52 protein-coding genes, 4 tRNA genes and 3 pseudogenes (2 of these 59 only partly in view) are annotated in these 56084 nt (G+C 63.0%); 17 read left to right on the top strand and 42 right to left on the bottom strand.

The window, feature by feature from the left end; genetic code table 11:
* The 5 genes from CCOY_RS01905 to rplJ form a co-directional block, all read right to left on the bottom strand.
* Positions 1–3241, bottom strand: the 5' portion of a protein-coding gene (locus CCOY_RS01905; RefSeq protein ID WP_092101443.1) for a DNA-directed RNA polymerase subunit beta'. 758 nt of this gene lie to the left of the window's left edge; the window shows 3241 of its 3999 coding nt (coding positions 1–3241); it begins with the start codon at positions 3239–3241; the stop codon falls past the left edge of the window.
* Positions 3242–3327: 86 nt separating this feature from the next.
* Positions 3328–6825: a DNA-directed RNA polymerase subunit beta gene (rpoB, locus tag CCOY_RS01900; protein ID WP_070614260.1), complete on the bottom strand. Its 3498-nt coding sequence runs from the start codon at positions 6823–6825 to the stop codon at positions 3328–3330.
* A 334-nt stretch (positions 6826–7159) separates the two neighbouring features.
* The gene (pgfA, locus tag CCOY_RS01895) at positions 7160–8074 is read right to left on the bottom strand and encodes a cell envelope lipid trafficking protein PgfA (protein ID WP_092101441.1); all 915 of its coding nucleotides are present in this window, start codon (positions 8072–8074) and stop codon (positions 7160–7162) included.
* Between the two features lie 90 nt (positions 8075–8164).
* On the bottom strand, positions 8165–8551 hold the full coding sequence (gene rplL, locus CCOY_RS01890; RefSeq protein ID WP_070422697.1) for a 50S ribosomal protein L7/L12: 387 nt from the start codon (positions 8549–8551) through the stop codon (positions 8165–8167).
* 52 nt (positions 8552–8603) lie between these two features.
* Positions 8604–9125, bottom strand: a complete 522-nt coding sequence (gene rplJ, locus CCOY_RS01885; protein ID WP_070422696.1) for a 50S ribosomal protein L10 — start codon at positions 9123–9125, stop codon at positions 8604–8606.
* A gap of 357 nt (positions 9126–9482) precedes the next feature.
* Between rplJ and CCOY_RS01880 the strand changes: the two genes are divergently transcribed.
* Positions 9483–10538 (top strand): HNH endonuclease signature motif containing protein, encoded by a 1056-nt coding sequence (locus tag CCOY_RS01880; RefSeq protein ID WP_092101438.1) that lies wholly within the window; start codon positions 9483–9485, stop codon positions 10536–10538.
* Here the strand turns inward: CCOY_RS01880 and CCOY_RS01875 are convergent.
* The 15 genes from CCOY_RS01875 to CCOY_RS01805 all read right to left on the bottom strand — a co-directional run bounded on the left by CCOY_RS01875 (position 10535) and on the right by CCOY_RS01805 (position 22898).
* The gene (locus CCOY_RS01875; RefSeq protein WP_092101436.1) at positions 10535–12772 is read right to left on the bottom strand and encodes a choice-of-anchor M domain-containing protein; all 2238 of its coding nucleotides are present in this window, start codon (positions 12770–12772) and stop codon (positions 10535–10537) included. The two genes, CCOY_RS01880 and CCOY_RS01875, sit on opposite strands and share 4 nt — an antisense overlap.
* The gene (locus CCOY_RS01870; RefSeq protein WP_070452416.1) at positions 12769–13629 is read right to left on the bottom strand and encodes an anchored repeat-type ABC transporter permease subunit; all 861 of its coding nucleotides are present in this window, start codon (positions 13627–13629) and stop codon (positions 12769–12771) included. Before CCOY_RS01870 ends, CCOY_RS01875 begins: the two co-directional genes overlap by 4 nt.
* Positions 13622–14371: an anchored repeat-type ABC transporter ATP-binding subunit gene (locus tag CCOY_RS01865; RefSeq protein WP_070482140.1), complete on the bottom strand. Its 750-nt coding sequence runs from the start codon at positions 14369–14371 to the stop codon at positions 13622–13624. Before CCOY_RS01865 ends, CCOY_RS01870 begins: the two co-directional genes overlap by 8 nt.
* Positions 14368–15207, bottom strand: coding sequence for a choice-of-anchor M domain-containing protein (locus CCOY_RS01860; protein WP_070421769.1), 840 nt, complete (start codon positions 15205–15207; stop codon positions 14368–14370). The genes CCOY_RS01865 and CCOY_RS01860 overlap by 4 nt, the downstream gene beginning before the upstream one ends.
* On the bottom strand, positions 15204–16727 hold the full coding sequence (locus CCOY_RS01855; protein WP_092101434.1) for an anchored repeat ABC transporter, substrate-binding protein: 1524 nt from the start codon (positions 16725–16727) through the stop codon (positions 15204–15206). Before CCOY_RS01855 ends, CCOY_RS01860 begins: the two co-directional genes overlap by 4 nt.
* Entirely contained in the window at positions 16724–18331 is a 1608-nt protein-coding gene (locus CCOY_RS01850; RefSeq protein WP_092101432.1) for a TIGR03773 family transporter-associated surface protein, read from the bottom strand. Before CCOY_RS01850 ends, CCOY_RS01855 begins: the two co-directional genes overlap by 4 nt.
* Before the next feature lie 101 nt (positions 18332–18432).
* Positions 18433–19143 carry a 50S ribosomal protein L1 gene (gene rplA, locus CCOY_RS01845; RefSeq protein ID WP_070815617.1) on the bottom strand — a complete coding sequence of 237 codons (711 nt, stop codon included), beginning with the start codon at positions 19141–19143 and terminating at the stop codon, positions 18433–18435.
* 74 nt (positions 19144–19217) lie between these two features.
* Complete coding sequence (rplK, locus tag CCOY_RS01840) at positions 19218–19646, bottom strand: 50S ribosomal protein L11 (RefSeq protein WP_070421765.1); 429 nt, start codon at positions 19644–19646, stop codon at positions 19218–19220.
* 170 nt (positions 19647–19816) lie between these two features.
* Complete coding sequence (gene nusG / locus CCOY_RS01835; RefSeq protein ID WP_070421764.1) at positions 19817–20704, bottom strand: transcription termination/antitermination protein NusG; 888 nt, start codon at positions 20702–20704, stop codon at positions 19817–19819.
* 111 nt (positions 20705–20815) lie between these two features.
* Complete coding sequence (secE, locus tag CCOY_RS01830; RefSeq protein WP_070421763.1) at positions 20816–21133, bottom strand: preprotein translocase subunit SecE; 318 nt, start codon at positions 21131–21133, stop codon at positions 20816–20818.
* A 21-nt stretch (positions 21134–21154) separates the two neighbouring features.
* Positions 21155–21230: transfer RNA gene (locus CCOY_RS01825), tRNA-Trp, on the bottom strand.
* A gap of 63 nt (positions 21231–21293) precedes the next feature.
* A tRNA-Met gene (locus tag CCOY_RS01820) sits at positions 21294–21365 on the bottom strand.
* A 50-nt stretch (positions 21366–21415) separates the two neighbouring features.
* Positions 21416–21488, bottom strand: a tRNA-Thr gene (locus CCOY_RS01815).
* 246 nt (positions 21489–21734) lie between these two features.
* Positions 21735–21817, bottom strand: a tRNA-Tyr gene (locus tag CCOY_RS01810).
* Positions 21818–21881: 64 nt separating this feature from the next.
* The gene (locus CCOY_RS01805; RefSeq protein ID WP_070614254.1) at positions 21882–22898 is read right to left on the bottom strand and encodes a polyprenyl synthetase family protein; all 1017 of its coding nucleotides are present in this window, start codon (positions 22896–22898) and stop codon (positions 21882–21884) included.
* 104 nt (positions 22899–23002) lie between these two features.
* Here CCOY_RS01805 and CCOY_RS01800 point away from each other — a divergent pair, with 104 nt between their 5' ends.
* A complete protein-coding gene (locus CCOY_RS01800) occupies positions 23003–24205 on the top strand; it encodes a geranylgeranyl reductase family protein (protein ID WP_092101430.1) in 1203 nt (400 codons plus the stop codon).
* 6 nt (positions 24206–24211) lie between these two features.
* Here the strand turns inward: CCOY_RS01800 and CCOY_RS01795 are convergent, their stop codons facing one another.
* Positions 24212–24904 (bottom strand): demethylmenaquinone methyltransferase, encoded by a 693-nt coding sequence (locus tag CCOY_RS01795; protein ID WP_092102945.1) that lies wholly within the window; start codon positions 24902–24904, stop codon positions 24212–24214.
* Positions 24905–25052: 148 nt separating this feature from the next.
* On the opposite strand from CCOY_RS01795, the gene CCOY_RS01790 reads away from it, so the two are divergent.
* The 3 genes from CCOY_RS01790 to CCOY_RS01780 are packed head-to-tail and all read left to right on the top strand — an operon-like array spanning position 25053 to position 27618.
* Positions 25053–25976, top strand: coding sequence for a metal ABC transporter substrate-binding protein (locus tag CCOY_RS01790; RefSeq protein WP_092101428.1), 924 nt, complete (start codon positions 25053–25055; stop codon positions 25974–25976).
* A complete protein-coding gene (locus CCOY_RS01785) occupies positions 25973–26698 on the top strand; it encodes a metal ABC transporter ATP-binding protein (RefSeq protein ID WP_070452441.1) in 726 nt (241 codons plus the stop codon). The genes CCOY_RS01790 and CCOY_RS01785 overlap by 4 nt, the downstream gene beginning before the upstream one ends.
* The gene (locus tag CCOY_RS01780; RefSeq protein WP_092101426.1) at positions 26695–27618 is read left to right on the top strand and encodes a metal ABC transporter permease; all 924 of its coding nucleotides are present in this window, start codon (positions 26695–26697) and stop codon (positions 27616–27618) included. Before CCOY_RS01785 ends, CCOY_RS01780 begins: the two co-directional genes overlap by 4 nt.
* Here the strand turns inward: CCOY_RS01780 and CCOY_RS01775 are convergent.
* From CCOY_RS01775 to CCOY_RS12210, 8 genes are all read right to left on the bottom strand, one after another.
* Entirely contained in the window at positions 27519–28196 is a 678-nt protein-coding gene (locus CCOY_RS01775) for a metal-dependent transcriptional regulator (RefSeq protein WP_092101424.1), read from the bottom strand. The two genes, CCOY_RS01780 and CCOY_RS01775, sit on opposite strands and share 100 nt — an antisense overlap.
* Positions 28197–28201: 5 nt before the next feature.
* Positions 28202–29395, bottom strand: a complete 1194-nt coding sequence (locus CCOY_RS01770; RefSeq protein WP_092101422.1) for a glycosyltransferase family 4 protein — start codon at positions 29393–29395, stop codon at positions 28202–28204.
* 5 nt (positions 29396–29400) lie between these two features.
* Positions 29401–29850, bottom strand: coding sequence for a DUF3592 domain-containing protein (locus CCOY_RS01765; protein ID WP_092101420.1), 450 nt, complete (start codon positions 29848–29850; stop codon positions 29401–29403).
* On the bottom strand, positions 29850–31487 hold the full coding sequence (gene menD / locus CCOY_RS01760; RefSeq protein WP_092101418.1) for a 2-succinyl-5-enolpyruvyl-6-hydroxy-3-cyclohexene-1-carboxylic-acid synthase: 1638 nt from the start codon (positions 31485–31487) through the stop codon (positions 29850–29852). Before menD ends, CCOY_RS01765 begins: the two co-directional genes overlap by 1 nt.
* Positions 31488–31491: 4 nt before the next feature.
* Positions 31492–32019 (bottom strand): hypothetical protein, encoded by a 528-nt coding sequence (locus tag CCOY_RS01755; protein WP_092101416.1) that lies wholly within the window; start codon positions 32017–32019, stop codon positions 31492–31494.
* A 64-nt stretch (positions 32020–32083) separates the two neighbouring features.
* Positions 32084–33664, bottom strand: a complete 1581-nt coding sequence (locus CCOY_RS01750) for an SLC13 family permease (RefSeq protein ID WP_092101414.1) — start codon at positions 33662–33664, stop codon at positions 32084–32086.
* A 62-nt stretch (positions 33665–33726) separates the two neighbouring features.
* Entirely contained in the window at positions 33727–34689 is a 963-nt protein-coding gene (locus CCOY_RS01745; protein ID WP_092101412.1) for an o-succinylbenzoate synthase, read from the bottom strand.
* 53 nt (positions 34690–34742) lie between these two features.
* Entirely contained in the window at positions 34743–35012 is a 270-nt protein-coding gene (locus CCOY_RS12210) for a DUF8462 domain-containing protein (RefSeq protein WP_494337219.1), read from the bottom strand.
* Positions 35013–35194: 182 nt separating this feature from the next.
* On the opposite strand from CCOY_RS12210, the gene CCOY_RS01740 reads away from it, so the two are divergent.
* Together CCOY_RS01740 and CCOY_RS01735 are read left to right on the top strand one after the other, a co-directional pair.
* A complete protein-coding gene (locus tag CCOY_RS01740) occupies positions 35195–35503 on the top strand; it encodes a transposase (protein WP_070422110.1) in 309 nt (102 codons plus the stop codon).
* A pseudogene (locus tag CCOY_RS01735) lies at positions 35497–36411 on the top strand (IS3 family transposase); the annotation flags it as partial. The gene CCOY_RS01740 and the pseudogene CCOY_RS01735, both read left to right, overlap by 7 nt.
* Before the next feature lie 24 nt (positions 36412–36435).
* On the opposite strand, the gene CCOY_RS01730 reads toward CCOY_RS01735, so the two are convergent.
* On the bottom strand, positions 36436–37248 hold the full coding sequence (locus CCOY_RS01730) for an ATP-binding protein (RefSeq protein ID WP_092101408.1): 813 nt from the start codon (positions 37246–37248) through the stop codon (positions 36436–36438).
* Between the two features lie 76 nt (positions 37249–37324).
* Between CCOY_RS01730 and CCOY_RS01725 the strand changes: the two genes are divergently transcribed.
* Positions 37325–38257, top strand: coding sequence for a 1,4-dihydroxy-2-naphthoyl-CoA synthase (locus CCOY_RS01725; protein ID WP_070421749.1), 933 nt, complete (start codon positions 37325–37327; stop codon positions 38255–38257).
* Positions 38258–38569: 312 nt separating this feature from the next.
* On the opposite strand, the gene CCOY_RS01720 is transcribed toward CCOY_RS01725, so the two are convergent.
* Positions 38570–40024, bottom strand: a complete 1455-nt coding sequence (locus tag CCOY_RS01720) for a PepSY-associated TM helix domain-containing protein (RefSeq protein WP_070421748.1) — start codon at positions 40022–40024, stop codon at positions 38570–38572.
* A 234-nt stretch (positions 40025–40258) separates the two neighbouring features.
* Here CCOY_RS01720 and CCOY_RS01715 point away from each other — a divergent pair, with 234 nt between their 5' ends.
* The gene (locus CCOY_RS01715) at positions 40259–41245 is read left to right on the top strand and encodes a hypothetical protein (protein ID WP_092101406.1); all 987 of its coding nucleotides are present in this window, start codon (positions 40259–40261) and stop codon (positions 41243–41245) included.
* On the opposite strand, the gene CCOY_RS01710 is transcribed toward CCOY_RS01715, so the two are convergent.
* The 5 genes from CCOY_RS01710 to CCOY_RS01690 form a co-directional block, all read right to left on the bottom strand.
* A complete protein-coding gene (locus CCOY_RS01710) occupies positions 41242–42657 on the bottom strand; it encodes an ABC-2 family transporter permease (protein WP_092101404.1) in 1416 nt (471 codons plus the stop codon). The genes CCOY_RS01715 and CCOY_RS01710 overlap by 4 nt on opposite strands.
* The gene (locus tag CCOY_RS01705) at positions 42654–43355 is read right to left on the bottom strand and encodes an ATP-binding cassette domain-containing protein (protein ID WP_092101402.1); all 702 of its coding nucleotides are present in this window, start codon (positions 43353–43355) and stop codon (positions 42654–42656) included. Before CCOY_RS01705 ends, CCOY_RS01710 begins: the two co-directional genes overlap by 4 nt.
* Before the next feature lie 65 nt (positions 43356–43420).
* The gene (locus tag CCOY_RS01700) at positions 43421–44059 is read right to left on the bottom strand and encodes a response regulator (protein WP_092101400.1); all 639 of its coding nucleotides are present in this window, start codon (positions 44057–44059) and stop codon (positions 43421–43423) included.
* Positions 44056–45168: a sensor histidine kinase gene (locus CCOY_RS01695; RefSeq protein ID WP_070482107.1), complete on the bottom strand. Its 1113-nt coding sequence runs from the start codon at positions 45166–45168 to the stop codon at positions 44056–44058. Before CCOY_RS01695 ends, CCOY_RS01700 begins: the two co-directional genes overlap by 4 nt.
* A gap of 54 nt (positions 45169–45222) precedes the next feature.
* A complete protein-coding gene (locus CCOY_RS01690) occupies positions 45223–46248 on the bottom strand; it encodes a hypothetical protein (RefSeq protein WP_143028450.1) in 1026 nt (341 codons plus the stop codon).
* Positions 46249–46335: 87 nt separating this feature from the next.
* Between CCOY_RS01690 and menE the strand changes: the two genes are divergently transcribed.
* On the top strand, positions 46336–47487 hold the full coding sequence (gene menE, locus CCOY_RS01685; RefSeq protein WP_244268671.1) for an o-succinylbenzoate--CoA ligase: 1152 nt from the start codon (positions 46336–46338) through the stop codon (positions 47485–47487).
* Between the two features lie 3 nt (positions 47488–47490).
* Here the strand turns inward: menE and CCOY_RS01680 are convergent, their stop codons facing one another.
* From CCOY_RS01680 to CCOY_RS01670, 3 genes are read right to left on the bottom strand one after another with little or no spacing between them, the layout of a single operon-like run.
* Entirely contained in the window at positions 47491–47715 is a 225-nt protein-coding gene (locus CCOY_RS01680; protein WP_092101396.1) for a hypothetical protein, read from the bottom strand.
* The gene (locus tag CCOY_RS01675; RefSeq protein ID WP_092101394.1) at positions 47699–48139 is read right to left on the bottom strand and encodes a hypothetical protein; all 441 of its coding nucleotides are present in this window, start codon (positions 48137–48139) and stop codon (positions 47699–47701) included. The genes CCOY_RS01680 and CCOY_RS01675 overlap by 17 nt, the downstream gene beginning before the upstream one ends.
* Before the next feature lie 25 nt (positions 48140–48164).
* Entirely contained in the window at positions 48165–48356 is a 192-nt protein-coding gene (locus tag CCOY_RS01670) for a hypothetical protein (protein WP_070421740.1), read from the bottom strand.
* 197 nt (positions 48357–48553) lie between these two features.
* Between CCOY_RS01670 and CCOY_RS01665 the strand changes: the two genes are divergently transcribed.
* The 4 genes and pseudogenes from CCOY_RS01665 to CCOY_RS01650 form a co-directional block, all read left to right on the top strand.
* A complete protein-coding gene (locus CCOY_RS01665) occupies positions 48554–49573 on the top strand; it encodes a 3'-5' exonuclease (protein ID WP_092101392.1) in 1020 nt (339 codons plus the stop codon).
* A gap of 63 nt (positions 49574–49636) precedes the next feature.
* Positions 49637–49903 (top strand): antitoxin, encoded by a 267-nt coding sequence (locus CCOY_RS01660; RefSeq protein WP_070421738.1) that lies wholly within the window; start codon positions 49637–49639, stop codon positions 49901–49903.
* Complete coding sequence (locus tag CCOY_RS01655; RefSeq protein ID WP_208856579.1) at positions 49900–50301, top strand: type II toxin-antitoxin system VapC family toxin; 402 nt, start codon at positions 49900–49902, stop codon at positions 50299–50301. Before CCOY_RS01660 ends, CCOY_RS01655 begins: the two co-directional genes overlap by 4 nt.
* Positions 50302–50511: 210 nt before the next feature.
* Positions 50512–53250, top strand: a pseudogene (locus tag CCOY_RS01650) (restriction endonuclease); the annotation flags it as partial.
* Positions 53251–53567: 317 nt separating this feature from the next.
* Here CCOY_RS01650 and CCOY_RS01645 read toward each other — a convergent pair.
* Positions 53568–54179 (bottom strand): DUF4062 domain-containing protein, encoded by a 612-nt coding sequence (locus tag CCOY_RS01645; RefSeq protein ID WP_198531366.1) that lies wholly within the window; start codon positions 54177–54179, stop codon positions 53568–53570.
* Here CCOY_RS01645 and CCOY_RS01640 point away from each other — a divergent pair.
* The gene (locus CCOY_RS01640) at positions 54178–54483 is read left to right on the top strand and encodes a hypothetical protein (RefSeq protein WP_070614236.1); all 306 of its coding nucleotides are present in this window, start codon (positions 54178–54180) and stop codon (positions 54481–54483) included. The two genes, CCOY_RS01645 and CCOY_RS01640, sit on opposite strands and share 2 nt — an antisense overlap.
* Here CCOY_RS01640 and CCOY_RS01635 read toward each other — a convergent pair.
* A complete protein-coding gene (locus tag CCOY_RS01635; RefSeq protein WP_244268670.1) occupies positions 54480–54656 on the bottom strand; it encodes a hypothetical protein in 177 nt (58 codons plus the stop codon). The two genes, CCOY_RS01640 and CCOY_RS01635, sit on opposite strands and share 4 nt — an antisense overlap.
* 331 nt (positions 54657–54987) lie before the next feature.
* Complete coding sequence (locus CCOY_RS01630; protein ID WP_232751614.1) at positions 54988–55386, bottom strand: DMT family transporter; 399 nt, start codon at positions 55384–55386, stop codon at positions 54988–54990.
* Positions 55387–55442: 56 nt separating this feature from the next.
* Here CCOY_RS01630 and CCOY_RS01625 point away from each other — a divergent pair.
* Both CCOY_RS01625 and CCOY_RS01620 read left to right on the top strand, forming a co-directional pair.
* Positions 55443–55840, top strand: a pseudogene (locus CCOY_RS01625) (arsenate reductase ArsC).
* Positions 55841–55923: 83 nt separating this feature from the next.
* Positions 55924–56084 carry the 5' portion of an ABC transporter ATP-binding protein/permease gene (locus CCOY_RS01620; RefSeq protein ID WP_070510587.1) on the top strand. 2386 nt of this gene lie beyond the right edge of the window, so the window shows 161 of its 2547 coding nt (coding positions 1–161); it begins with the start codon at positions 55924–55926; the stop codon falls past the right edge of the window.

Here is a 56084-nt window from a genome sequence, read left to right as displayed (position 1 = left end):
CGTCATCCGGGTGGATGGTCAGGGTCCAGAAGTTGCCCTCGTCCTCGAGCGAAATCGTGCCGGCCACGGAAGCGATCGGGGCGCGGTTCTTCGGAACGCGGGCCTCGAAGAGCTCCTGGACACGCGGCAAACCACCGGTAATGTCGCCGCCGACACCACCCTGGTGGAAGGTACGCATGGTCAGCTGGGTACCCGGCTCACCAATGGACTGTGCAGCCACGATGCCGACAGCTTCACCGATATCGACGAGGTGACCGGACGCCATGGACTTGCCGTAGCACTTCGCGCAGACACCGGTCGGGGTCTGGCAGGTCAGCACGGAGCGGACCTTGATCTCAGCAATGCCGGCGGCCACGAGGTCGTCGATACGCTGCTCGGTGAGCTCGGTGCCAGCCTCAGCGATGACCTTGCCATCGGCATCGGTGACATCCGCAGCCAGAACACGGCCGGAGACAGAGGTCTCGACCAGGTCGTGGCGGTGGAAAACGCCAGCGTTTTCCACGGCAACAGGAACCTTGACGCCCTGACGGGTGCCACAGTCCTCCTCGCGGACGATGACGTCCTGCGCCACGTCCACCAGACGACGGGTGAGGTAGCCCGAGTCAGCGGTACGCAGAGCGGTATCGGCAAGACCCTTACGGGAACCGTGGGAGTTGTTGAAGTACTCCATCACGGACAGGCCTTCGCGGAAAGAGGTCTTGATCGGGCGCGTGATGTACTCACCACGCGAGTTCACGACCATGCCCTTCATGCCGGCCAGGGTCCAGATCTGACGCATGTTACCTGCAGCACCGGACTTCACGATCATCGGAATCGGGTTGTCGTCCGGGTACAGGTCCTCGACGGCCTGACCAACCTTGTTGGTGGCATCCTGCCACAGCTCGACCAGACGGTCGTAACGGTTCTCCTCCGTAAGCGCGCCCTTCTCCCAGAACTTGCGCTCGATGGCCTCGGCTTCCTTCTCGTACTGCTCGAGGACTTCGTTCTTGTTCGGGAGAATCAGCACGTCGGACATGGAGATGGTGACGCCGGAACGGGTGGACCAGTAGAAGCCAGCGTCCTTCATCTTGTCCAGCACCTGAGCGACGGTGATCATCGGGTACTGCTCAACCATGGACTGGATGATGTCGCCGAGCAGCACCTTGCCGCCGCCACCGCCCTTACGGACCATGGCGCCTTCCTGGTACGGGAAGTTAAACGGCATGAGCTCGTTGAACATGATGCGACCAAGGGTGGTCTCCATCATCCACGGCTGACCCTTCGTCCAACCATCCGGGAACTGCTCTGCCTCGATCTCCTCCGTCGGACGCAGGTGATCGATGCGCACCTTGATCGGTGCCTGCAGGCCAAGCACGCCCAGGTCGTAAGCCATGATGGCCTCACGGTAGGACGAGTAGACGCCGCGCTCCGGGCCGTTTTCGTCGGCAGGTGCATATGCGCCCTCGCCGCCGATCTCCTGCGGGCCCTTGAGCATGGTCAGGAAGTACAGGCCGGTCACCATGTCCAGGCGCGGCATTGCCAGCGGCTTGCCGGACGCCGGGGACAGGATGTTGTTGGAGGACAGCATCAGGATGCGGGCCTCAGCCTGCGCCTCTGCGGACAGCGGCAGGTGGACTGCCATCTGGTCGCCGTCGAAGTCGGCGTTGAACGCTTCACAGGCCAGCGGGTGCAGCTGAATTGCCTTACCCTCGACCAGCTTCGGCTCGAACGCCTGGATACCCAGACGGTGCAGCGTCGGTGCACGGTTGAGCAGCACTGGGTGTTCGGAAATCGCCTCTTCGAGCACGTCCCACACCTCAGGGCGCTGACGCTCCACCATGCGCTTGGCGGACTTGATGTTCTGCGCGTAGTCATTATCGACGAGGCGCTTCATCACGAACGGCTTAAACAGCTCAAGCGCCATACGCTTCGGCAGACCACACTCGTGCAGCTTCAGCTGCGGGCCGACGATAATCACGGAACGGCCGGAGTAGTCCACACGCTTACCCAGCAGGTTCTGGCGGAAGCGGCCCTGCTTGCCCTTGAGCAGGTCAGAGAGCGACTTCAGCGGACGGGTGCCCGGGCCGGTGACCGGACGGCCACGACGACCGTTGTCGAACAGGGCGTCAACGGACTCCTGCAGCATGCGCTTCTCGTTGTTCACGATGATCTCTGGTGCACCCAGGTCGATCATGCGCTTCAAACGGTTGTTGCGGTTGATCACGCGGCGGTACAGGTCGTTCAGGTCAGAGGTGGCAAAACGGCCACCGTCGAGCTGGACCATCGGACGCAGCTCCGGCGGGATCACCGGAATGGCGTCGAGGATCATGCCGGCCGGGTCGTTGCCCGAGCGCTGGAACGCAGCGACAACGCGCAGACGCTTCAGGGCGCGGACCTTCTTCTGGCCCTTGCCCTCGGCGATGATGCCACGCAGCTCCTCAGCCTCGGCGTCGAGGTCGAAGTTGCGGATCAGGGTCTGGATTGCCTCGGCGCCCATGCCGCCGGTGAAGTAATCCTCGTAACGGTCGACGAGTTCCTCGTAGAGGTTTTCGTCGATAATCATCTGCTTCGGAGCGAGCTTCTGGAAGGTGGTCCAGATCTCGTCGAGGCGCTCAACCTCGCGCTCGCCAGCCTCGCGCAGGTGCTGCATCTCCTTATCGGCAGCGTTCTGCACCTTCTTGCGGGCAGCAGCAGTCGCACCGGAAGCCTCGAGCTCAGCGAGGTCCTCCTCCAACTTCTGCGCACGGTCGGCGATCTCGGAGTTGGTGTCGTCCTCGACATCCTTCTTCTCCATCAACATCTCCGCCTCGAGGGTGGACATGTCGTTGTGTCGAGCCTCGTCATCAACCGAGGTGATGATGTTCGCCGCGAAGTAAATGATGCGCTCAAGATCCTTCGGCGCCAGGTCGAGCAGGTAGCCCAGACGCGACGGCACACCCTTGAAGTACCAGATGTGCGTCACCGGAGCAGCCAGCTCAATGTGGCCCATCCGCTCACGGCGCACCTTGGACTTGGTCACCTCGACGCCGCAGCGCTCACAGATGATGCCCTTGTAGCGGACACGCTTGTACTTACCGCAGGCACACTCCCAGTCGCGGGTCGGACCGAAGATGCGCTCGCAGAACAGGCCGTCCTTTTCCGGCTTGAGCGTGCGGTAGTTAATGGTTTCAGGCTTCTTCACCTCGCCGTGGGACCAACGGCGAATGTCGTCGGCGGTGGCCAGGCCGATGCGAAGCTCATCGAAGAGGTTTACGTCAAACACGTAAAAATTCCTTTTCTTTTAAGTGGTTGGCTATTGCGTTCGTTTGGTCGTCGACAAGCAATTGCTTTACGACGACCACCTGGCGCCTAAGCGGTATCCGCCGCTGCACCCTCATCGCGGGACAGGTTAATGCCGAGCGAGGAGCCAGCCTGATCAAACTCGTCGTCATCGCCGTCGAGCTCCATCGGCGTGCCATCAGTAGAGAGAACCTCCACGTTCAAGCACAGGGACTGCAACTCCTTGAGCAACACCTTGAAGGACTCCGGAATACCCGGATCCGGAATGTTGTCGCCCTTGACAATCGCCTCGTAAACCTTCACACGGCCGACCACGTCATCCGACTTAATGGTCAGCAGCTCCTGCAGCGTGTAGGCAGCGCCGTAAGCCTGCATTGCCCACACCTCCATCTCGCCGAAACGCTGGCCACCGAACTGAGCCTTACCGCCCAGCGGCTGCTGCGTAATCATCGAGTACGGACCAGTGGAACGAGCGTGAATCTTCTCGTCCACCAGGTGGTGCAGCTTCAGCATGTACATGTAACCGACCGAAATCGGGTACTTGTACGGCTCACCGGAACGGCCGTCGAACAGGACAGTCTTGCCGTCGCCGTCCACCATGACGTCACCGTCGCGGTTCGGCTTGGAGTTAGCAAGCAGGCCAGCGATCTCGTCGTTGGTCGCACCGTCGAACACCGGGGTTGCGGTCAGCGACTCCGGCGGGACGTCATACAGGTGCTCCGGCAGGGTCTCCAGCAACTTGGCGTTCGCCGGATCGTCCGGGTTCACCGTCCAGCCGGCCTTCGCTAGCCAGCCCAAGTGAACCTCGAGCACCTGGCCGATGTTCATACGACGCGGCACACCGTGGGTGTTCAGAATGATGTCCACCGGGGTGCCGTCAGCCATGAACGGCATGTCCTCCTGCGGCAGGATCTTGCCCACGACACCCTTGTTGCCGTGGCGGCCAGCCATCTTGTCGCCGTCCTGGATCTTGCGCTTCTGAGCCACGTACACGCGGATCATCTCGTTGACACCCGGGGACAGATCGTCGTCGTCCTCGCGGGAGAAGCGACGCACAGCAATGACCTTGCCCTGCTCGCCGTGCGGCACCTTCAGAGAGGTGTCGCGGACCTCGCGAGCCTTCTCACCGAAGATGGCACGCAGCAGGCGCTCCTCCGGGGTCAGCTCAGTCTCACCCTTCGGGGTGACCTTACCGACGAGGATGTCGCCGTCACGCACGTCAGCACCGATACGGATGATGCCGCGCTCGTCCAGATCCTTCAGCACATCCTCGGACACGTTCGGGATCTCACGAGTGATCTCCTCGGCACCGAGCTTGGTGTCGCGGGCATCAATCTCGTGCTCCTCGATGTGCACGGAGGTGAGGATGTCCTCCTCCACCACGCGCTGGTTGAGGATGATGGCGTCCTCGTAGTTGTGGCCTTCCCACGGCATGAACGCAACCAGCAGGTTACGGCCGAGAGCCATCTCGCCGTCCTTGGTGCCCGGGCCGTCAGCGATAACCTGACCGGCCTCAACGCGGTCGCCCGCGCTCACGATCGGGGTCTGGTTGTAGCAGGTGCCCTGGTTCGTACGCTCGAAGGTGCGCAGCATGTAGGTGTCGCGGCCACCCTCATCATCCATGACGGTGATGTAGTCGCCCGTGACGTTCTCAATCACGCCGGCCTTCTTGGAAATGACGGTATCGCCAGCGTCGTATGCAGCACGCTGCTCCATACCGGTAGCCACGTATGCGGACTCGGCGCGCAGCAGCGGCACAGCCTGCTTCTGCATGTTCGCACCCATGAGGGCACGGTTCGCATCGTCGTGCTCGAGGAACGGAATCATCGCCGTAGCCACGGACACCATCTGACGCGGGGAAATATCCAGGTAGTCAACGCCCTTCGGGCCGACGACGCCGATGTCGCCGTCCTTGAGGCGAACCTCGATACGCTCACCGGTAAGGTTGCCGTCCTTATCCATCGGGGTGGCCGCCTGCGCAATGGCGTAGCGGTCCTCCTCGTCGGCGGTGAGGTAATCAATCTGATCGGTCAGCTTGCCGTCTTCGACCTTCTGGTACGGCGTCTCAATGAAACCGAACGGGTTGACGCGCGCGTACGAGGACAGCGCACCAATCAGACCAATGTTCGGGCCTTCCGGGGTCTCAATCGGGCACATACGGCCGTAGTGCGACGGGTGCACGTCTCGCACCTCGATGCCGGCGCGCTCACGCGACAGACCACCCGGACCAAGCGCAGACAGACGACGCTTGTGGGTCAGGCCAGACAGAGAGTTGTTCTGGTCCATGAACTGCGACAGCTGCGAGGTACCGAAGAACTCGCGGATCGCAGCGGAGACCGGACGCACGTTAATCAGCGACGTCGGGGTAATCGACTCCGCATCCTGGGTGGTCATGCGTTCGCGCACGACGCGCTCCATACGGGACAGGCCAACGCGGACCTGGTTCTGGATCAGCTCACCCACGGTGCGCAGACGACGATTACCGAAGTGGTCGATGTCGTCGGTGTTGATCGGGATGATCTCACCGGACGGGGAGGTCATCTCCGACTCACCTGCGTGCAGACGCACCAAGTACTCGAGGGTGGTAGCAATGTCCTCTTCGGTCAGCGTCATCAAACCGTCGTGATCGCCGCCGAGACCAAGCTTGCGGTTGACCTTGTAACGGCCCACGCGAGCCAGGTCGTAACGCTTCGCCTTGAAGAACGAGTTCTCCAGCAGGGACTGCGCAAGGTCACGCGTCGGCTGCTCGCCCGGACGCTGCTTGCGGTAAATCTCCAGCAGAGCCTCGTCGGTGTTGTTCACACCGTCGTTTTCCAGGGTGGACATCATGATCTCGGAGAAGCCGAAGCGCTCCGTGATCTGTTCCGTGGTCCAACCCAGAGCCTTCAGCAGGACGGTAACCGGCTGGCGACGCTTACGGTCAATACGCACACCAACGGTGTCACGCTTGTCCACGTCGAACTCGAGCCAAGCACCGCGAGACGGGATAACCTTCACGGAGTGCAGCGGGCGCTCCGTGGACTTATCAATCGACTCGTCGAAGTACACGCCCGGGGAGCGCACCAGCTGGGAGACAACGACACGCTCGGTGCCGTTGACAATGAAGGTGCCCTTGTCGGTCATCAGCGGGAAATCGCCAATGAACACGGTCTGGGACTTAATCTCCTGCGTGTCGTTGTTAATGAACTCCGCGGTCACATACAGCGGCGCGGAGTAGTTGATGTCCTTGTCCTTGCACTCGTCGATCGTGTACTTCACGTCTTCGAAGCGCGGCTCGGACAACGTCAGGCTCATGTTGCCCGAGTAGTCCTCGATCGGGGAGATCTCCTCAAGAATGTCCTCAAGGCCCGAGGTGACGCGTGCATCGTCGCCACGGCTCGCCTGCTCATTCTCACGCCACTCCGACGTACCGACGAGCCACGCGAACGATTCGAGCTGCACATCGAGCAAGCCCGGGACGGTAATGGGCTCGTTAATCTTCGCGAACGAATAACGTTCCGGAGCCCCCGGGATTTCAGCCATATTCATGGTCTGGTCTGAGACTGCCAAGTTGGGTCCTTCCAGCACCTCTGGCGGATGCTCACCGGCCCGCGTCTGGCTTCGCGGTCCAGCGGCATTTCCGCAGGATAAGTTAGCATTTGGTCTGCTTCGGAAGACCCGCCCCCAGAGACAACAAAATCACCTTGTCAAATAGGAAATTCTCATCCGTATGCACAAGGCTTCAATGACGTACTGGAGACGGCTTCCAGCGCAACGAGCAAGCTTATACAAAAGCTAACAAATTGTAAAGGGCCCTATCGGGCACTCAACCCCCCGCGTTACAACCCTCACGCACCCGTGCCGTCTGGTGCCGTTGTCCAAGTTGCTGGAGGGCAGCCTACCACCCCACCCGCGCGACTCGTCAATTACGACGCGCCGAAACAACCGAACCAATCAGCCCCACCAGGGCCAACACCGCACCGACACCGGTGACAATCCACCACAACAACGGATTGGCCGCCTTCGGCTGCGCCTGACCAACCCGCTGCACAAGTTCCGTGACCTGCGCCTCATCCATCCGACCGTCATACGTCAGCACATTCTGCACGCCGTTACCCTCGGCGTCGGCATAGTAGTCGTCGACACGCTCGTTGATGCCCACAACAACGCCCGTTTGCTCGTCGACAAGCAACTCGCGCTCCGCCGCATGAGTAAAGAACGTACGTTCACCGTCGATCGTGAGCGTGTTACGCGGATCGGCGTAGCGCTGCGCCACATTCGTCGGAGCGACCGTCTGCTGGTAGCGGTTGACGGTGCGTCCGCCGATCTCTTGCGTATCGACGAACCGCGCCACCGCCGAACCACGCAACACCGGATCAAACACGTCCACGTCCGACGCAGGCGCGGGCGACGGGAATTTCAGCCACACACCATTCACCGCCACCTGAGCAGCAGGCATCGCAAAAATTACCTGCGCCTGCGCCGGCGACAACGCCTCACCCGACACCCGATCCAACTCATACGACCACGTCGTCGCAGACACCAAATTCTCAAAATCCCCCGGAGCCTCACCCGCTCGCACCGAATCCCCCACACGAATAGCCGCCCGCTCATCCCCCGAAGGCTCCATCACCTCCAAATGCAACTGACGCGTCACCGGCGCCGACTCCCCCGCACGCATGCCATCCGGATCCGTAATCGTCCACGTCGCATCCCCCAACGCCAACGGCAACCGCTCCCCTGACAACAACACCCGCGGCGCCAACATCCCAGCAACCACCAGCGCAATACCCACACCAGCAACCAACGCGGCCAAGGAACGGGAAAAACGCAGCATGGTCCGAAATCTTAGCGCAGGACAAGCGAAACCCCCGCCAGCCGGTAAACGTACCGGTGGGCGGGGGTGTCGTCGAAAAGCGAAAGGCTCTTACTTGAGGGTGACCTTTGCGCCAGCCTCCTCGAGCTTAGCCTTAGCAGCCTCAGCATCGTCCTTGGAAGCGCCTTCCAGGATGGCCTTCGGGGTGCCCTCAACCATTTCCTTAGCGTCCTTCAGGCCCAGGCCCGGAACGAGCTCGCGGACAGCCTTAATGACACCGATCTTCTTGTCGCCAGCGTCCTCGAGAACAACGTCGAACTCGTCCTTCTCCTCAGCAGCCGGAGCATCGCCAGCAGCGCCCGGAGCAGCAGCAACTGCAACCGGAGCAGCAGCGGTCACGTCGAAGACCTCCTCGAATTCCTTCAGGAACTCGGAAAGTTCGATGAGGGTCATTTCCTTGAACTGCTCAATGAGCTCGTCCTTGGTGAGCTTAGCCATGATGGCTTCCTTTCTTTAGGTGGGCGTCTGCAGCCCAGATGTAAAAGTTTGCTTACGCGGCTTCCTGCTTGTCCTGCAGCGCAGCGACAAGACGAGCCGTCTTGGAGGCCGGAGCCTGGAACAGGCCGGCAGCCTTTGCCAGAGAACCCTCGAACGCACCAGCGAGCTTCGCAAGGGTGGTCTCGCGGTTGTCCATCTCAGCCAGAGCGTCGATCTGGGAAGCGTCCAGGACGTTACCGTCCATGAAGCCGCCCTTGATCACGAACGCGTCGTGGTCCTTGTTGAACTTCTTCATCACCTTCGCAGCATCAACAGCCGCGTCGCCCTTGATGAACGCAACAGCGGTCGGGCCGGTGAGAAGATCGTCGAGACCCTCAATGCCCTGCTCATTAGCAGCGATCTTGATGAGAGTGTTCTTGGCGACGTGGTACTCGACATCAAAGCCCATATCGCCGCGCAGCTGCTGGAGCTGGCCGACGGTCAGGCCACGGTACTCAGTCAGCACGATGGAGTCCGCCTCAGCGAACTTCTCCTTCAGAGCTGCAAGTTCCGCAACATTCTTCGGGTTTGCCATGACACACGCCTCCTTCCGATACTTCATGTCCTTCAATCCGCCCGGAGCACCAATGAAAAATGCCCCGTGCAGAAGGCACGGGGCAGACGCAAGTCCAGCCTCGTTTCTCCTGCGTGGGTCGATCCCTGGAATGGGATACCTTCGACTCCCTTACGGAAGTGACCGACGGTCTTCGGTGAAACTTGAGCGCGACCCTTACGGATCGCTCAAACTTCGGTGGGTATCTTAGCGGGTTTCGCCGCGAGGTCAAATTGCCTGTGGATAAGCCATTGCTTTTCGACTGCTTTTCGACGATTCCACGCCCAGTTATCCACAGGCCAGGTGCACTTTCTCTGTTGACGGTTTAGCGTCTTAGGCATGAATTCGTTCGAGGTGTTAGTGCAGGCGATGTCGGCCGCAGCGTTAGAGACGCTGGCCGACTTCGACCTTGATGTTGCGCTCGCCTCGGGCTTCGCTCCGGATCGTGCGCGTGCCTGGTCGCGGCTGCGCGATGTGTACTTCGGGCGCACCAAGTTCACGCGCAAACAAAAGACAGCCAGTTCTTTAGCGCGAGGTTTCTCCCTCGACGAGCTGGTGTTGATCGAGCGACGCATCGCACCGGTCAAGGATGCCTCCCAGCGGTGGGCGCTGCGCCTTGCCTTACTTGAGGTCGAAGGTGGCTACCGGGCGATTGAGGCTGCAGCCCGCACGTTGGTGCCGGCGGATGAGAAACCGGCGGTGGATGCGGCGAAGTTCGGCCCGTCGCGAAACGGCAAACGCACCTTGCACTTGACCTACGACGAGCGTGAGATCTCCGATATGGAGCATGCCGGGCGGTTAGGGATTGATCAGGATCGTCCGGCTGCACCCCAGATTGCCGAGAATTTGATTGGGATCTTCTTCGGCGACGGCAAGGTTGCGACTGCTGTGCCGCGCCCGACGGTGTTGGTGCCGCTGCCGGACTACCTGCGCATCCTGGACGGCTCGGGCGACGACGTCATCCTTGCTATGACTGATGGCACCACCATGACGGGTGCGGAGTTTTTGGCCGCCCAGTTTGGTGATGCGTTGGAGGTGGCGGCGTTTCATCCGCAGGCCGGTGCGGTGAACTTGTATCGCACGCAGCGTTTGGCGAATCAGAAGCAGCGCGATCTGGCCAAGTTGGTCTCGCCGGTGTGTGCGTTTCCTGGCTGTCGTCACGGAGCAGACAACTGCGAGTTACACCATGTGGAGGCCTGGCGGCATGGTGGGGAGACCAACATCGCGAATCTGGCGCCGCTATGCAGGTATCACAACCGGGTCAATGATGATGACCCGTGGCGTAAGAAACGCGGCCGGATCGTCATGGTGCGGGGTGCGCCAGTATGGATCTCACCCCGCGGCTACCCGGTGAAAAACACCAACCGCGGGGCAATGGACCAACTCTTCGGCTAGTGCTCGTCGTGCCGCTCAGCGCGACGGAGCAATTTCAGCGCGGCAACAAACAGTACTGCGCCGCCGATGAGCGCCATGATGCCAACACCAATCGCGAGGCCAGCCCAGAAGCCGCCGGCCGTCGCGGAGTTGCTCGTGCCTTCGACGGGCTGCGCTGCATGAATCCCGCTGCCCGAAGCATCGGACGCAGACTCAGGTGAGGGCTCCGGCGAAGGGGCGGAGGTTGTGGCGGGGGCGCTAGTGCTCGTCGATAGTTGCGATGACGCTGCACGGCTTGCCTGCGCACGCCTCGTCGGAGACTGCTTCGCCGTGGATTGAGCCGCCGCCTGACTGCGAGGTGCAGCCTGTGCAGCACGCGCAGTACTCACCGATCGAGCCGACTGGGCCGACTGGGCCGACTGGGCAGCGGTTGCCGGGGCCGCAGGTGCAGCGGTGCGCGAGGGGCGAGAAGTTGCCTGGTTGCTCGGCCGTGTCGTCGGCCGTGTCGCCCGCTGTGTGGTCGCCTGCGCAGACGGCTTCGTGGACGGTTTTGCGGCTGGCGCGATGGCGTCGCCAAACTTCTTGATCTCCTTCTCCACCTGCCGCAGACCCGCCGCCAACGCCTGTGGGACGTTCAGGCTTTTGCCCGCGTTGCCCGTGCTGCCTGCGTTATCGGTGTCGTCGGGATTGGTTGGGGCGTTGGTGATGGCGTCGTCGCCAACTGCAAACGTTGCGACGAGTTCCTTCTCAAACGCCTCACCGTCACGCGTGGTGCCGGAATACACGAACGTCGCCGTGTAGATGCCCGGCTCGGTGAACCCAAAGCCCTGGTGGTCGTGGGCGTTAACCGGGTATTGGAGCGTTTTGGACGGGTCGCCCGAATCCAGTTCGATGCGCAGGCCTCGCAGATCCTCGTGCCATGTCATCAGGCGGCCCGGGCCGGTGACGTCGCGCATGCTTACCGTGATCCGGCTGCCTTCCTCAATCGCGCTCGCGGGCACTCCCGTGGTGGAAAAGCCCAGCCATGGCAGGTTCTTGTCCTGTGCTTGCGGCAGTATCCACATCTGCGCTGGGCTGCCAGGGAAGCTGTCGCGCACGCTATCGGGCAGGTCGGTGCGCGCACTGTCGGGCACGGCGAAGATGAAGCTGCCGGAGGGTCGGTGCGCCGGGTGGAGGGGGTCGGAATCATCGATGAGCACTGTGCTTAACGACGACCCCTCCCCCACCAAGGCCATATCCATATGACCCGCCTTGATCAGCGCGCGCTCCTTCGCTGCGGCGTTGGGTGTGGAGGTGCCTGGTGCCGGCTTGGGCTGCGCCGACGTGGTGGTCGCGGTGGTAGTTGGCTGCGCCGACGTGGAGGCCTTTGGTGAGGTCGGTGCCGTGGTGGCCACCGTGGTAGTCGCCGACGTGGTCGGTTGCGCGTCAGTGGGTGTGGATGCCGACTTTGGGGTGCGCAGGCCCGTGGTGGTGCCTTCGGGCAGGCCGACGGTGGCGTCGTCGCCGACAAGCCAGTATTGGGTGATGGGTTCGGAGCGTTCGGTGGTGCCGTCGGTACGCTCGGCTCGGCCTTGCCACGTCAGCGCGTAGATGCCTGGTTTGGAAAACGTCCAGGTGAAGTGGCCGTGGCCGCCGACTTCGTAGGTGATGGTGCGCATGTCTGGGTTGGAGGAGTCGAACAGTCGCTCCGGTTCGTAGACGCGGCTGGTGAACATGACGTTGATGTCGCCGGGCGCATCCATGTCGACGAGGTCGAAGTGCATGACGTCGTCTTTGAAGTTGGTGGGGATCGACGTGGGGTCGAGTTCGTGGGCGGGGTCGAATGCGCCGAGGCCCGACCAGATGGGGCGCCAGTTGTCGGTCCAGTCCACGCTTTGCGGCGCTGCCCAGACTTCGCTGCCGCGGGGGCCGAGGAAGTCGAGGGTGCCGTCGTCGGGGATGGTGAGTTTGGACAGGTCGTTGCCGTCGGCGTCCGCGTCTGGGGCGAGGCGGAAGCACACGGAGTCCTGGGAGGTGACCTGTTGGCCGTCCACCGCCATGACTGCCAGCTTGCCGCCGGAGCGGGTGCCGTAAAGGGCGTCGTTGTGGGAGTGGTAGAGCAGTTTGCGGCCGGCGCACGGGTGGTCGACGTCCGCGTCGAGGGTCACGCTGTGGCCGGGGTCGCCGGGTTTGTGCTCGCTGCTCGCCTGCGCCAGTGGTGCCACAGCAAACGCAAGCGTAGCGACGACCAGCGTCACAAGTCGGTTCAACTTCATGCCCGCACCACCTTCGCGAACACTCCGCGGCGCGGCGCGAACAGCCAGCTCAGTGCGAACAGGGCGGTGACGGAAAGGACGATCGTCGCCCCGGTTGGGGAATCGTAGGCCCACGCCAGCCACACGCCCAGGACGCTGCCAACCACGCCGAATGCGGCGGCGATGAGCATCATCGTGTCGAGCCGGTCGGTGAACAGGCGCGCGGCGGCAGCCGGGGTGATCAGCAGTGCGACGACCAGGATGTTGCCCACGGTCTGTACGGCGAGCACAACGGCGAACGTCACGCTGAGATACAGCGCGAGGTCCAACGCGGCGACGGGCAGGTTCATGGCGCGGGCGGTTTCGCGGTCCAAAGCGACGGCGGTCAGCCACGGGCGCAGGACGACCACAATGGCGACGATGATGGCGCCAGCGACCGCGTTGACCACCAGTTCGCGCACGCCAACGCCGGTGAGCGAGCCGAACAGGAACGAGCTCACGGAGGCGGTGTAGCCCTCGACCCGCGAGATGATCACCAGGCCGATGGCAAACGCGGCGGTAAACACGATGCCGATCACGGAGTCTTCTTTAATGGTGCGGCGTTGCGACATCACCGCGATCAGCACCGCCACCAACGCCCCCGCCACCGCGCCGCCGAGCAGCACCGAGGTCTGCAAGGCGAAGGCGACGGCGATGCCGGGAAACACCGCGTGCGCAACGGCGTCGCCGATGAACGCCATGCCGCGCAGCACCACGAAGCACCCGACCACCGCGCAGAGCACCGCGGCGATCACGGCAGCGCCCAGCGCACGTGGCAGAAAGGCCAGTTGTGGGTTCGCCATGTCGGCGAGGAATTGCAGGAAGGAAATCTCAGGCATGGGCGGCCTCCAGGTGTGCGCGCACGCCTCGTAGCCACGGTGAGTCGGGGCCGACGGAGAAGGTGTGCATCCAGGGGGTGTCGTCGTTAAGCAGGCGCGTCGGGCTATCCGCCACGATGCCGCCTTTGAACAGGATGAGACGGTCGCAGGATTCGACGGCCTCGACGATGTTGTGGGTGGACATCACAACGCCCAGGCCCTTATCGACGAGCTCACGAAACAGCCCGAGCAAATGTTCCGTGGTGGGGATGTCGAGGCCGGTGAAGGGTTCGTCGAGAAGCAGCATGCGCGGACGGCGCACCAAAGCACGCGCGATGAGCACGCGTTGGCGCTGGCCGCCGGACAGGTCGCTGATGGGGCGGTCGGCGAGGTCTGCAAGGTTCACCATCTCAAGCGCACGCTGCGCCCACATGCGGTCGCGTTCGCCAGCGCGGCGGTACCAGGGGCGCTTCCCAAGCGTGGCGTTGAGGGTGGCGGTGTAGACGTCGATTGGGAAATCCCACGCGACGTTGTGGCGTTGAGGCACATAGCCGACGACGTCGCGGATCGGACGCGAGTCGGTCGTCTCGACGGTGCCTGCGTCGGCGGGTACGAGCCCGAGCATCGCACGCATCAGCGTCGTTTTGCCTGCGCCGTTCGGCCCGAGCAGGCCGGTGAATTCGCCGCCGTTGAGCGTGACGTCCACGCCCTGAAACACTTCACGTCCCGGGTAGGACACGGCAAGGTCGCGGATTGTGATCACTTACGACGCCCCCACACCACCGCGAACGCCACCAACGCCAGGACGAGCACACCCAAGCCTGCGAACAGGAGCACATTGCTTGACGACGACGCCCCCTCCCCGGCGCCCGCAAACTCCGCGTCGAACGCCTCCTGCGGGTCAACGCCGACCGCAAGGCGCAGCACCTGCTCGTCGGTGTGCACCTGGCCGTCAGTGTCCTCCACCTTCGCGCGCACCTTGATCAGGTGCACGCCCGGCTCGGTGAACACCCAGTTGGCGTGGGTGTGGGTGTTGGGTTCGACCCACATGGACTGGTCGCCTTCGGTGCGGGAGTTCCACAGTTGCTGCGGTTCGTGGAAGCCGCCGGGTTGGACGAAGAGGGAGAAGTCGCCAGGGCCGTCGTGGCCGGCGAATTCGAGGCTCATGCCGGACGTGGAGCGCTCGAGCAGCGAGGGGGCTTGGGAGTTCCAGCCCAGCCATGGCACGCCTGCGACTTCGGTTTGGGGCACGACCCATACGTCGGAGCCTGGTTTGGCGCCGGTGAAGTCGAAGTCGTTGGTGTCGGGCAGGGTTTGCTTGGCGGCGTCGCCGACGGCGAAGACGACGTCGTTGAGGTGGCGCCACATGGCGGGTTCGTGGGTGTCGTCGCGGGCGAGGAATTGCAGGTTGCCGTCCACGAACATGGGGCCGAGGTCAACGTGGCCTGCGTCGATGACGGTGCGCTCCCCTTCCGGCGCGATCGTTTCGTTGGCGTCAACGACTTGTTGCAGGGCAGGGTTGTTGTCCTGTACCTGGGCGGTTGCTGCGGGTGCGGCCGCGATCATGGCGGCGGTGATGAGGGCTGGAATCTTTTTCATTGTTGTCCTTTCAAGCAGTTACTAATCGACGACCCATTGGCCAGCACAAAGTCCACATACGTTTGCGCTGGCCCCTGACCGGGCGGGTCGAGAGAGTCGCCCCAGATCGGGCACACGTTCACCCCGTGCTGGGCGGCCGTTTGGTTGAGCACAGGCGTTTCTTGTTCGCTGCCGTACTCGACGAACACGGCCGGCACGTCGAGGTTGTCCAAAGTGCGCGAGAGTGCCAGCAGGTCGCGCGGGCTTGGCTCCACGCTCGGGTTCGGGGTGACAAAGCCTGCGATGCGCAGCCCGTAGGCGCGGCCGAGGTAGGCGTAGCCGTGGTGGGTGGTGACCAGGTTGCGGTTGGTTTCGGGGATGGAGTCGTACATGGCGCGGACGGTGCGGTCGGTGTCGTCGAGAAGCGACTGGTAGCGCTTGGCGTTGTCCGCGAACTGGCTGGCGCGTGACGGGTCGATGGCGGACAGTTCGTCGCGCACCACGTCAACCACCGCTTTCATCGCGGCCGGGTCGTGCCAGATGTGCGGGTCTAGCTCGCCGTGCACGTGACGGCCGAGTACCGCCTGCGGCAGCAGGTAGGTCTCATCGTCCGGGTTGCCCAGGAAGCGGAACTCGCGCTGTGGCGGGATCGGCTGCAGGGTGGTTGTGGGTACGACAACGACGGCATCGGCGGGGTTGATGTCGGTGTGGCCGGGGTGGCTGTGGTCGTCGGTGCGAAGGGTCAGGTGGGTGGTGGTGTCGTCGACAAGCGTGGCGATGTCCACGTGACCATGCTCGATCGCCACCTTCCCAGGCGCGACCTGTGCCGGGTCCTGGCCGACAACCACCGTCACGGTTTGCTCGGCGGAGCTGCGCTCCGGCGCATCGACCGCGTCGCGCACCGACGCGCGCAGCCGCAACTCGTACACACCCGGCGCTGAAAAGGCCCAACTCACGTGCGTGTGCGCACCCGCCGGCAGCATGGTCGAGCCGCCGTCGGAGTCGAAGAGCAACTCAGGTGTGCCAAACGTGCCGAGGATGAAGGCGAAAGCTTTGCCGGGGCCGGTGGCGTCGACAAGCGAAAGCTCGGTGACCGCGGTGGCGGGCAGGTCGCCCTCGAACCGCAGGCCCAACCACACGGTGTCCAAGCTCGCGTCCTCGACCAGCGGGATCGGGGCGTAACCGTAGCGCTGCGTCTGCTCGGCGAGCGCCACTACACGCGCGTCGGGTCGCGCCGTCGACTCGATCGTGCGGCTCAATGCTTGCGGCTCCAGCAACAGCCCGTTGGTGAACACGGCGTCCGCATAGGCAATGTCGCGCGTGGCGTGCAGGGTCGGCTCATACGAGTGCGGGTCGGCGCCGCGACGCATCAACGGGTTGACGTCAGCGGCATCGCCGGCGACATTCTGCACGACATCCGCGAGAATGCTTGTCGACGCCACCACACGCAACCGGCCATCATCCACCGCACCGTCCGCCTGCGCGCAGCCCACCAGACCCGCAACCAACCCGAGGGCCGCTATAGCTTTGGCGCGCTTCACTTCGAGGCTCCTGCGAGGGCAATCAGGCGGCGTCGCAAGGCAGTGTCCAACGTGCACATCGCCGCGCCGAACACCGCGACGCCGAGGCCCAGGATGGCGAACGGCACGGTCATCACTGTGGTGCCGGTCTCTGCGAGGTCACCGGAGCGTGCGGCGTCGCTGCCTTGTGCCGTTGCCGCTCCGGCGCTGCAGCTGCCTTCTGGGTCAAACATGGAGCCAAAATCGAAGTGGCCGCTATCGGCGTTGCCGGCCTCGCCGACATTGAACGTCAGCGTGGCCTCGCCGGAGACCTTCTCCCCGCCTTTTGTGGTGGCGGTCTGACGGATGGTCACCTTGTACGTGCCGGGTGCCCCGAACACCCAATTGGGGTGCACGTGCGAGTTCGCCGGGATCGTGTGGCTGCCGGAGCCGCGACCATTCTCTGCGGTGAACCACTCCTCGCCCACCACTTGCCCCAGGCCGCCCTGGGTGAACACGGTCATTGGGCCGGGGCCGTTGAAGTTTGTTACTTCCCAGGTGACCTCGCCGGTGGTGTGTTCAATGAGCGACTCGTGCTGCGTGTTCGCACCCAGCCACGGCACATTGTCCTGCTGTGTCGCACCAATCATCCACGCCTTGCCGGCAGGCACTGGGCCGACCGCCTGGGGCAGGTCCGCCTCCGCCGCACTGCCAAGCCCGAACACAAGGTCTTCCGGACGCTTCCAGGTGGCGGGCACGTTGCGGTCGTCCTTGATCATCGGGCGCAACGCGGGTGTGCATTTCTTCGCCGCTGCTGAGGTGGTGGCGGGCGCCGGCTTGGCCGCAGGTGCTGCTGGGGCTGCGGGCGCAGATTTCTGGGCTGCCGGCTTGGAAGCAACAGACTTCGAAACCGAGCCTGCGCTGTTGGCTGCGGCGTTGCCGTTTGCGTCGTTGTGGGACGTGCCGGTGCTCGTGTCGGCCTTGGTTTCGGCGCTGGCGCGGTCTGTACCGGTCTCGGCGCTGGCGTCGCCGACGTGCCACGTGTACACCGCCTCGTTGGACTCGGCGCCGTCCGCGGTTGCCACAACCTTCATGGTGTACACGCCTGGCTGGGTGAACAGCCAGTTCGCGTGGACGTGGGACGGGTCGTCCTGAACAATGCGGGATCCTGAGGAGAGCTGCGGCTGGTCGCTATCAAGCACGGGTTGGAAGGAGCCGAAGCTTCCTGTCTGGAACAGGTAGACGGAACCTGGCCCGGAGACCTCGCGGAACTCGATGTCGACGCGACCGAAGCCACCTTCGCGCACGCCCTGGGTGTCCCACCCGGGCCACAGCAGGTCGGCGCGTTGGGTCTGTGGCAGCAGGTAGCCGGGCTCGCCGATCTCTGAGACGTTGGCGGTTTCGTCGGTGTAGGCCGCCTCGCCGACAACCAAATCGACATCCTCGGGTGCGCGGCGCACGTGGGAGCCGGTGACGTCCTCCTGCAGGTCCAAAGTCAGGCTGCCACCGTCGGCGGTGACGTTGAAGACATCGATGTGGCCCCGATCAAAACGGGCGGGATCCGCCAGTGCCACGCCACACGTCAACAGGGTGAGCAAGGCGGCGAGGCAGACAACCACAAGACTATTGGTAACCGTTTTCAACACTTAACGAATACTACTTCCATTAAGCGTTGCGACAAAGCACTACCCCCAGACACGAAAAAGCGCCCCGTGAACCACCGAGGCGCGAAATCGTTGCGGGAAGACTATGCCTTCTTGGCGTAGTCCTTCTCCACAGAGGTATCAACCGGAACGCCCGGGCCCTGGGTTGCGGACACGGTGATCTTCTTCAGGTAGACACCCTTGGCGGAAGACGGCTTGAGGCGAACGACCTCGTCGAGAAGCGCGCCGTAGTTCTCAGCGAGCTGCTCCGGGGTGAAGGAAGCCTTACCGATGATTGCGTGCAGGTTCGATGCCTTGTCCACGCGGAAGGCAATCTTGCCGCCCTTGGAGTCCTGGATCGCCTTAGCGACGTCCGGGGTGACCGTACCGGTCTTCGGGTTCGGCATCAGACCACGCGGGCCGAGCACGCGGGCGACGCGGCCGACCTTAGCCATCTGGTCCGGCGTAGCGATAGCTACGTCGAAGTCGAGCTGGCCAGCGTTGATCTGCTCGATGAGCTCGTCAGTGCCGACGATGTCAGCGCCTGCTTCCTTCGCCTTGGTGGCGTTCTCGCCCTCAGCGAAGACTGCGACGCGGACGGTCTTACCGGTGCCGTGCGGCAGGTTGACGGTGCCGCGGACCAGCTGGTCAGCCTTGCGCGGGTCGACGGACAGACGCATCGCAACGTCGATGGTTGCGTCGTACTTGCCGGAAGCGGTCTCCTTTGCCAGGGTCACCGCATCCAGCGGGTGGTAGAACGCGTCGCGGTCCACCTTGGCGAGCTGCTCAATGTAACGCTTGGACTTCTTAGCCATGTTTGATTCCTTTCAGGAGTTGTGGTTGGCGGGCCTGGCTGAAGGCCCTTCCACGTAAAGCGACGAGGTGCGCTTTACTTCTCGACGTCAATACCCATCGAACGTGCGGTACCAGCGATGATCGCGGCGCCAGCCTCGATGTCGCGGGCGTTGAGGTCGTTCTTCTTGGTCTCGGCGATTTCCTTGCACTGCTCCCAGGTGACCTTGCCAACCTTGTCAGTGTGCGGAACGCCGGAGCCCTTCTGCAGGCCTGCAGCCTTCAGCAGCAGGGATGCAGCCGGCGGGGACTTCAGGATGAAGTCGAAGGAGCGGTCTTCGTAGACCGTGATCTCCACCGGGACAATGTTGCCGCGCATGGATTCGGTCGCAGCGTTGTATGCCTTGGTGAACTCAACGATGTTGACACCGTGTGCACCAAGTGCCGGACCGACCGGCGGGGCCGGGTTTGCCATACCAGCTTCGATCTGAAGCTTGATCAGGCCAGTGACCTTCTTCTTAGCCATCGCAATTACCTCCTAGTTACAGCCTCGCCACCGCGATGAACAGCGGTAAGGCTTCCGGATGCCGGGTTTTTCCCAGCCACCGGGGATGAGAAAACGAAAACGTCGCGTGTGCGCAAAACACACGCGACGAGATAGGTTACGCCAGAGCGTCGTCGATAAGCAAAATGCGCTTACATGATGCGCTCGATCTGATCGGCGGTCAGCTCGACTGGGGTCTCGCGGCCGAAGATGGACACGAGCGCCTCGATCTTGCCGGTCTCCGGGTCGATGGCGTTGATGGTAGCGGACACGGACGCCAGTGCACCGGAGAGGATGGTGACGGCCTCGCCGACCTTGTAGTCGTGGGTGACCTTGTTCGGCGCCTCCTCCGCCGACGGCACAACGGTGTCGCCCTCGGCGTCGACCTGCGGCTTCGCGCCGGCCGCGGCGGACTTCGGCAGCAGGAACTTGGCGACGTCGCGGTGCTTCACCGGGGTGGCATTGCCCTCATTACCGACAAACGAGGTCACGCCCGGGGTTTCACGCACCACGGACCATGCGGCGTCGTTCATGTCCATGCGCACGAGGACGTAGCCCGGCAGGAGCTTGCGCTTGACCAGCTTGTTCTTGCCGTCCTTGTTCTTCTCCAGCGCCTGCTCGACAGGCACGACGACCTCGTAGATGGAGTCTTCGACCTCGAGGGTCTGGCTACGCATCTCCAGGTTGGTCTTCACCTTGTTTTCGTAGCCGGAGTAGGACTGGATGATGTACCACTCACCCGGCTGCTTCTTCAGTTCGCGGGTGTACTCGCGCAGGCGCTTGCGGTATTCAGCGTCGAAGTCGGACGTAGCCTCAGCGTCCTGGGCCTCAACGCCCTCCGCGGCCTCAGCGCCCTCTGCCTCCGGCGCTTCCGCGCCCTCGGTCGCCTCGGCGTTGTCATCCTGCTCGTTGGTGCCGGCCGGGTCGGAGTCGCCGTGGATGACCGGGTCGGTGGAGGGGTCGACGGGCGCGCCTTCGTCGATCATTTCCTGCTCGTTGTTTTCGATCGCGCCGTTGACGTCCTCGTTTACCTCAGTCATGGTTGTTCTCCTCGTATGTTCGCGGGTGTGCCCCAAGGTTACCGGGGCAAAAAGTATCCCGCCTTCCCTCGGTGTTCGAGGTGGCGGGAAACGTTACGCGTGAAATTGTACTTATCGGATGAGAATCCAGCGAATCCCCATGGAAGCGAGGGTGTCGGTGCCCCAGACGAGGATGGTGAGCACGATGAGGAACGCGAATGTGATCAGCGTGTAGTTCAGCATCTGCTTGCCGGTCGGCCAGATGACTTTGCTCATCTCGGAGACGACTTCGCCCGGGAAGGTTGCGATGCTGGTGGTCTTTTCCTCGGCCTCGTCGGCATTGACGGGGGTGCGCTTTGCTTCGTACCCGTCGGAGGACACGGGCGAGACCCCTCGCAGTTGGCGCTTGCCGGTTGGCTGTGCGGCATTCTGACCGTTGGGGTTAGTCACGAAAACTCCTCCAGGTTGTTTTGGCAGGGGCGACAGGACTCGAACCTGCAACCTACGGTTTTGGAGACCGTTGCGCTACCAATTGCGCCACGCCCCTAGGGCACCTTATTCGGTGCGCCTAACCCTACCACGGGCGCTTGTGACGTCCGTTTGAGGTGAGTAGCGATGGAGAGAATTGAACTCTCGACACAGCGATTATGAGTCGCTTGCTCTACCACTGAGCTACACCGCCATGTGTTCACTGACGCTCGCACGAAGTGCAAGGACCCCAGCAAACAACAGAGCCCCCTGACAGAATCGAACTGTCGACCTTTTCCTTACCATGGAAACGCTCTGCCGACTGAGCTAAGGGGGCACAGCCTCTTTGTTGTGGATCTTGCGACCCGCTCCGTTGAAGCCTTGAGAAGATTAACCCGATATCGTTTATAAACACAAATCGCCAGTACAGCCGATGTTTTTGCACATGCTTATCGACGACATAAACCGCTCCATAACCTACGCCATAGGCCATCACTCCCTACCGCCCTGCAGCCGCAGAACCACAGCACCGCACAGCGAAAAACCCCGCCGATCCGTGATGGGGATCGGCGGGGTGTGCCTGTGCCAGGTAGAAGATTCGAACTTCTGAAGGCGAATGCCGGCGGATTTACAGTCCGCTCCCTTTGGCCGCTCGGGCAACCTGGCGTGCACGTTTGAAGTGCGGGGATTACCTTACATCACGCCACCGTAATGTAGGCAAATCGCCTGGTTATCCTACGCGTTCGACGGTGAGACGTGTCATAGTGCGCAGCGCTTCGCGGGCGGGAATGTCGGGCAACTCGTCGAGTTCGCGCTCGACGATGTCCAAGTATCCGCGAGCGGTTTCGAGGGCGCGTTCACGGCCGCGTGTCTGACCCAGGAGGTCGAGGGCGCGGGTGACGTCGGCGTCGTCGGTAAGCGGGCCCGTGAGGAGCCCTCGAAGGGCTTCGCCGGCCTCGGAGTCCTCTTCGAGCGCGTAGAGCACTGGCAGGGTGAATACGCCTTCGCGCAGGTCGGTGCCTGGGGTCTTTCCGGATTGTTCGGGGTCGGAGAAAATGTCAATGATGTCGTCGACGATCTGGAACACCATGCCCACGGCGTCGCCGATGCGCGCGCAACGCTGGACCACCTCGTCGGACGCGCCGGAGTGCCGCGCGCCCAGGTAGGCGGCGGACGCGATGAGCACGCCGGTTTTCTCGTCGATGACCTTCAGGTAGTGCTCAACCGGGTTGGTGCCTTGTGCGCCGACGGTTTCGCGCATCTGGCCGGTGACCAGTTCCTCGAAGGTGTCGGCGAAGTGCTCGACGGTGGCCAGGTCCATTCGGCTCATCAGGCGTGAGGCGTGGGCAAACAGGATGTCGCCTGCAAGGATGGCGACGGTGTTGCTCCAGCGCGCGTTGGCGGACTCAACGCCGCGGCGGCGTTCAGCTTCGTCCATGACGTCGTCGTGATACAGCGTGGCCAGGTGCACCATTTCGGTGACGGTGGCGCCGTTGATTACGTTTTGGGCGCGCGGGTTGGGGCCAAACTCGGCGCACAGCAGCGCCATCATGGGGCGGAAGCGTTTGCCGCCGGCTGCGGCGAGGTGGGTGACTTTGTCGGTGAGGAACTTTTCGCCGCGTGAAAGTTCGGCCATGAGGAGGTCCTCCACCGCTTCTAGCCCGGTGTTGAGCCGGGTGTTGAGTGCGTCGTCGCCAAGGTCAATCTTGAATCCGTGGCGGGGTGACGGGGTGGTGCCGTACGTCATCGATAACGTCCTTGCAGGTTGGAGGGGCACATGGATAACGCACCTACCGTAGCCCACTTGCCCTTGGTTCTGTAGCAGTGGGTGGCGCTGGCACAATCAGTTGCGTGACTGAGTATTTCGACCTTGTGGTTGTGGGTGCTGGACCGGCTGGTTCGGCGGCGGCGATTGTGGCGCAGCGTGCGGGTTTGCAGACTTTGCTTCTCGACGCCCAGAGTCCCGGCCGCGACAAAACCTGCGGCGATGGGTTGACCCCGCGTGCGGTAGAAACGCTCGAGGCGCTCAATCTCAAGGTGCCCACCTACCGCAACAAGGGGTTGAAGTTGCATGGTTACGGCGGCGACGTTGAGGCACCTTGGCCGCGCGGTGAAGGCTCTGCGGCACCGCGGTCGGTGTTTGACGCAATGCTTGTCGACGAAGCCCGCACCGCCGGCGCCACCATCCGCCAACACTGCGTGGCAACCGGTGTGGAGTTTTCCGGCGGCGCGATCAGCGCGGTGGAAACGGACCAGGGCACGGTGCGCACGAAGTGGGTCGTGGTTGCCGACGGTGTGCGCTCCCCTTTTGGCAAGCAGTTGGGACGCACCTGGCACAAGGGTGAGGTGTTTGGCATTGCGGCGCGCTCGTATTGCGATTCGCCGTTTTCGGACGAGCCGTGGATGCATTCGCACGTGGAGCTGCGCGACGCGGATGGCGTGATTCAGCCTGGTTACGGCTGGATCTTCCCGCTTGGCGACGGCACCGTGAACCTCGGCTGCGGCGCCTTATCCACCAATGCGCGCCCGGCGAAGGTGAACACGAAGAAGTTGCTCGCCGACTATGCCGCACAGCAGCGCGAGGCGTGGAACCTCGGCCCGGAGCAGGCCGTTACCTCTGCGCTGCTGCCGATGGGCGGGGCGGTGTCCAACGTGGCCGGCCCGAACTGGGTTCTCATCGGCGACGCGGCAGCGTGCGTGAACCCGCTCAACGGCGAGGGCATCGATTACGGGTTGGAAACCGCTGTGCTCGCCGTGGAGTTGATCAACGCAGGCGGCGACCTCACGCTTGCGTGGCCAGCGCTACTGCGCAGCCACTACGGCGACGCATTCACGCTGGCGCGCACCCTCGCCCGTCTCCTGACCTACCCGCAGTTCCTACCGCTGGCTGGCCCGGTGGCGCTGCGCGGTTTGGGTGGGCGCTACCTCATGCCTGCAGCGGCGCGCCTGATGGGCAACCTGGTGCAGGAAGCCGACCGCGACCTGGTCGCACGACTGTGGCGCGCGGCAGGTCGCGTGGTGCCAAAGAACGCCCCGCTTTGGGACGTCGCTTAGCGTGGCTTAGTCGAGCGGCTTCACAGCGCTGTGTAGCGCCACGATGCCGGCGGTCAGATCCTGCCAGCCGGCGTTTTCCCAACCGTTGGCGTTGATCGCCGCGGCGAGTTCTTCCTGGTTAGGCCATGCGCGGATGGATTCGGCGAGATATTCGTAGGCCTCCGCGTTGGAGGAAAACACCTTTGCCAGCGCCGGCACAGCACGTGGCAGGTATTCCTTGTACAGGGTGCGGAAACCGGGGATGACGGGGGTGGAGAACTCGTTGACTGCCAGGCGCCCGCCAGGCTTGGTCACACGCGCCATTTCACGCAGGCCGGCCTCGAAATCGTGCACGTTGCGCAGGCCGTAGGAGATGGTCACCGCGTCGAAGGTGTTGTCGGCAAACGGAAGATACATCGCGTCGCCAACCACCTTGGGTACGTCGCGGTCCTTACCGGCGGCCAGCATGCCCTGGGAGAAGTCGCACGCCACGACCCACGCGCCGGATTTACCTAACTCGACGGTGGATACGGCGGTGCCGGCGGCGAGGTCGAGCACCTTCTCCCCCGGTTTGAGTTCGAGGCGTTCGCGGGTGCGTCGTCGCCAGTATTTGTCCAGCCCGAACGACAACACGGTGTTGGTCTTGTCGTAGTTCTTGCCCACGTCGTCGAACATTCCAGCAACGTCGAAGGGCTTTTTCTCCAGATCCGCCTTGGCCATGGTGGGCAAGTCTACTTCGCCACCCACAAAAGTAGGCTGTGCGGCCATGCCCCAGTTGCAAGTTCGGTAGACCGAACTTTATTATTCGCCAACATGGACACGCGGGTAGTGTGCTCCTTTTTCCGATTCCCCAACGCAAAGGAACCACATGATGAAAACTAAGGTGCTTGCGCTCGTCGCTACGGCTGCGCTAACTGCCGGCCTGGCAGGCTGTTCGCAGGACAGCGCCGACGCCGCAGGCGGCAAAGACACCCCCGTGGTACTCACCACGTTCACGGTGATCCAGGACATCGCCTCGAACGTCGCCGGCGACCACCTGCGGGTGGAGTCCATCACCAAACCCGGCGCGGAAATCCACGGCTACGAGCCCACCCCCGGCGACATTTCCCGCGCCGCCGATGCGGACCTGATTTTGGATAACGGCATGAACCTGGAGAACTGGTTCGCCCAGTTCGTCGCCGACCTGGACGTGCCCCACGCCGTGGTCAGCGAAGGTGTCGACCCGATCGACATCGCCGAGGACGCCTACGCCGGCAAGCCCAACCCGCACGCCTGGATGAGTCCGGTGAACGTGCAGAAGTACGTGGACAACATCGTCGACGCGTTCAGCGAACTCGACCCGGAGCACGCCGATGATTTCAAGGCCAACGGCGAAACATACAAGCAGGAACTGCAGGCTGTGCAAGACGAGCTGGAAACCAAGCTCGCCGCTGTCCCCGACAAGCAGCGCGCCTTGGTCACCTGCGAAGGTGCGTTCTCCTATCTGGCTCGCGACGCGAAGTTGACCGAGCGCTACATCTGGCCGGTCAACGCTGAGCAGGAAGCCACCCCGCAGCAGATCGCCGGCGCGATCGAGTTTGTGAAGGAAAACAACGTCCCGTCTGTGTTCTGTGAATCCACGGTCTCTAACGCGCCGATGATGCAGGTCGTGAAGGCCACCGGCGCGGAGTACGGCGGCACCCTCTACGTCGATTCGCTTTCTGAGGAAAACGGCCCGGTGCCGACCTACCTGGATCTGATTCGCCACGACACGAAGGTGATCATCGACGGTTTGAACGGGGGCAAGCAGTGATCCCCGCAATCGCAGTTGAGGATGTTGCGGTGCGCTACGGCGACGTCGTCGCGCTCGACGGCGCAACTTTGAGCGTCCAACCAGGCCGTATCTGTGGGCTGATCGGGATGAACGGCGCGGGCAAATCCACGCTACTCAAGGCGATCATGGGGTTGGTCAAGCCGGATCGCGGCACGGTTCGTATCAACGGCATCGACCCCATGCGCGCCCGCAAGACGCAGGTGCTGGGCTACGTCCCGCAGAGCGAGGACGTGGACTGGCAGTTCCCGGTCACAGTGCGTGATGTGGTCATGATGGGCCGCTACGGCCACATGGGCTTTACCCGCCACGCGCGTGCGGAGGACATTGCGGCTGTGGATCGCGCGCTTGAGCGCACCCACCTTGAGTCGTTCGCAGACCGCCAGATCGGCCAACTTTCGGGTGGCCAGAAGAAGCGTGCCTTCATCGCCCGCGGTATCGCTCAGGGTGCGAGCATCATGCTTCTCGACGAACCCTTCGCCGGCGTGGACAAACATTCCGAGGCCACCATCACTGAGCTGTTGCGTGACCTCGCGGCAGAAGGCACCACTATTTTTGTGGTGACGCACGACCTGGTTGCCTTGCCCCAGCTCGCGCCGGAGACGGTGCTGTTGAACCGTCGGGTGTTAATGCACGCCCCGACCGAAGTGGTGTTAGAGCCGGACAATTTGGTGCAGGGCTTCGGAATGGGGGTGTCGGCATGATTGCGCTGCTTACGGAGCCGTTTGGTTACGAGTTCATGATGCGTGCGCTTGCAACGTCGCTAGTGGCGTCGGTTGTGTGCGCGCTGTTGTCGTGCTGGCTGGTGCTGGTTGGCTGGTCGCTGATGGGCGATGCGGTAAGCCACGCTGTCCTGCCGGGCGTGGTGCTGGCCTACATTCTGGGCGTGCCGTTCGCCGTCGGCGCGGTGGTGTTTGGGTTCCTTGCGGTGGCGCTGATCGGGCTGGTGCGCGATACGTCCCGGGTGAAGGAGGATGCGGCCATTGGCATCGTGTTCACCACCATGTTTGCATTGGGGCTCGTGCTCATTTCGGTAACCCCCTCACACACGGATCTGAACCACATCATCTTCGGCAATCTGCTTGGTGTGTCTCGTGGGGACCTGGTGCAGGTGGCCATCCTGGGTGCGATCGTGTTTACCGTGCTGGTGCTCAAGCGGCGCGACTTCACCCTCTACGCGTTCGACCCCACCCACGCTCACGCGATCGGGTTGAATCCGCGCCTGCTCGGTGCGGCACTGCTCGCGCTGTTGGCGTTGACGTCAGTGGTGGCACTGCAGGCTGTTGGCGTGATCCTGGTGGTGGCGATGCTGATCATCCCGGGGGCGACCGCCTACCTGCTCACCAACAAGTTCGGCACGATGCTGATCATCGCCCCGACCATGTCGGCGGCATGTGCGATTGTGGGCCTGTACTGCTCCTACTACCTCGACACGGCCTCCGGCGGCATGATCGTGCTCGCACAGGGTGTGGTGTTTGGTGTGGTGTACCTGTTCGGCCCGCACGGGGTGCTGCGCGGTCGTCGTTACGCATCTACGCGCACGAAGACGGAATCCGTGGCTTCCTCGCCGAGCGGCACCGCCTCCGCCGCGCCGGCAAGCCGGACCGCGACCGCGCCGGAGTAAGGGGCACCCTCTCCCACCTCGAGGGTTGCGCCGACGACGAGCCCGTGACTGTCGAAGAATTGCAGCAGTTTCGGGTCGTCGTCGGCAATGCGTTCAATCGTGGCTTTCTGGCCCGGCTGCACGCCGGTCAGTGGGACGGCCTCGGGGGCATGAACACGCCCGCTGGCTGAGGGGATGGGGTCACCGTGGGGGTCGCGGGTGGGATGGTCAAGAAACGCGTCGATGCGCTCCACCATGAAGTCACTTACAGAGTGCTCGAGGTTCTCAGCCTCGTCGTGCACTTGGTCCCAGGTGTAGCCGAGGGCTTCCACCAAAAACGTTTCAATGAGGCGGTGGCGGCGGATCATCGCCACCGCATACGTGTGGCCGAGTTCGGTCAGTTCGATCGTGCCGTATGGCTTGTGTGCGACGAGCCCCTGCTCGCCAAGTTTGCGCACCCCATCCGACACCGTGGATTTCCGCAGCCCAAGGTGCTTTGCCACTGACGACGACGTCACCGGCGCATCCGACCACTCCGAAAGGGCCCAAATGCCTTTGAGGTAGTTCTGAGTGCTGGTAGACAGGTCGCCGACAGACATGCCCGTCAGTCTACTTTGCGCTTCACCGGCACCCAGCGCGGCAGTGCAACATCGCGGCCGAACAGGTGGATCACCTTGCGCTCGTAGGAGCCGAGCACCTCGGTGTAGTAGCCAAGGAGTTGCTGCCCAAGCGCCTCCCAAGTCTTGTCGGCCACGGACGCCCTGGCGGTGGTGGTGAGTTCGGGGTGGCGGGTGTCGTCGAGAAGCCAGCGCGCTGCGTCGGGGAGCTCCTCGGTGAAGGTGGCCACGTCGAGCAGCAAACCGTTGACGCCGTGCTCGATAAGGTCAACGGGGCCGCCAGCGCGGGGGCCGATCGTGGGCACGCCCGAGGCTTGGGCTTCCTGGATGGCCTGGCAGAAGGTTTCAAACTCGCCGGTATGCACGAACAGGTCGAGCGAGGCATACGCGCGGGCGAGCTCCTCGCCAGAAAGCGGGCCGGTGAACACGGCGTTGGGCAAAACCTCTTCAAGCGCCTCGCGCTCCGGGCCGCCGCCGACGATGACCAACTGGATGGACGGGTCCGTAACCAGCGGGGCGAGGCGGTCAACGGACTTCTCCGCGGCGAGGCGGCCGACGAACCCGACGATCTTCTTCGTACCGGTCGGATCCCACGAACGGCGCAGGATGTCGGAGCGCTTCGACGGGTGGAACAGTTCCGCATCCACGCCACGGCCCCAATGGCGGATATTTTTGATGTTGTGCTCCTCCAGCGCCTTGATCGTTTCCGACGACGGCGCGAGCGTCATTTCGCACATGTTGTGCACGGTGCGGGTCCAGTCCCACGCCATGGTGGCCAGGGTGGACAGTTGGTACTTCGTGGCAAAGCCGGCCACGTCCGTCTGGTAGAGCGCGACCGCGGGCACACCGAGTTGGCGGGCCGCGAACGCCCCCGCTCCGCCAAGCACGAACGGGCTGGCCAGGTGGATGATGTCCGGCTTGAACTGCGACAGTGCTGCTGTGACGGTGGTGGTGGGAACGCCGATGGGCAGCGAATCGATCAACGGCACCATAACGGTGGGCACCCGCACGATCTCAAAGCCAAGGTAGTCAGGAACTTCGTCCTGGAACTCGCGGGCGCCAGGCGCGATCACGATCGCGTCGTGGCCCTCCCGTTTGAGGTGCTCAAGGACGCGAAGGACGGAGTTGGTCACTCCGTTGACGTTGGGCAGAAAGGACTCGGCGACGATTCCCACTCGCATGCTGTTTACTCTCCCAGTTGACGTGAAACTTCGGTCGAATTCCGGCTGAACCGGACGTGAATTTTTCCTACGGCGAGCCAGGCCAGGGCGGCGATAATCGTCGCCACGGCCAGCACCGACAGGGCGGGGATGAGCGAGAGCGCCCACCCGCGGCCTTCCACCTTGACCAGGTCGGTGTTGTTCTTGGCGTAGGTCACCCACACCTGCTGGCCGGGGCCGAGCCCTGAGGGGTAGAGCACCCCGTCTCTCGGCGAGACGAGCCGGCCGTCTTCGGTTTCGTACTCCACGTAGGTGCGCAGCCGGGTTTGGTCGGTGACGGTGGCGACGCCGCGGCCGGGGTTGGCGTGGATTTGGGCGTCGTGAAGCGCGGGCCCTGCGACCATGGCAACGCAGCCGAGCACGGCGCATCCGTAGAGCGCCATGACGGCTTGGTGTGCGCGTCTGCGCCAGCGCATTACTTGGCTAGTCGCTGCGCGAGTGCGCGGCGGGTTTCGCGGGTGGTCACGGCCTCCACAACGGTGATGCCGTCGGGCTCGGCCTCGAGTTCAAGCAGCACTTGGTGCAGTTCCGCAAGCGATTCGGCGCGGCGGTAGTTCGCCCCGTACGCGAGCGCTTGCTTCTCGACGACCACCCCATGCGGCGTCCCAAACGCCCGCTCAAAGACGTCTCGCACCGGCTCCGCTGCTGGCTCGAGGGTTTCAAAGATGCCTCCGCCGTCGTCGTTGGCCACCACGATGGTCAGGTTGCCGGGGCGCGGCTCGTCGGGACCGATGAGCAGGCCGTTGATGTCGTGCAGGAACGTCAAGTCCCCCACGAGCGCGACGGTACGGGGTGCGCGGATCTCGTCCGCACGAAGCGCCTGGGTGGCAAGGGCGACGCCGACGGCTTGGGAGACGGTGCCATCGATACCCGCGGCACCGCGGGCGGCGTAGGTGTCCACGCCGTCGAACGGCATGCCGACAAAGGAGGCATCGCGCACCGGGTTCGACGCGCCGAGCACCATCGTGTCGCCCACCGCGAGGGTGTCGCACACGGCAGCGGCGACGTGCAGGCCGGTGAAGCCGAACTGCTCCTCGGCGAGGGCTTGGCGCACGGTGTCGGCGCCGACCTCGCCAGCGGCCTCACAGATCTTGATCCAGGTGTCCGTCGGCTGGCCCGTAGCGTTGACGCGCGAGCCGTGCAGGTCCGGCTGGCCAGTAAACGTGTCCGTGCGCGACAGGCCAATGACTGTGATGTCCGGATCCGCCAGCAGCGCCATGACGTCGCGGTGCAGCGTCGGGTGCCCCACCACAACGACCTGTTCCGGCTTGGTGGACGCGGCGAAGTCACCCCCGTCGTGGGAGATGGCCACCTCCGACTGCGCGAAGAACCGCGCAGCCAACGGGTGGACCTGGTGGAACGGGGTCGGCGCGGTCGGCTCAGCGATGGTGGGCACGTGTTCCAGGCCGGGTACTTCCCAGGCCTCGTCACCGGCGATGACCAGCGTGTCGCGGGTCAGGTCGATGTCCACGACTCCATGGTCGACGAACCCGGTGCGCGAGCCTGCGAGCGCACCGCGTGCGAGGACGCCCGGGCCGACCCGGCGCGGCTCGCCAACCGGCTCCAGCAGCGCGTCCGGCACGAGCGGGGTGTCCAGCGCAACGTTGATGTGTACTTGGCCGGCGTCGAACGAGATCGCTTCCGCCGCCGCCTCGTCCGCCACCTGTTGGGTCTCGGCGTAGCGGCCGAAGATGCCCTGCTGCCAAATGGTCTGGCTGGCACCGGTGCCCACGAGGCGCTCCGGGCGGTCGGCGCTGATCACGGCAAGCGGCGTGTGCGACATATGCGCCTCGATCATCGCCGGGTACGCGTTCGCCACCGCCGTGCCCGAGGTCATCACCACGCCAACGTGTCGGCGCTGCACGCGTGCGAGGCCGAGGGCGGTGAAGGCGGCGGAGCGTTCGTCGATACGCATGTGCACCGTGATGTCGCGTCGCGCGAGCAGCGCGTACGCCAGCGGCGAGTTGCGCGAACCCGGGCTCATCACCACATCAGTGCAATGCTTTGCGACGACCCCCGCCACCGCCGTAGCCAATTCCATAGCCGTTGCCATCTACCTACTGCTCCTGGAGAAACTGGTCCGCGCCGTCGCGGATCTGGTCGAGAATATCGCGGGCACTATCCCGAACATCACGCGGGATATCCTCCTCATCCGGCAGCTGCTCCGGCGGCAACGTGGCGGTCGGCTCGTCGCGCTCGCGGAAGATCGACGGGAACTTCGTCGTCGTACTCGTTGTGGTTTCCGTCTCGGTGGTCGTCTGGGTGACCGTCTCCGTCAGCGGCTCCTTGTTCGCCTCCGCGGCAGCCCCTTGCCACAGGAAGAACAGCACCACAGCTGCAATGAACGCCAACGCCGCGAACACACCCAACGCGATCGACGCCGCACTCGAGCCCTTCTGCGGCTCCGGCTGGTACGGCTCCTGATACTGGGGCTCGTACGGGGGCTCGTACTGCTGGTATTGCGGCTGGTAGTACTGATCGTCGTACTGGGCCTGTTGTTCGGACTGGTCCGGGAAGTACTGCCTCGGGCGCGGGCGCTGCGGCTCGTCGCCTGGACGGCCGTACTGTCTCGTCTCGTTATCCATGGCAAATAGACTAGCGCCCCGGCAGGAGAACTGCCGGGGCGCGTCGTCGATAAGCAGAATGCTCCTAGAGCACCAGCCCAAACACAGGTACTGCGATGAAGTACGTAGCCAGGGAGATGAGCACCAACGCAATCGCGTTGAGCCACACACCACCCTTGATCATCTCGCCCATGGTGACGTAACCGGACGAGTAAGCGATCGCGTTCGGCGGAGTTGCCACCGGCAGCATGAACGCACACGTTGCAGACAGCGCAACAGGGATAGCCAGCAGCAGAACGTTCATCTCGGTCGCCTCGGTCAGGCCGATACCAACGGCCACACCACCCATGATCGGCAGGAAGGTCGCAGCCGTTGCGGTGTTGGAGGTCAGCTCCGTCAGCAGCAGCACCAGCGCGGCGATGGCGAAGATGAGCAGGAACATCGGCAGGCTCGCCAGGCCCTTCGCCTTCTCACCGATCCACAGCGACAGACCGGTTGCGGTAAACATCGCCGACAGGGACAGGCCGCCACCGAAGAGCATCAGCACGTCCCACGGCATCTCATTCGCCGTCTTCCAATCCAACAGACGCTTGCCGTCAGAGGTGCCCGGGATGATGAACATGAGCATGCCGGCGATGATGCCGACGATCGCGTCGTCGTACGGGAAATCCCAACCAAAGTGATTGCGGCCCAGCGGGATGAAAATCCAGGCAAGCGCGGCGACGAGGAAGATCACACCCACAGCAACCTGCGGGAAGGTCCAGGCACCGAGCTTCTTCAGCTCATCGTCGATCAGCTCCTTGCCGCCCGGGATGGTGTCTACCTCCGGCTTGAACACCGTGATCAGCAGCCACCAGGCAATGAAGGTGAACACAACCGCGACCGGCAGGCCGACCAGCATCCACTGACCGAAACCGATAACGATGCCGTGGGCCTCCTCCATGTAGCCCTTCAGCAGCGCGTTCGGCGGAGTACCGATCAGCGTTGCCAGGGAGCCAATGGAAGCCGAGTACGCGATAGCAAGCATGAGCGCGGTAGCGAACTTCTTCTGGTTCTTCATGCCACCAACCGTGTCCGCGGTCAGCATGAGCACCGACGTACCAATCGGCAGCATGACCACAGCGGTAGCAGTGTTAGACACCCACATGGACATAAAGCCGGTGGCCAGCATGAAGCCCAAAATGATGCGCTTCGGCGAAGTACCGACAATCTTGACCACCATCAGGGCCAGGCGACGGTGCAGGTTCCAACGCTGCAGACCCAGCGCCATCAGGAAGCCACCCATAAACAGGAAGATCGTCGCCGAAGCGTACGGCGAGGACACTTCCTTAAACGGGGCCACACCTGCGATCGGGAACACCGCAATAGGCACCAAGGCGGTGGCGGCCAGCGGGATGGCCTCCGTCATCCACCACGCACCCATCAACACAGTGGTGGCAGCAACGATGCGCATGGTATCCGCGGAGTACTCCACCCCCTCCTTCGCACCGGAGGACTGCAACACCGTCTCAGCAGCGTTGGCAGGGAACAAGAAATACACCAAAACAGCCAGCACCACACCGGTGATCAGGCCGATAAGTTGGCGGCGCCACTCGCCAGGTTCGGGCGCTTTTGCCAGGTCGCCTTCTGAAAGCGAGGCAGATTCGTGCATCACGGGAGTCGACATGGGCGAAAGATTAGCCGACTGCCCCCGGATCCCACACGCGAATGCGATAAGAAATCGGACAATTACACCCGGAAAGAGGGATCCTGCTCCAGCACAGCCATGCACGCACGGACCCTGGCGAACCACCAATCCCTGCGCTCACCTGGGGCGCGAAGCCCGTGGAGGCGTTCCGGATCGGGGGTAGTGCGGGTGATAGCAAGTTCGCCGTTTTCCATGACGCGGGGCTCCGCAACGTCCTCCACGAACAGGCGCTGGGTTGCCAGCCCCGCCGCACGCGAACCGGTGAGCTTCGCCGCGATCAACCCCGCATCCATCCCAACAGCGGTATCCAAGGCGCTAGCGACAGTGACATCGAGGTGCAGGTCGCGCGCGATGGTGACCAGGTTGGCCACTCCCCCAAGCGGGGCGACCTTGCACACCGCCACGTCCGCCGCGTTCAGTTCAGCCACGCGGTACGGGTCGGCGGCACGCCTGATCGACTCGTCCGCCGCAATCGGCGTGCTGACGCGACGGCGCACCTCCGCCAACTCCTCCACCGTGGCGCACGGCTGCTCGATGTATTCCAACTCGCCGAGCTTCTCCGCCGCTTCGACGGCTTGGTCGACGGTCCAGCCACGGTTGGCGTCGACACGCAAACGCGCGTCGGGGCGGAGGCGACGGACGGCGGTGACGCGCCGGATGTCGTCGTCAAGCGACTGCGAAGGCTCAGCGACCTTGATCTTGAACGTGTTAACCCCCGGGTAGCGCGCGAGCACAGGCTCGACGTCCTCGACCGCGGGAATCGTGCCGTTGACCTCCACAGTGCCGTGCGCCTCCGGCAGGCCGGTGAACGCCGCCTCGAGCCCGGCGCGCAGCCAGGCGGCGGACTCCTCGGGTGCATATTCGATGAATGGGGAGAATTCGCCCCAGCCGGCGGGGCCGTCGATAAGCAAGGCCTCACGCGTGGTGATGCCGCGGAACTTCACAGCCATGGGCAGCGCGACAACGTGGGCGCGCTCGAGGATCTCGTCAACGGATGGGGTCATGGGTGCTTTATACCTCTTTATAGGTTGGGGTAGTTATAAAGAGGTATAAAATGTCAACCACGAGCCTCACGCTCCTGCCCGCCCCGCTCGTTTCTCACGAATTCGGCGAACCCCGGAACAGTGAACCTCAAGTAGCCGAAACCACTTTCCTCGATTAATCCCTTGTCAAGCAAAGATCTACGGACCATGCTGATTCCGGTTGTAGGTCGGCCCATTCTCTCGGCGATATCGCCTCGCTTCACCTGTGGCTCTAGATCCTCAGCCATTGCGCTAATGAATTCCCTCTCCACGTCGGTAGCTTTGTGCCACCGGGAGCGGAACATGGTCAACTGAGTTTCTTGGAATCGATCCGCTACATGTTTGAGGTTTGCTAGGTCAATAAAAGTGCCAGGGTCCGGAAAATCGGCCGCTTGCCACACCAGATCGCCTACAACCTGAATGAAATACGGTGGGGTGTCATGATTCCGGTGGACGGTGAAACCCACCGATCTGGAAGGATTAAATCATGCCACGTAAGTATTCGGATCAGTTTCGTCAGCAGTGCATTGATGAGGTGTTGATGTTCGGCAAGACTCGTGGTGCCGTGGCCCAGGAGTACGGGGTGTCGTCCTCGTCGTTGGGACGCTGGGTGGCCAAAGCCGAAGGCACCTTGGGCACTGGTTCCGGCAGCCACATGCGCGCTGCTGATGCCGCGTCGCAGGACCCGGCAGAGATGGCAAAGCGGATCAAAGAGCTCGAGCGTGAAAACGAGTTTTTAAAAAAAGCGGCCGCCTTCTTCGCCACGGAGCACACCACGAGGACCTCTTCGCGGTAATTGCCCACTTCCACGAAGAAGGCAACCCCTGCCCCCGCTACCCAGTGTCAATGATGTGCCGTGTGTTGGAAGTATCCAGCTCCGGCTATTACGCCTGGCGCAAGCGTAGAGATACTCCGCCGGCCGGTGGCACACCGCGGGCGAAACGCGCGGCGATTACCGATCTGGTTATCGAGATCTTCAACGAGCACAACGGTTTTGCCGGGGCGCGCACTATCTACCGGCAGCTTCAGGCCCAAAACGTTGCAACCACGCTGTATGCGGTGCGAAAGATCATGGCTGACAACACGCTGCACACCAAGTACCGTCGCGCGTTTAAACGCACCACGATCCAAGACCCGCAGGCGAGCGCACGAGCTGATCTGCTTCGGCGCCGTTTCTACCCCGCGATGCCGACAACCTATCTGTGCGGCGACATCACCTACCTGCGCACCGCGCAGGGATGGATGTATCTGGCCGTCGTGATCGATCTGAGCACACGGATGGTTGTCGGGTGGCAGATCGCAGACCGGATGAGTGCGCAACTTGTCGTCGACGCGCTGACCATGGCGCACGCGGCCGGTTTCGTCGCGGGCAACGCGGTGTTTCACTCCGACCGCGGCTCGCAGTACACCTCGAAGCAGTTCGCGCAAACAGCCAAGAAACTCGATGTGCGTTTAAGCACCGGCGCGGTCGGTGTGTGCTGGGACAACGCGGTTGCGGAGTCGATGTTTTCCACGTTGAAGCTGCATCTGCTGTACGAAAAGAAGCAGTTCGCGTCGAAGTTCGACGCCCGCTACGAAGTCGGACACTGGATCGAGGCGTACTACAACCGCCGCCGCATCCACTCCACCACCGGGCTGATCCCCGCCGAAGCAATGCGCCAATTCAAAACCCGCTGCGCCGACACACACGCCGCCGCAGCCTAACCCCCACAACCAAACACAACGGGTTTACCCGTCCACAAAATTTGACACAGCCCACGGGTAGCCGCCTGCTAAACGGACAGCTTCCTGGAGCGTGGCCGGAGACCAATTCACGCCCTTCTTCTTCGCCGGTTGTACTAATGCTTCCTCAGCGTGTTCTCGGTCCAGAGATTCAAGATGCACATAACTAAAGCGCTCTGCAAAACTCACAGCATCGGTAATCACATCCTGACTATGACTGAGCCCAGCTGCAAAGATGGCGAGAGGGAGCTCAGCATTTTCTGCCTGCATCTGCTGCCACGCGTACGCAAGCGAGCGCAGGCCATCTGCATCAGCCGACTGAATCTCGTCAATACAAACAACCATTCCACTAGCCCTGCCCCGGATCGTTTCCGCTGCATCAACAAGCGCGCGCTGCATTTGGTCTCCATATCCCGACGCATCTGGCCTCGGGCCTTCAACTGGTTGAGATCCTCCAACCGAAACACCAAACGCTTCAACCCGCAGCGACGACAACAGCCCGAGCAGCTTTTCTCCAGCCTCATCCTTCCAGCTGCGAGCAATCTCGCCGATTTTGTCCAAAAGGGCATTGAAAAGTGGCCGGTCCCCCGCTGTAATCCAGGCGGTTTCAAAGCCTTCAGCCTTAGCTTCTGCTTCAACTGCTCGAAGCAAGCTGGTCTTTCCTATGCCGCGGGGTCCCACGTAGACCTTCACCTGCCCCATCAGCCCAGGATCATGAGCCATAAAGAAAAGCTCGCGCTTCGCCTCCCTAAGAACTTGGTCTCTGCCATAAATGGTGGAGGCCACCACGCCAGGTGTGTACGGACTGCGCTGAACCATAGCCTCTTTATACCTCTTTATAGGTTGGGCTAGTTATAAAGAGGTATAAAGCGGACGCGTGAGTACGATTACCCCCATGCAGTACTCCACCGCCCAGCCCTTCGACCCCAGCCAGTGGCGCGAGGTCGAAGGCTTCAACTTCACCGACATCACTTACCACCGCCACGTCGGCGACACGCGTGCCGACGGCACCGTGCGCATCGCATTCGACCGCCCCGAGGTGCGCAACGCGTTTCGCCCCCACACCGTCGACGAGCTCTACCAAGCCCTGGATCACGCCCGGCGCGATCCGTCGGTAGGCGTGGTGCTGCTGACCGGCAACGGGCCTTCGCAGAAGGATGGCGGCTGGGCGTTCTGCTCCGGCGGCGACCAACGCATCCGCGGCCGCTCCGGCTACCAGTACGCCGGCGGCGAAACCGCCGAAACCGTCGATGAGGCGCGCGTGAAGGCCGAGGGCGGACGCCTGCACATCCTCGAGGTCCAGCGCCTGATCCGCACCATGCCCAAGGTGGTCATCGCGGTGGTCAACGGCTGGGCCGCCGGCGGCGGACACTCACTCCACGTCGTGTGCGACATGACCATCGCGTCGCGCGAGGAAGCCCGGTTCAAGCAGACCGACGCGGACGTGGGCTCCTTCGACGCCGGCTACGGCTCCGCCTACCTAGCCAAGATGGTCGGCCAGAAGTTCGCCCGCGAAATCTTCTTCCTCGGCCGCACCTACTCAGCCGAGGAGATGCAGCGCATGGGCGCGGTAAACATCGTTGCCTCGCATGCTTCATTGGAAGAAGAGGCGATCCAGGTCGCCCGCGAAATCAACGGCAAGTCCCCCACCGCGCAGCGCATGCTCAAATTCGCCTTCAACCTTGTCGACGACGGCCTCATGGGCCAACAAGTCTTCGCCGGCGAAGCCACCCGCCTGGCCTACATGACCGACGAAGCCGTCGAGGGCCGCGACTCGTTTTTGGAGAAGCGCCCGCCACGCTGGGACGACTTCCCCTTCTACTACTAGGCTTCTTGGGGGTACGGCGGTACTTTGCCGGGCTGGCGGCCCGGCGGCCCTGCGGCCCCCACCCAAAATAGTTCCCCGCTCGGGAACTATTTCGGGTTTTTGGCTCCACCGCGGCGGCGTTCTCCCAGGTCGGCTGTCTTGGGAGGCAAGAAAGTTCCACATCCCGGCCCAACCACGGGAACTATTTTCGCCGGCCCCCTCTTCCACTGACAGATTCTGCAGAATCTGTCAGGGGCGATTTCTGACCAGGCGCGATGCCGGCGACTGACAGATTCCGCCGTGATCTGTCAGGAACGCGCCGCCACGCTTGCCTCAGCCAACCTCAACTAAGCCAAGCTCAGCCTCGTCTCCGGAGACTCCGACCCGCTCGTCAGCAGCCAGGGGAACAGGTTCTTTTTCGGGCGTCGTAAATGCCGTGCGGCGGCGGGCCAGCAACCGATCGGCAACAAGCATCGCGGCGAAGGTAAGGCCGAGTAGCGGCAGAAACAGGCCGACCGGGATCGCTACGACGGCGAGGATGGCCCAGTCGCGGCCGGTGAGATCAGCCTGACCTGGGACGCCGGCGATGGCGTTCTTTGTTGGGCGGCGTCGCCACCAGAGGATGTAGCCCATCACGACCATGGCGCAGATCGCGAGCGCGCAGATAGCGAGCAGGATCTGCAGAGGCAGGCCGAACATGATGCCCATGTGCAGGTAGATGCCCCAGCTGGTCAGTTTTGAGAACAGTGGCAGTTCAGAGAATGGGAGCTTGTCTACAAGGTCACCGTTTTGGCCGTTCACGCTCACGGCGTCGGAGGTGGTGCGCCACGGCACCCAGCGCTCGCTGGCCTGCCACGCCTCGTCGGTGTTCTTGGGGACGAAGAGGCGCACTGATCCGGTGAGGCCTTCGGCGCGGGCGGTTTCGAGGACGGTGGCGGCTTGGTCGGCCACCTCGTCCTTGGTCAGGCCTTCGGCTCCGTGTGCGCTGGCGGGGTGGTGGTCGGCGTGCTCGTCGGCTGGGGCGGCTTCCGCGTCGGCGACCAGGGAGGTTTCGATCGGTTCTGCTTTGCCGCCCAACCAGGTGATTGTGCGGTCGACGTTTTCGCCGGCGAATACGGACCAGGTGATGCCTGTGGCGGACAGTCCCAGCATGGCCACGAGCAACCAGGTTCCGGCTACGCCGTGCAAGTTCAGCACTTTACGACGACGCCCCGTCGCATTCTCCAACCCAACCAGGGCTCGCTTCCGGGCCATCCGCCACCACAGGTACAGGCCGCCCAGGGCGACGACCCACAGCCAGCTGGCTGCCACCTCTGCGTAAAGCTCGCCGACCTCGCCGAGGTGGAGGCTCTTGTGTAGCGACGAGATCCAGTAGCGCAGCGGGAGTTCGCCGAGGCCGGAGTAGGTTGGCTCGTCGCCAATGACGTCACCGGTGTGGGGGTTGACGAAGATGCTGCGGAGTTGGTTTGTTTCGGTGAGGGATTCGTCGATAAGCAAAACGCGCGTTGCTTCATCGGGTGTCGACGACGGCCACACCTGCGCCACATCCATGTCCGGGTGTGTGTCCTGCGCGGCCCTGATTTGGCTGGCCAGCGGGGCGTTGGTATCGGAGGCGGGAACGGTCAGCACGTCTTTGTAGACGACGTTTTCGAGCGACGGAGCGACCGCGTAGAGAGCGCCACTTAGCGCGGCGACAAAGATGAACGGGGCAATGAACAGGCCCGCGTAAAAATGGATTCTTCTGGTCAGCGCGGGCAGGCCGCTGCGCCGTTGGACAGTACTGGACACACATACACCTTTCGGTTGATACAGGGACGCATTTTTAGTCGGATGCGTTGGCCCGCCAGTTCCCAACAGATGTCGATTTTCCAAAGCGCCTGGCAGATCCTGTCCTGATCTGTCGGATAGCCCAAAAGACGATATCGGGTTTTAGCACCTTGCCGACGCCGTTTCCCCAGGTTGTGCTCCGGCGAGAATGCCAAATCCCGATATCGTCTTTTGGGCTTTCGGTAGCGTGGTGCCATGAAACGTCACGTACCGATCCTCGCCACCACTCTCCTGCTGGCTGCCTGCGGCACGGAGACCGAACCAATCCAAACGCCTGCACCGGAAACAACGACGGTCGTTTCTCACGAGACGGTCAGCGCACCGACTAGCGCACCGGCCAACGAAACGTCAACCGACGCGACCACGGCGTCAGCGACACCGACCGCTTCGATCCGTGACCTGTACGCGGAAGCGATCGCGGACCCGGCGCGCTTCTTCGCGGACCTCGCGGATCTCGACGGCACGTTCACCTACGACGTTTTGGACATCAACGGCGATCTCGAACCCGAACTGCTGCTCCGCGCAGGCGTCAGCGCAGCCCCAGACGCAGGCCCAGACGCAGGCGCGGCCAACGGCAACCCATCGCCGGTGCGCGTGCTGCGGGCCCAGAACGGCGAGGTCACCTGGACGAAGGACTACCTCGTCGACTCGGACGAGCCCTACCCGACAGTGTTCACCAACGGCACCCAGCCGGGCTTGGACCAGTACGAAACGGACGGTCCCCGCCTCAACGTGACACACTTCGAACTGCGGGGTCAGCGTCTGGAAAAGGTGTGGGGCCCGGAGGAGACGGTCGTCGGCAATCCGCTCAGCGATGTCACACGGATCACCTGGCACCCGACGACGGACGCGGCGGCGCTGGACAAGATCGGCAACGCAACACTGCGTGGTCCGTTGGAGGGCACGATGGGGCAGGTGTCCAAGGTGGAGCACCTGCAGGGTGAGCAGTTCCGCGTCCGGTTCGAGCCGACCGCCGACGGCATCGCGGTGACGTACCCGGACCTTGGCTGCGCGGGCCACCTCGCGAAAACCGAGGATGGCTTCCGCGAGACGATCACCGAGGGCACCTGCGATAACGGCGGCACGTGGCATTTGCTTATCGACGACAACCACGCCCACGCCTTCTACAACTCCCCCGATGGTCGCTACACGGCAGATGGACGCCTGACCCCGGCGGGTTAGCGTCGCACTGGGCGCATGCCGCGCAGCACCCGCATCAGCGCCGCGACAACGACTGCCAGCAGCGCTAACCCCACCGCAGCCGCAATCCACACGCGTGCACCGGTGGCGGTGATTGGCCATGCGGGGACGGCGAGGATCCATAGTGCGGACTGTGCGAGGACGTCGCCGCCGATCGTGGCGGAGACGATCGTGACCAGGATCGTCGTGGCCAGCGTCCACGCCACGCCGAAGCGGACGGTGATGGCAAGTGCGGTGAGGGCCAATACGCTGCCTGCGAGGAACGCGAGGAGTCCGAAGCGTGCGTCGCCAACCACGGCCGCTCCGAACGCGCACACGAGGGCGACGACTCCAACGCACCAAGTGGCCAATGCGGCGCGGACGTGTGGGTGTTCGACCTGCATGAGCGCCCAGGCGGGACGCAGTTTCGGCCACACGAGGGTGGGCAGCACGCCGGCCCCAACCGGCAGGATGGCGTAGGCGAACAGCGCCTCGCGCACGTCCACCGGGTATGCCAGCGAGAACAGCAGCACCAGGGCGGTGAGCAGGAGCAAGACGCTTATCGACGACACCCTCGCCGCCATCGCAACCCCCTTCACCGCAGCCACGTATCCGGTGGTTTCGGGGCGCGGCGTTGCCGGCCCTGCGGCCAGCGGTGCGGTGACGTGGTGGACTCGGCGGCGGCGCAGCATGGGTCGGGTGCGCGGTGGTACGAGGGCGGCCACTACAAAGCCAATTGCTGCGAGTAGCAGTGTGAGGGTGAGGGCGGGAATGGGAGATTCCCCCGCCATGGGGTCGGTGGCGTCGAGGGGTAGCAGGTTGAAGTGCAGGCCCATGGTCGGTAGCGCCAGCCGGGTTGGCCAGGCGCCGGGGTTTATCCACCACCAGTCGCGTTCGGCGAAGTAGCCAAGCCCGATGGTGAAGAAAAAGCCGAGGATGATGGTCGGCAGCATCCCAATGCGTCGCGTGGCAGCGGCGGCGAGGCCTGCGGGGCCGAGCATGCCCAGCCACACAAACAGGCCGACGAGTGCAATCGAGGCCGTGTTGTCCAGGTTGAATACGAGGCCGGCGGCAAACGGCACGACAAAGTCGAAGGCGACGAACGCGGCCAGCGCCAGCCACACCACGACGATGCGGGCGGCGCGAGTGCGCTTGGGTGAAACCGGCCGCCACAATGTGCCGCCGCCGCGGGCGTCACGCTCGCGGGTCTCGGCCAAGCCTGCGAACAGTGCGGCGGCAGGCGCAGCCATGCCGGTGACCAACAGGCCTTGCGGGTAGAGCAGGTTCGTCGCGGTTTCCACATTTCCGGCCAGGGCGAACAACGTCAGCAGCACACCGACCAGCAAACCTGCCCCAGCGAGCCACCACAGTATGGAGCCGCGAGCACGGATCCATTCGGCGTGTAGGAGGTTCATCGTTCACCACCGCAGGTGAGCCGAAAGAACGACTCTTCTAGGTTGGGGCCGAGTTCCGCGAGCTCGCCTGCGAAGCGGACGCCGCCGCCTGCGATCACGGTGGCGTCGTCGGCCATGTGGAGTACTTCGCCGAGTTGGTGGGAACTGACCAGGACGGTGCGTCCAGCTCGCGCGTATTCGCGGAGGTAGTCGCGCAGGTGGGCAATGCCTTCAGGGTCGAGGCCGTTTTGTGGTTCGTCGAGAATAAGCACCTCTGGCTCGCCGAGCAGCGCCTGAGCGAGGGCGAGGCGGCCTTTCATGCCGGTGGAGAAACTGCCGGCTTTCTTCTTGCCCGCGGTTTGGAGGCCAACCAGTTCGAGAACCCGGTCGGCTTCGCTGTCGGGAAGGCCCAGCAGCGTGGTGTGGACGCGGAGGTTGTTGCGGGCGCTGAGGTGGCTGTAAAAGGCGGGGTCGTTGATGGAGGCACCAACGTGGCGCAGCGCCGAACGATCAAACGGCTGCCCCATCAGTGTCACCTCGCCGGCATCGGGTTCGATCAGGCCGAGCAGCACCGACATCAGGGTCGATTTACCCGCGCCGTTGGGGCCGAGCAGTGCGTGGACTCGGCCCGGGGTGGTGGTCAATGACACGTCGCGAAGTACGTGGTGGTCCCCGAAGGACACGACCACGCCGCGGCAAGCAAGTTGGGTATCAGTCATGGCATTCATGGTCGTCGCCGAACAAGGCGACCACATCGGCCGGCGGGACCACACTGCCTCCTCCTCTAGGAGGAGATCCCGGCGCGCTGGGCGATCAAGGCGAGCGCCACCCTGTCGCGCGCGCCAAGTTTGGAAAGCAGGTTGGAGACGTGCGTTTTCACCGTGGTCTCTGCAATAAACAGCGTGGCGGCGATTTCGGCGTTCGTCGCGCCGCGGCCAATCTCCGCGAGCACGTCGCGTTCGCGTTGCGTCAGCCCCTCCAGCGCAGCGGCGGATTCTGAAGTGCCCGCCCCGTCGCGGACCCACTCCATCACGCGGCCGGTGACCCCGGAGGCTAGGACCGATTCGCCGCGGGCGACGGCGCGTACGGCGTTGGCCAGGACGTCGGGTTCGGCGTCTTTGAGGAGAAAGCCGTGCACGCCGGCGTCGATAGCTGCATGGATCAAGGTGTCGTCGTCGAAGGTGGTCAGCATGATCACGCGTGGGCCCATCTCCATGATCGCGCGAGCGGCGGTGATGCCGTCGAGCACCGGCATGCGGATGTCCAGCACCGCCACGTCGATGCGGTGGGCGCGGGTTTTCTCCACGGCTTCGGCGCCGTCGGCGGCGGTGGCGACGACGGTGATGTCGTCCTGGGCGTCCAAGATGGTGCGGAGGGCGCTGAGGAGGAGCGGTTGGTCGTCGGCAAGAAGCAGGCGGATCATGCTGCCAACTCCGCCCGCACGGTAAACGTCTCCCCTGATTGCCATGTCTTCAGCGTGCCACCGGCGCTCGCCGCGCGTTCACGCAGCCCCTCCAGCCCGACGCCGGTGCCTGGTTGGGGTCGAATCTGGCCGGTAGAAACGACTTCTACCACCACGGTCTCGCCCGGTGCGACCCGAACCGTCACAGTGGGATCGACTTGGTGGCGCGCCGCGTTTGCCAGTGCCTCAGCCACGATGCGATAGGTAGCAAGCGAGGTCACCGGGGAGACATCCACTGCTGGTGCTTCCAGCGATACTTCCACGCCGGCGTCGCGGTAGCGCTGTACCAACGACGGCAGGTCAGGGATCCCCGCCGCCGGGGAAAACGCATGGTCGCTCTCGCGCAAACCGCGCACAAGCAGGCGAATCTCCGACAACGACTGCCCTGCGGCCTCGTTGATCTGCTGCAGCGCCTCCCGCTCCTGCCCCACCGCCAAACCAGCATTGGCCTGCGCTTTGATCAGGGTCAGGGAGTGGCCGAGCAGATCGTGAATATCGCGGGCAATGGCGCGGCGTTCCTCCTCGCGCGCCGCTGCGAGGCGCTGCTCTTTCGCGTGTGCTTCTCGACGACGCACCTCATCCTCAGCCGCCACATTCGCCCCCAGGAGATACCCCACCGCACTCGCACCCCAATGCAGCGCAAGCGTGATCCCGAGATCGACCCCGTGCCGGTAGAACAACACAAAGTTGTCGTCCCACGTCCACATGAACGGTGACAGCAGCGCCCACCCGCACGCGGCGGCGAGGACAACTAGCGCGAAGCGTTTCCCTGTAAACCGCCCGGCGATAAAGGTGGCCACCGGGACCGCCAACACCCACGGCGAAAATCCAAGGTTGACCGGCGCGGCCAGCCACATCGTCGACCAGGCAACATTCAGCGCGATAAGCGCAACCGAGGAGAACTTCGGCTTGCTCGTGAGCACCACGCACACCGCGACAAAGCCCCACGACAGCACGGCCTGGCCCCAACCTGCCGCGTCTATGGGTTGGGTAAACGCACTCGCGGTGTACACCGCCGCCAAAATGGCGACAGCGACCGCGAGCACAAGGTCACCCGGTTTGTAGCGCATGGGCGTAAGCCTATCGACGACCCCCGCCCCGCACCTCCTCCCCGAGGAGGAGATCTACTTGTTCAGGCCGGGGATCTGGGGCAAGTCCGGCACGTTGAAGCCGGCGGTCTTCAGCAGGGCGAACAGGGCGCCCAGTGCCGTGAGCACGGCGGCGATGATGCCGATGATCTCTGCAAGCTTCGCGTCGAAGGTCTTCGGCTGCTCCGGCGCAGGGGTGTCAGGCGTAGGGGTGCCCGGGGTCGGCGTCGGCTTGTCCGGCTCCGGCGAAGGCTCCGGCGAGGGCTCGGCCGGCTTATCCGGGTCGGCTGGCTTGCCGGGCAGCGTGTTCTTCAGCTCCGGTGCGGCGGGCAGTTCCGCGTTCTGCATGCTGAAGAGCAGCGGCGGATTGTCGTCGCACTTCTTTGCCCTGCTCAGCGGGTGGTAGTAGCGGGACTCGAGCGAGTCGAAGGCTTGACCGAAGTAGGTCTTGGACATGTTGGCGGCGAACGCGTTGCGCTGCCACTCGGGCATGTGCTTGAGGAAGCGGGCGGTGTTCGCGCCGGTGCGGCCGAACTCGTAGTCCGGGCCAAGGTCGTTCACTTCTGGCACGGAGCCGTCGATGCCGATGTACCAGCCCGCCGACCCCTTCAGCGCCTTGCCTGCTGGTGAGAGCGGGATCTGGGAGCCCTGCTTCATGTCCAGGTAAAAGTCGGCGTCGGTGGAGGTCAGGCCCAGTTCTGCCAGTTTGGCCTTGGTGGCGGCGCGGGCGGCGTCGTAGTCGGGGCGGGCGCCGGGTTCCTCGCCTGCCAGGCGGATTTCCTGGACGGTGATGATGGCCGGTTGGGTGAGGTGGTCGTCGCCAAGCGGCTTGAGCCCCTCGAAAGTTGCCTCGAATGCCTCGGCGACGGCGGTGGCGTACATGCCGTGCGTGAGGGTTTTCGCGATGCGTTCGGCTTGCCAGGCGGGGCCGCGCTCCGCGTCGTTGAGGGTGACGCGGCACTGGCCGTTGTCCGCAGGCGTGAGCGTGGCGGCGTGGGTCGTAGGGACAGTGACGGTGAAGGCGGTCGCCGCGGCGACGGCCGATGCGATGAACTTCTTCATGCTTGTTCTATCGGTGGGCTCGCAAACAGGTGTTACACGTCACGGCCTTCGCGGCGCGCGATATCCCACCGGCTACGCTCGTACGCTGTGACCAACCTGCTCGAACTTCTGCCCGTCGATCCCGCGAATCCGCTGGCTATCATGCCCGCGCTCGAGGAGGCGTTGACCGGCCAGCGCGCGCTATTGCCGGTGCCGACGAACGACCCGGCGCGCACGAACCTGCTGCGCAACACGTTGGAGCCCGGCGCGCCTATCGACGACGACATCGCCCTCGTCGTCTCCACCTCCGGGTCCACGGGCAAGCCGAAGGGCGCGATGCTGACCCCGGCGAACCTGATCTCGAGCGCGGACGCGACCCACCAGGCGCTCGGCGGCGAAGGCCAGTGGCTGCTGGCTATGCCGGCGGCGTACATCGCGGGCCTGCAGGTGCTGGTGCGCAGCATGGTCGCGGGCGTGGAGCCGGCGTTTGTGGACCTCACGTATGGTTTCGATGTCGCTGAGTTCGCCCACCACGCCCACGACCTGGCCAGCACCGGCGAGCGCACCTACACGGCGTTGACGCCGATGCAGCTGGCCAAGGCGACCTCGACGCTCAAGGGCATCGACGCGTTGCGGACCTTCTCCGCGGTGCTGGTCGGCGGGGCGGCGACCAACCCGCGCCTGCTCGAGTCGGCAAAGAAACTGCGCATCAACGTGGTGACCACCTACGGCTCGTCGGAAACCTCCGGCGGCTGCGTCTACGACGGCGTGCCCATCGCCGGCGCCCGCGTGAAAATCATCGACGGCCGCATCCACCTCGGCGGCCCCATGGTCGCGCGCGGCTACCGCAATGTCGGATCGCAGGCGCCCTCCGACGATCTCAAGGACGGCTGGTTCCGCACCTCCGACGCGGGTTCACTTATCGACGACCACCTCACCGTCCACGGACGCATCGACAACATCATCGACTCCGGCGGCCTCAAACTCCACCCCGAAGTGCTGGAGACGTTCCTGCTCAAGGTGGATGGGGTGACGGGTGCGTGTGTCGTCGGTAAGCAAGATGCGCGCTTCGGCGAACGCATCTGCGCTGCGTACACCGGGTCTGCGAGCGTGGCGGACATCATGGACGCGTTTGCGGACGCCGAGGACACCGGTGAAATCGCACGCTGGCAAGTACCGAAGGAACTCAAGGTTGTGCCGGCGCTGCCCCAGTTGGGTCCGGGCAAGGTCGACCGGGCTGCGGTGCGGGAGCTGTTCTAGCGGTTAGGCAGACTGGTCGCGGGGCTGAAGCACGATGTCGGGAACTCGACTCTCGTCCACGTCGCCATACTCGGCAATCCAGCGCAGCAACGGAGTGATCTCCCGGTCGATCTGACCGCGTTCAACCATTTTGATCAAGAGCTTCGCTGCTGCAATTTCGCCGATGTGGGGCGGTCGCTTAGCGACGACCAGCGGCTGGCCCACATTGGAGTTATCGCGTTGCGCCATCGTCGCCCACTCCCTTCAGTGCTGTGTCGATACCGTGAAGAAATTCCCCAGTGATCGTTTCTGAGATAGTGCGAACCATCTTAACTTGGTCGGGCGCTAGGAGACTATGGTCATTAAGTTCACCGAGCACTGCGATCCCAATCGCAACATCGAGCGGTTTCTCCGACGCACACAGCTCTGACGCCCACCTCAGGTCGTGATGCCATTCCTTCGCTGTGTCCTGCACCCGCGTGTTCATCACTGTGTGGGAAACACCTGCCCATGCAATGAGTGCTGCACCCACTGGGCCGATAACCTTTGCAGAAAAGTCCAGTACAGGCACGGTCATATTTGGTGGCCCCAGAGCAAGCACAATTGCATACCCCACTGATGTGGCGACAGCCAACCCTGTAAGCAGCCACGGTAAGTAGATCGAGTTCTTCATATTGAGTTAGACGTGACGAAGCCGCCTACGGTTCCATCGCAGCCACCTCAACCTCAAACTCGTCGGCACGAAGTCCGGACTGAAACGCAATTGCTTCGCGTACCTCTGCCTCAGCCAGCTCTAGGTTCTCGGTTTGAGAGACCACGCCGAGCTCCTTGCATTCGAGCACCCATACACCACCTGGCGAGCGCTCAGCATCAACCGTAAAAACTGTCATCGTTCTCTTCCTTCCCCATCCGGCTAGTACCTGATTTCATACCAGCTTTCTTTCGAACACGTTTGTCAACTCTGGGTTGACAATTTGCGCACCATCGAACACCCGACCGACTCCCCACCTGACCGCGTCGGCGCGTGCTTTAGGTTGATGGTGGCGTCGAAAATCGCGCTTACGCAGTTCAGATATAAGGAACAGGAATGAACCGGCAGCACGGGTTTGCGGTGGTCGATCTGGAGACGACGGGGCTGAGCAATCTCGATCGCATCGTGGAGATAGGCGTGGTGTTGCTGCGCCCCGACCTCACGGTGGAGGGCACGTGGGAGACGTTGATCCAGCCGGAGCGTGACATTCCGAACAGTTACATCCATAAGATCACGGCGACGGACGTCGTGGATGCGCCGGTGTTCCGCGACATCGCCGCGTATCTTGGTGCGCTGCTGAACGGCCGCACGTTGGTGGCGCATAATGCGTCGTTTGAGCGCCGCTTCCTTGCCAACGAGTTCGCACGCGCGGGCGCGGAGGATGGCATGTGCGAGTGGTTGGACACGATGCGTCTGACCAAGCAGCACCTTGGCGTGGGCAAACTCAGCGAGGCGCTTGCCATCGCACAGATCCACAACCGTTTGGCGCACTCTGCGCTTGCCGATGCCCAGGCCACCGCCGATCTCCTCGCGTACCTGCACGCGAACCACCACGCGGATATCGTTCACTTTCCGGCTGCGCTGTTCACCACACCCGCGTCCGAGGTCCGCACACTTCCCCGCGGTGGCGCGCCGTCTTGGGCAGGCCAGCTTTCGCGCACATTGCCGACGACCGGCACCAAGGATGAAGCCACCTACCGCGCCGAACTGACCCGCGCGCTTGTAGACCGCGAAATTTCCCGTACCGAGATGCGCCAACTCGAATCCACCGCCATTGCCGCAGGCCTAAGCTCCGACGACGTCGAGGCGATCAACGAGGAGTTCACCCGCCAACTCGCCGTCGAAGCCTGGTCAGACGGCATAATCACCGACGAGGAACGCGCAACCCTGCTCAGCATTGCAGAAGCGCTCGGCGTTGATCCCGCTCTCGTGCATTCGCTTCTCGACGACCCCCTTACCGGCCCAACCCCTTCCACCTTCACCCTGCACCCCGGCGATCGCGTCGCCTTCACCGGCGCCCTGACCATCCCACGCGATACCTGGGCAGCGCGGGCTGCGGTGCGGGAGCTTTTCTAGCCGGAGTGCTCGTCCTGACGTCCCAAACCGTATATATTACGTCATATATACGAGGAGGTGTTCATGACTGAGGCTGCTGCAGACTCCGTCGAAACCACGGTCTTCATGTCGGGCAACAGTCAAGCAATCCGAATTCCTAAGGACTTTCGTTTCGATTCTGAAACGGTTTGGCTGAAAAAGATTGGGGGTAAGCTTTACGTCTCTCCTGAGCCGCTCTCGGCTCTCGATGTGCTCGATGTGATCACTGCCGATTTACCGGATGGGTGGGCGGACGAGTTCGAAGAACCCTCTGATCTCCCCCTAGATCCGATCCCAAAGTGGGATGAATGATGCGCTTCCTCCTAGACACAAATGTGTGGATCGATGCCCTTCGTCGCAGTAACGCCAATATCCTCGAACGCATGCGCGTAACTCGAGCCGACGACATCGTGCTGTCTTCCATTGTCCTTGGAGAGCTGCGGGTTGGTGCGGGTAAGTCAACGTCGATTCGTCGGACCGATGCTGTCAAGCAACTCGAACAGGCGTATCAGGTAGTCGGAACCGGAGCGCCCGAGGCAGCTCTTTACGCTGACATCCGTTTGGAGCTAGAGGCGATCGGGCAGCCAATCGGTCCCAACGATTTGTGGATAGCAGCTCAGGCACGGGCAAACGACTGCGTTCTCGTTACCGCCAACACCCGGGAGTTCTCCCGTGTCCCATTGCTACAAGTAGAGGACTGGCGGGTGTAGCGGCTCCATAGCGCCATCACTTATCGACGAACCCCGCTGCGCCCTGCCCCCAAGGAGCGACGATGCACCTGCAGACCGCACACCCGAGCACCGGCGTCCCCGCCTCGATACCGTGGCGATCTCGAGTGTAACGGCCTTGATCGATGTGATCTGGGAAAATAAACACCCCCTAAAGCGAAAGAATTGCACCTTAGGGGCAAAATGATGCTCATGTCGTCATTCAGCGAAGTCCTCGATCAGCTCCGTGAGAATCAGCCTCAGGGCAAGTACGGGATCGCGTTTGAGAAGTTGATGGTTAACTTCTTCAAAACCGATCCTGTTCTCTCTGCGCAGTTCGATGAGGTTCAGCGTTGGGATAAGTGGCGCTACAACGGTGGCAAGGCCGATACGGGCATTGACTTGGTTGCGCGCCGCAAGGATGACGGTAAATGGGTGGCAATCCAGGCCAAGTTCTACAAGCCGACCACGAGCATCCAGAAGCAGCACATCGATTCGTTCTTCGAGGCCTCCGGCCGCTCGTTTGAGACTGAGTCGAGCGTCGAACACTTCGTTCACCGCTACATCATTTCAACGACCGATAAGTGGTCGAAAAATGCGGAAGATGCTCTAGAAAACCAGCAGATCCCCACCAGTCGTATCGGCTTTAATCAGATCGCAGAATCACCCGTGAACTGGGATGTTGTGTTCCCCGGCTCCGAGATGCAGGTTCGCCTCACCCGGCGCGAAACCTTCGAGCCGCGTCCGCACCAGCAGCAGGCGATCGAGAACGTCATGGCTGGGTTCAATACCCACGACCGCGGCAAGCTCATCATGGCCTGCGGCACAGGCAAGACGTTCACTGCGCTCCGCCTAGCTGAACAAGTTGCAAAGGACAAGGGGGGCCGCGCCCGCGTCCTCTTCCTCGTTCCTTCCATCGCACTGCTCGCACAAACACTTCGCGAGTGGACTGCGCAGGCTCGCCTAGATCTGAAGAGCTTCGCGGTTTGCTCCGATAACAAGGCCAGCCGCCAGGCCGAAGACATTGCCTCGTACGACCTCGAGGTCCCTGTCTCCACTGATGGCGACGACATCGCTACTCTTTTCTCGCAAGGAAAGCGCGCCAATGGTCTGCACGTCGTCTTTTCCACCTACCAGTCCTTGCCCGCTGTTCATGATGCTCAGGCGAAGGGCCTCGACGATTTCGACCTCGTTATCTGCGACGAGGCTCACCGCACCACCGGCGTCACACTCGCCGGAGCGGATGAATCCAATTTCGTTCGAATCCATGATGCCGACTACATCAAGGCTGCTCGTCGTCTGTACATGACCGCGACACCACGGCTTTTCGACGACTCCGTCAAAACCAAAACCGAAGAACACTCAGCCGAACTGGCTTCCATGGACGACGAGGCCATCTACGGTCCAGAGTTTCACCGACTCGGATTTGGTGAAGCGGTGGATAAGGGCCTGCTCACCGACTATCGCGTCTTGGTGATGACCGTGGACGAGGACGTTGCTGCCGAAGCACTGGTTCGGCACACGCAGGAAGGCATGAACCTGACCACCGCTTCAGCGATGATCGGTGCGTGGAACGCACTCGCAAAGCGCTCCGGCAAGTTGCAAGGGCAAAAAGGCGGATTTGAGGAAGATGCTGCACCGATGCAGCGCACCGTTGCCTTCGCGAAGGACATCAAGACTTCGAAGCTGATCGCGGAAACGTACCCGGGACTCATCGCAAGCCACCAACAAACGCTTCGCGAGCATGCTGCGACCAACGATGTTTCTCTTCACAACGTGGATTTGTCCGTCGCGGTACAGCACGTCGACGGCAGTATGAACGCGATGGAGCGCGGCAACAAGATCGCATGGCTCGAGGCATCCATGGAGCCGGACGAAACTCGCATCCTCACCAACGCGCGGTGTCTCTCTGAGGGCGTTGACGTGCCTGGTTTGGACTCGGTGATCTTCTTCAACCCGCGCAATTCCATGGTCGACGTGGTTCAGTCGGTCGGCCGCGTGATGCGCAAGTCGGAAGGCAAGGACTACGGCTACATCATCCTCCCCGTCGCGGTTCCTCCAGGGAAGTCACCATCCGAAGCGCTGAACGACAACGTTCGTTTCAAAGTGGTTTGGCAGATTCTCAACGCACTGCGTGCGCACGATGACCGCTTCAACGCCAAGGTGAACTCGATCGGTTTGAACGGTGACAAGCCTGATGAGCTCCCGATCGATGTCACTCACGTCGAAGTCGAAAAAGCAAAGGCAGAGCTCGATAAGAACGACTCCACCCCTGGTTATGAGACCTCGGAGCTCACCTCCGAGCAAGTTGCACTCTTCTCCCTAGAGAAGTGGCAGGAAGCGATCTACACCAAGCTCGTGGACAAGGTCGGCACCCGAACCTACTGGGAAGACTGGGCCGACGATGTCGCGGTAATCGCTGAAAACCAGATCACCCGAATCAATAAGCTTCTGGAAACTGCGAGTCCGAAACTCCAGCGTGAGTTCGAAACTTTCGTGGAAGGCTTGCGCGGAAACCTCAACGACTCAATCTCTGATGCCGAAGCGATCAGCATGCTTTCACAGCACCTCATTACCGCCCCAGTGTTTGACGCGCTGTTCAGCGAACATGACTTCGCTGCCCATAACCCGGTCTCCCAGGTCATGCAGCGCATGGTCGACGCGCTCGACGATAGTGATCTGGATGCTGAGACTGATTCGCTAGAGAAGTTCTACGCCTCGGTGCGTGTGCGCGCTTCCGAGGTCACGAGCGCGTCCGGGAAGCAGCAGGTGATCAAGGAACTCTACGAACGCTTCTTCCAAAAGGCATTCAAGCGCGACGCCGACAAGCTTGGCATCGTCTACACCCCAGTGGAGATCGTGGACTTTATCCTTCGCGCTGCCGATGACGTGTCGAAGAAACACTTCGGCCGCGGGCTTACGGACGAGAGCGTGCACATCCTGGAAACTTTCATGCCACGACGGATACAAACGCGCGCGAACTACGATTTAGCTGCCTGACTGGTTCACCGACGTAACCTCGCGCTTCATTGGACGTCGAAAGTCTTCGACTGTTTTTCATTATCTTCGACCCAGTGAACGGTTAGCTTTGTGCCTGCGGTGCCCATCGAATACGAGACTGGCACTTTCCAGATGACCCCAGGTTCCAGCGTGATTGGCTGATCATCCACAAGGAGTCTCATAAGGCCCGATGCGGCTTGGCCTTCGAAGGTCACCGCTTCAGCAGCGAGATCACCAGTATTGGTAACCTCAAACCAGTGTTTCGTTTCCTATTTGATCTTGCCGCGCTTGTCAATTTCCTTTTCGTGTCGCTCGCTCTTTGACTCGACGCGGAAGCGGACGCCGAGCGGCTCATGGCGCACCCCGACCACGGAGAGATCGATTTTGACTAGGTCATGCTCGACGGCAGCCCAGACTTGGTTCTCCAGTTGGCGGATGTCATCGAATTCTCCGAGCAGTCCCCGCTCCTTGATTTCATTCTTGAAATTTCGGAGACCCTCGAGTTGCGCAGTATCGACGTCATGAGGCAGTGGGGCTCTTGAGAAAAACAGGTGTACCGGTTTCCCGCTGTTTACTGCTCGCTCAATCTCTTCAACTGTTCCCGACACTGCATCTGGTGTTGGTGAGCCGAGTCGGCTGCCGAAGAGCGCGACCACGATGTCGGCTCCGTCGACTCCCTGGGTGTTGATGATCTCCTGAGAGTGACCTCCGAGCAGCGGTACAGAATTGGTCTCCCACCGCCACGGCAGTAAGACTACATTCCGAGTCGTCGCGTGGAGTCGATTCCATGAGTGCAGAGCGCCCTCGACTGCATCTCGGGCATCGGGTACGTCGGATGGGGAGGCGACGAGAACGCGCAGAACGGTTGCCGGAAAGCTCATGACTTTATTCAACGTGTCTAACTGCCCGGGTGACGAGAGGAGAGTCCTAGGACCACAAGGAACTGGTCGCGATTGTCTGTTCGCTGCCGTCGCGGCGCAGGCCCTGTCGCGCGCGGCCAAGGCGGGCGATACCTCTCCCGGGGCCGTGACGGCGGCGATCAAGACGACGGCCGAGTGGCTACACAATACGCCGGCGATCGCGCGCGATTCCTATATCAATCCGCGGGTGATCGAGCTGTTTGAAAAGGGCACGGTCATCTCGGGTAAGGCGACCGACGCGAAGGTGCGGGCCCTGCTGACCTAGGCTTCGTCGCTCTCCGGCCACGTGATGGGCGTGGGCGACACATCGCGGGCGGCGAAGCGCTCCGAGCCGATTCCGGCGGCGACGACGAGCACGATGCCAAGGACCTGGATTGGCAGCGGTACTTGGGCGAGGACGATCGCGCCGATAAGCACGCTGATCGCGGGCTCCAGCACATGAGGGTGCCGAAGGCGGCCGGGGCCATGGCACGCAGCGCGACGATTTCGAAGGCGAGAGGGATGACCGGCATCAGGAGTGCGAGCCCGAGCGCCGTGGCGATGACCGGCAGGGACAGGTACGGCAGCGCCTCGGGTAGCCCGATGGGCGCGTAGGCGATGGCGACGATCGGGATGGTGTAGGCGAGGGCGCTGATGCCGGAAAACCGATCACCGACGCGTTGGGTTAAGACTATATACAGCGCCCACCCGAGCCCGGAGCCGAGGGCGAACAGGATGCCGACGACGTCGACGTTACCGATCCAGGGCCGGGTCAGTAAGACGACGCCGATCATGGCGAGGGCGGGATAGGAAAGGGCGCGCCGCGAGGTGCTTGTGAGCGCGGCAAGGACGAGTGGGCCGAGGAATTCCAGAGCCACGGCGGTGCCGAGTTAGATGCGCTGGATTGCGGCAAAAAGAAGAAAGTTAGCGAGCCGGTGGTGACGCCGAGGGCGGTGACGAGACCGGCGTCACGCCAGGTCATACCGCGCAGGCGCGGGCGCGCGATTGCCAGGATGAGGACGGCGCCGGCGGCCACGCGCAGCCAGGCAGCCCCGCGCGGCCCGACGTCGTTGATCAAGCCAACGGCGAAGGCTTCCGAGAGTTGGACCGAAAGCATGGCAAGGACGGCGAGTAGCCAGGGCGGCACCTCGGCCGCACGGGCTTGCTGCTTGTCGCGCCATAGGCTCACCCTTCCAGGCTAAACCCTGCCTTGGCCATTGCCCACGCCTGCGGTTCAATGGAGCTATGACCCGACCCACGATCATGTTTGTGTGCGTTCACAATGCAGGCCGCTCCCAGATGGCGGCGGCTTTTGCCAAGACGCTGTCCGGCGGACGCATTGAGGTCCGCTCCGCGGGCTCCGCCCCCGCTGATTCGATCAACCCCGTGGTACGAGAGGCGATGGCGGAGGTCGGGATCGATCTGGCCGCGGCGCGCCCGAGGGTGCTGGTGGCTGAGGACGTGCAATCCTCCGACGTCGTCATCACGATGGGCTGCGGCGATGCGTGTCCGTTTTTCCCGGCACGCGCTATGAGGATTGGCAGCTGGCCGATCCGGCTGGGCAGGACCTTGCCACCGTGCGCGTGATCCGCGACGAGATTCAGGCTCGGGTGCGCGAGCTGGTGGCGAGCCTGCAGCCCTAGGCGCCGCGCCGACGCATTTGACCCCGCCCTCGACTTAGGTTAGGCTCACCTCAATTTGTGGTGCGGCGCAGGAGGGAATGCACATGGCGAAACGGGGTTTTGAGGGCGTGCTGACGCGCGGATTTGGAGCGCGCGACCACAGCGCAACAGTCACGGCCGTGACCTACCTCGCCCCGCATTTCGTGCGAATCCACCTGGTGAGTGCAAGTCTGCTTGCCGAGGTCGTTCTCGCGCCCACGGCCTG

This window comes from Corynebacterium coyleae (assembly GCF_030408635.1).
GTDB lineage: Bacteria > Actinomycetota > Actinomycetes > Mycobacteriales > Mycobacteriaceae > Corynebacterium > Corynebacterium coyleae.
The sequence above is the reverse complement of the archived record's forward strand: the minus strand, read 5'-3'. Positions and strand labels throughout refer to the sequence as shown.

What these genes read in the sequence shown, in the direction of transcription:
- CCOY_RS01665 (WP_092101392.1), top strand. Translation starts at nt 48,554, where the DNA reads ATGAACCGGCAGCACGGGTTTGCGGTGGTCGATCTGGAGACGACGGGG.
- CCOY_RS01675 (WP_092101394.1), bottom strand. Translation starts at nt 48,139, where the DNA reads ATGAAGAACTCGATCTACTTACCGTGGCTGCTTACAGGGTTGGCTGTC.
- CCOY_RS01745 (WP_092101412.1), bottom strand. Translation starts at nt 34,689, where the DNA reads ATGACCCCATCCGTTGACGAGATCCTCGAGCGCGCCCACGTTGTCGCG.
- CCOY_RS01690 (WP_143028450.1), bottom strand. Translation starts at nt 46,248, where the DNA reads ATGAAGAAGTTCATCGCATCGGCCGTCGCCGCGGCGACCGCCTTCACC.
- CCOY_RS01640 (WP_070614236.1), top strand. Translation starts at nt 54,178, where the DNA reads ATGACTTTATTCAACGTGTCTAACTGCCCGGGTGACGAGAGGAGAGTC.
- CCOY_RS12210 (WP_494337219.1), bottom strand. Translation starts at nt 35,012, where the DNA reads ATGTTCCGCTCCCGGTGGCACAAAGCTACCGACGTGGAGAGGGAATTC.
- CCOY_RS01790 (WP_092101428.1), top strand. Translation starts at nt 25,053, where the DNA reads ATGATGAAAACTAAGGTGCTTGCGCTCGTCGCTACGGCTGCGCTAACT.
- CCOY_RS01700 (WP_092101400.1), bottom strand. Translation starts at nt 44,059, where the DNA reads ATGATCCGCCTGCTTCTTGCCGACGACCAACCGCTCCTCCTCAGCGCC.
- CCOY_RS01655 (WP_208856579.1), top strand. Translation starts at nt 49,900, where the DNA reads ATGATGCGCTTCCTCCTAGACACAAATGTGTGGATCGATGCCCTTCGT.
- CCOY_RS01870 (WP_070452416.1), bottom strand. Translation starts at nt 13,629, where the DNA reads ATGCCTGAGATTTCCTTCCTGCAATTCCTCGCCGACATGGCGAACCCA.
- CCOY_RS01795 (WP_092102945.1), bottom strand. Translation starts at nt 24,904, where the DNA reads ATGGCCAAGGCGGATCTGGAGAAAAAGCCCTTCGACGTTGCTGGAATG.
- CCOY_RS01695 (WP_070482107.1), bottom strand. Translation starts at nt 45,168, where the DNA reads ATGCGCTACAAACCGGGTGACCTTGTGCTCGCGGTCGCTGTCGCCATT.
- CCOY_RS01645 (WP_198531366.1), bottom strand. Translation starts at nt 54,179, where the DNA reads ATGAGCTTTCCGGCAACCGTTCTGCGCGTTCTCGTCGCCTCCCCATCC.
- rplA (WP_070815617.1), bottom strand. Translation starts at nt 19,143, where the DNA reads ATGGCTAAGAAGTCCAAGCGTTACATTGAGCAGCTCGCCAAGGTGGAC.
- CCOY_RS01680 (WP_092101396.1), bottom strand. Translation starts at nt 47,715, where the DNA reads ATGGCGCAACGCGATAACTCCAATGTGGGCCAGCCGCTGGTCGTCGCT.
- CCOY_RS01805 (WP_070614254.1), bottom strand. Translation starts at nt 22,898, where the DNA reads ATGACGTACGGCACCACCCCGTCACCCCGCCACGGATTCAAGATTGAC.
- CCOY_RS01725 (WP_070421749.1), top strand. Translation starts at nt 37,325, where the DNA reads ATGCAGTACTCCACCGCCCAGCCCTTCGACCCCAGCCAGTGGCGCGAG.
- CCOY_RS01750 (WP_092101414.1), bottom strand. Translation starts at nt 33,664, where the DNA reads ATGTCGACTCCCGTGATGCACGAATCTGCCTCGCTTTCAGAAGGCGAC.
- CCOY_RS01875 (WP_092101436.1), bottom strand. Translation starts at nt 12,772, where the DNA reads ATGAAGTTGAACCGACTTGTGACGCTGGTCGTCGCTACGCTTGCGTTT.
- CCOY_RS01715 (WP_092101406.1), top strand. Translation starts at nt 40,259, where the DNA reads ATGAAACGTCACGTACCGATCCTCGCCACCACTCTCCTGCTGGCTGCC.
- CCOY_RS01670 (WP_070421740.1), bottom strand. Translation starts at nt 48,356, where the DNA reads ATGACAGTTTTTACGGTTGATGCTGAGCGCTCGCCAGGTGGTGTATGG.
- CCOY_RS01660 (WP_070421738.1), top strand. Translation starts at nt 49,637, where the DNA reads ATGACTGAGGCTGCTGCAGACTCCGTCGAAACCACGGTCTTCATGTCG.
- rplJ (WP_070422696.1), bottom strand. Translation starts at nt 9,125, where the DNA reads ATGGCAAACCCGAAGAATGTTGCGGAACTTGCAGCTCTGAAGGAGAAG.
- menD (WP_092101418.1), bottom strand. Translation starts at nt 31,487, where the DNA reads ATGGCAACGGCTATGGAATTGGCTACGGCGGTGGCGGGGGTCGTCGCA.
- CCOY_RS01730 (WP_092101408.1), bottom strand. Translation starts at nt 37,248, where the DNA reads ATGGTTCAGCGCAGTCCGTACACACCTGGCGTGGTGGCCTCCACCATT.
- CCOY_RS01780 (WP_092101426.1), top strand. Translation starts at nt 26,695, where the DNA reads ATGATTGCGCTGCTTACGGAGCCGTTTGGTTACGAGTTCATGATGCGT.
- CCOY_RS01860 (WP_070421769.1), bottom strand. Translation starts at nt 15,207, where the DNA reads ATGAAAAAGATTCCAGCCCTCATCACCGCCGCCATGATCGCGGCCGCA.
- CCOY_RS01880 (WP_092101438.1), top strand. Translation starts at nt 9,483, where the DNA reads ATGAATTCGTTCGAGGTGTTAGTGCAGGCGATGTCGGCCGCAGCGTTA.
- CCOY_RS01775 (WP_092101424.1), bottom strand. Translation starts at nt 28,196, where the DNA reads ATGTCTGTCGGCGACCTGTCTACCAGCACTCAGAACTACCTCAAAGGC.
- CCOY_RS01755 (WP_092101416.1), bottom strand. Translation starts at nt 32,019, where the DNA reads ATGGATAACGAGACGAGACAGTACGGCCGTCCAGGCGACGAGCCGCAG.
- CCOY_RS01765 (WP_092101420.1), bottom strand. Translation starts at nt 29,850, where the DNA reads ATGCGCTGGCGCAGACGCGCACACCAAGCCGTCATGGCGCTCTACGGA.
- CCOY_RS01710 (WP_092101404.1), bottom strand. Translation starts at nt 42,657, where the DNA reads ATGAACCTCCTACACGCCGAATGGATCCGTGCTCGCGGCTCCATACTG.
- nusG (WP_070421764.1), bottom strand. Translation starts at nt 20,704, where the DNA reads ATGACTGAGGTAAACGAGGACGTCAACGGCGCGATCGAAAACAACGAG.
- rplL (WP_070422697.1), bottom strand. Translation starts at nt 8,551, where the DNA reads ATGGCTAAGCTCACCAAGGACGAGCTCATTGAGCAGTTCAAGGAAATG.
- pgfA (WP_092101441.1), bottom strand. Translation starts at nt 8,074, where the DNA reads ATGCTGCGTTTTTCCCGTTCCTTGGCCGCGTTGGTTGCTGGTGTGGGT.
- CCOY_RS01740 (WP_070422110.1), top strand. Translation starts at nt 35,195, where the DNA reads ATGCCACGTAAGTATTCGGATCAGTTTCGTCAGCAGTGCATTGATGAG.
- CCOY_RS01770 (WP_092101422.1), bottom strand. Translation starts at nt 29,395, where the DNA reads ATGCGAGTGGGAATCGTCGCCGAGTCCTTTCTGCCCAACGTCAACGGA.
- rplK (WP_070421765.1), bottom strand. Translation starts at nt 19,646, where the DNA reads ATGGCTAAGAAGAAGGTCACTGGCCTGATCAAGCTTCAGATCGAAGCT.
- CCOY_RS01705 (WP_092101402.1), bottom strand. Translation starts at nt 43,355, where the DNA reads ATGACTGATACCCAACTTGCTTGCCGCGGCGTGGTCGTGTCCTTCGGG.